General features: G+C 71.3%; 39 protein-coding genes and 2 pseudogenes. 19 read left to right on the top strand and 22 right to left on the bottom strand.

Translation table 11 applies throughout. The annotated features are described in order from the left end of the window. A partial coding sequence (locus ACFE67_RS02710; RefSeq protein WP_375405333.1) for a class II fructose-bisphosphate aldolase occupies positions 1 to 304 on the bottom strand: 304 nt, incomplete at its 3' end. A gap of 119 nt (positions 305 to 423) precedes the next feature. On the opposite strand from ACFE67_RS02710, the gene glpX reads away from it, so the two are divergent. Next, a complete protein-coding gene (gene glpX / locus ACFE67_RS02705) occupies positions 424 to 1,401 on the top strand; it encodes a class II fructose-bisphosphatase (RefSeq protein ID WP_375405332.1) in 978 nt (325 codons plus the stop codon). Positions 1,402 to 1,514: 113 nt separating this feature from the next. On the opposite strand, the gene rmuC is transcribed toward glpX, so the two are convergent. Beyond that, positions 1,515 to 2,795, bottom strand: a complete 1,281-nt coding sequence (gene rmuC / locus ACFE67_RS02700) for a DNA recombination protein RmuC (protein WP_375405331.1) — start codon at positions 2,793 to 2,795, stop codon at positions 1,515 to 1,517. A gap of 128 nt (positions 2,796 to 2,923) precedes the next feature. After that, positions 2,924 to 3,529: an exonuclease domain-containing protein gene (locus ACFE67_RS02695; protein ID WP_375405336.1), complete on the bottom strand. Its 606-nt coding sequence runs from the start codon at positions 3,527 to 3,529 to the stop codon at positions 2,924 to 2,926. Between the two features lie 222 nt (positions 3,530 to 3,751). Here ACFE67_RS02695 and ychF point away from each other — a divergent pair, with 222 nt between their 5' ends. The 3 genes and pseudogenes from ychF (at position 3,752) to ACFE67_RS02680 (ending at position 5,084) form a co-directional block, all read left to right on the top strand. Continuing rightward, complete coding sequence (gene ychF, locus ACFE67_RS02690) at positions 3,752 to 4,822, top strand: redox-regulated ATPase YchF (protein ID WP_375405330.1); 1,071 nt, start codon at positions 3,752 to 3,754, stop codon at positions 4,820 to 4,822. 13 nt (positions 4,823 to 4,835) lie between these two features. Then, positions 4,836 to 4,961, top strand: a pseudogene (locus tag ACFE67_RS02685) (TerD family protein); the annotation flags it as partial. Next, positions 4,956 to 5,084, top strand: a complete 129-nt coding sequence (locus ACFE67_RS02680) for a TerD family protein (protein ID WP_375405335.1) — start codon at positions 4,956 to 4,958, stop codon at positions 5,082 to 5,084. The pseudogene ACFE67_RS02685 and the gene ACFE67_RS02680, both read left to right, overlap by 6 nt. 12 nt (positions 5,085 to 5,096) lie before the next feature. On the opposite strand, the gene ACFE67_RS02675 is transcribed toward ACFE67_RS02680, so the two are convergent. Genes ACFE67_RS02675 through ACFE67_RS02665 form a run of 3 tightly spaced genes read right to left on the bottom strand, consistent with a single transcriptional unit; the run spans position 5,097 to position 7,114 of the window. Continuing rightward, a complete protein-coding gene (locus tag ACFE67_RS02675) occupies positions 5,097 to 5,855 on the bottom strand; it encodes an AIM24 family protein (protein WP_375405329.1) in 759 nt (252 codons plus the stop codon). Then, positions 5,852 to 6,493, bottom strand: a complete 642-nt coding sequence (locus tag ACFE67_RS02670; protein WP_375405328.1) for an AIM24 family protein — start codon at positions 6,491 to 6,493, stop codon at positions 5,852 to 5,854. Before ACFE67_RS02670 ends, ACFE67_RS02675 begins: the two co-directional genes overlap by 4 nt. 3 nt (positions 6,494 to 6,496) lie before the next feature. Further along, positions 6,497 to 7,114 carry an AIM24 family protein gene (locus ACFE67_RS02665; protein WP_375405327.1) on the bottom strand — a complete coding sequence of 206 codons (618 nt, stop codon included), beginning with the start codon at positions 7,112 to 7,114 and terminating at the stop codon, positions 6,497 to 6,499. Between the two features lie 130 nt (positions 7,115 to 7,244). On the opposite strand from ACFE67_RS02665, the gene ACFE67_RS02660 reads away from it, so the two are divergent. Continuing rightward, positions 7,245 to 7,850: an LON peptidase substrate-binding domain-containing protein gene (locus ACFE67_RS02660; protein WP_375405326.1), complete on the top strand. Its 606-nt coding sequence runs from the start codon at positions 7,245 to 7,247 to the stop codon at positions 7,848 to 7,850. 151 nt (positions 7,851 to 8,001) lie between these two features. Here the strand turns inward: ACFE67_RS02660 and ACFE67_RS02655 are convergent. Both ACFE67_RS02655 and ACFE67_RS02650 read right to left on the bottom strand, forming a co-directional pair. Then, a pseudogene (locus ACFE67_RS02655) lies at positions 8,002 to 8,499 on the bottom strand (2'-5' RNA ligase family protein); the annotation flags it as partial. A gap of 53 nt (positions 8,500 to 8,552) precedes the next feature. After that, on the bottom strand, positions 8,553 to 9,332 hold the full coding sequence (locus ACFE67_RS02650; protein ID WP_375405325.1) for a CPBP family intramembrane glutamic endopeptidase: 780 nt from the start codon (positions 9,330 to 9,332) through the stop codon (positions 8,553 to 8,555). Positions 9,333 to 9,584: 252 nt separating this feature from the next. Between ACFE67_RS02650 and ACFE67_RS02645 the strand changes: the two genes are divergently transcribed. The 3 genes from ACFE67_RS02645 to ACFE67_RS02635 all read left to right on the top strand — a co-directional run bounded on the left by ACFE67_RS02645 (position 9,585) and on the right by ACFE67_RS02635 (position 14,179). Next, the gene (locus ACFE67_RS02645) at positions 9,585 to 11,393 is read left to right on the top strand and encodes an ABC transporter substrate-binding protein (RefSeq protein ID WP_375405324.1); all 1,809 of its coding nucleotides are present in this window, start codon (positions 9,585 to 9,587) and stop codon (positions 11,391 to 11,393) included. Between the two features lie 84 nt (positions 11,394 to 11,477). Beyond that, on the top strand, positions 11,478 to 13,031 hold the full coding sequence (locus tag ACFE67_RS02640) for an ABC transporter permease (protein WP_375405323.1): 1,554 nt from the start codon (positions 11,478 to 11,480) through the stop codon (positions 13,029 to 13,031). A gap of 80 nt (positions 13,032 to 13,111) precedes the next feature. Further along, on the top strand, positions 13,112 to 14,179 hold the full coding sequence (locus tag ACFE67_RS02635) for an ABC transporter permease (RefSeq protein ID WP_375405334.1): 1,068 nt from the start codon (positions 13,112 to 13,114) through the stop codon (positions 14,177 to 14,179). A 23-nt stretch (positions 14,180 to 14,202) separates the two neighbouring features. Here ACFE67_RS02635 and ACFE67_RS02630 read toward each other — a convergent pair whose 3' ends face one another. After that, positions 14,203 to 14,811 carry a hypothetical protein gene (locus ACFE67_RS02630; RefSeq protein ID WP_375405322.1) on the bottom strand — a complete coding sequence of 203 codons (609 nt, stop codon included), beginning with the start codon at positions 14,809 to 14,811 and terminating at the stop codon, positions 14,203 to 14,205. A 59-nt stretch (positions 14,812 to 14,870) separates the two neighbouring features. Between ACFE67_RS02630 and ACFE67_RS02625 the strand changes: the two genes are divergently transcribed. Then, on the top strand, positions 14,871 to 16,550 hold the full coding sequence (locus ACFE67_RS02625; protein ID WP_375405321.1) for a dipeptide ABC transporter ATP-binding protein: 1,680 nt from the start codon (positions 14,871 to 14,873) through the stop codon (positions 16,548 to 16,550). A gap of 163 nt (positions 16,551 to 16,713) precedes the next feature. Beyond that, the gene (gene typA / locus ACFE67_RS02620) at positions 16,714 to 18,630 is read left to right on the top strand and encodes a translational GTPase TypA (protein ID WP_375405320.1); all 1,917 of its coding nucleotides are present in this window, start codon (positions 16,714 to 16,716) and stop codon (positions 18,628 to 18,630) included. A 148-nt stretch (positions 18,631 to 18,778) separates the two neighbouring features. On the opposite strand, the gene ACFE67_RS02615 is transcribed toward typA, so the two are convergent. The 4 genes from ACFE67_RS02615 to efeU all read right to left on the bottom strand — a co-directional run bounded on the left by ACFE67_RS02615 (position 18,779) and on the right by efeU (position 24,352). Then, positions 18,779 to 20,176 (bottom strand): M1 family metallopeptidase, encoded by a 1,398-nt coding sequence (locus ACFE67_RS02615; RefSeq protein ID WP_375405319.1) that lies wholly within the window; start codon positions 20,174 to 20,176, stop codon positions 18,779 to 18,781. A 95-nt stretch (positions 20,177 to 20,271) separates the two neighbouring features. Further along, a complete protein-coding gene (gene efeB, locus ACFE67_RS02610) occupies positions 20,272 to 21,552 on the bottom strand; it encodes an iron uptake transporter deferrochelatase/peroxidase subunit (protein ID WP_375405318.1) in 1,281 nt (426 codons plus the stop codon). After that, the gene (gene efeO, locus ACFE67_RS02605; protein WP_375405317.1) at positions 21,553 to 22,803 is read right to left on the bottom strand and encodes an iron uptake system protein EfeO; all 1,251 of its coding nucleotides are present in this window, start codon (positions 22,801 to 22,803) and stop codon (positions 21,553 to 21,555) included. Next, complete coding sequence (gene efeU, locus ACFE67_RS02600; protein WP_375405316.1) at positions 22,790 to 24,352, bottom strand: iron uptake transporter permease EfeU; 1,563 nt, start codon at positions 24,350 to 24,352, stop codon at positions 22,790 to 22,792. Before efeU ends, efeO begins: the two co-directional genes overlap by 14 nt. A 112-nt stretch (positions 24,353 to 24,464) precedes the next feature. Between efeU and ACFE67_RS02595 the strand changes: the two genes are divergently transcribed. The 3 genes from ACFE67_RS02595 to ACFE67_RS02585 are packed head-to-tail and all read left to right on the top strand — an operon-like array spanning position 24,465 to position 26,579. Continuing rightward, on the top strand, positions 24,465 to 24,923 hold the full coding sequence (locus ACFE67_RS02595) for a hypothetical protein (protein WP_375405315.1): 459 nt from the start codon (positions 24,465 to 24,467) through the stop codon (positions 24,921 to 24,923). Beyond that, positions 24,924 to 25,241 (top strand): ferredoxin, encoded by a 318-nt coding sequence (gene fdxA / locus ACFE67_RS02590; protein ID WP_375405314.1) that lies wholly within the window; start codon positions 24,924 to 24,926, stop codon positions 25,239 to 25,241. A 36-nt stretch (positions 25,242 to 25,277) separates the two neighbouring features. After that, positions 25,278 to 26,579, top strand: coding sequence for a citrate synthase (locus ACFE67_RS02585; protein WP_375405313.1), 1,302 nt, complete (start codon positions 25,278 to 25,280; stop codon positions 26,577 to 26,579). A 61-nt stretch (positions 26,580 to 26,640) separates the two neighbouring features. Here the strand turns inward: ACFE67_RS02585 and ACFE67_RS02580 are convergent, their stop codons facing one another. Next, positions 26,641 to 27,594: a hypothetical protein gene (locus ACFE67_RS02580; RefSeq protein WP_375405312.1), complete on the bottom strand. Its 954-nt coding sequence runs from the start codon at positions 27,592 to 27,594 to the stop codon at positions 26,641 to 26,643. 181 nt (positions 27,595 to 27,775) lie between these two features. Next, entirely contained in the window at positions 27,776 to 28,711 is a 936-nt protein-coding gene (locus ACFE67_RS02575) for a DapH/DapD/GlmU-related protein (RefSeq protein WP_375405311.1), read from the bottom strand. A gap of 53 nt (positions 28,712 to 28,764) precedes the next feature. On the opposite strand from ACFE67_RS02575, the gene dapE reads away from it, so the two are divergent. The 3 genes from dapE (at position 28,765) to ACFE67_RS02560 (ending at position 31,338) form a co-directional block, all read left to right on the top strand. Continuing rightward, complete coding sequence (gene dapE / locus ACFE67_RS02570) at positions 28,765 to 29,847, top strand: succinyl-diaminopimelate desuccinylase (protein ID WP_375405310.1); 1,083 nt, start codon at positions 28,765 to 28,767, stop codon at positions 29,845 to 29,847. Then, positions 29,829 to 31,085: a hypothetical protein gene (locus ACFE67_RS02565; RefSeq protein WP_375405309.1), complete on the top strand. Its 1,257-nt coding sequence runs from the start codon at positions 29,829 to 29,831 to the stop codon at positions 31,083 to 31,085. The genes dapE and ACFE67_RS02565 overlap by 19 nt, the downstream gene beginning before the upstream one ends. A gap of 85 nt (positions 31,086 to 31,170) precedes the next feature. Continuing rightward, positions 31,171 to 31,338, top strand: a complete 168-nt coding sequence (locus ACFE67_RS02560) for a DUF3117 domain-containing protein (protein WP_375405308.1) — start codon at positions 31,171 to 31,173, stop codon at positions 31,336 to 31,338. A gap of 124 nt (positions 31,339 to 31,462) precedes the next feature. On the opposite strand, the gene ACFE67_RS02555 is transcribed toward ACFE67_RS02560, so the two are convergent. Beyond that, the gene (locus ACFE67_RS02555) at positions 31,463 to 32,089 is read right to left on the bottom strand and encodes an O-methyltransferase (RefSeq protein ID WP_375405307.1); all 627 of its coding nucleotides are present in this window, start codon (positions 32,087 to 32,089) and stop codon (positions 31,463 to 31,465) included. A gap of 51 nt (positions 32,090 to 32,140) precedes the next feature. Here ACFE67_RS02555 and ACFE67_RS02550 point away from each other — a divergent pair, with 51 nt between their 5' ends. After that, complete coding sequence (locus ACFE67_RS02550; RefSeq protein WP_375405306.1) at positions 32,141 to 32,491, top strand: hypothetical protein; 351 nt, start codon at positions 32,141 to 32,143, stop codon at positions 32,489 to 32,491. 81 nt (positions 32,492 to 32,572) lie between these two features. Here ACFE67_RS02550 and ACFE67_RS02545 read toward each other — a convergent pair whose 3' ends face one another. Genes ACFE67_RS02545 through ACFE67_RS02535 form a run of 3 tightly spaced genes read right to left on the bottom strand, consistent with a single transcriptional unit; the run spans position 32,573 to position 35,575 of the window. After that, a complete protein-coding gene (locus ACFE67_RS02545; protein WP_375405305.1) occupies positions 32,573 to 33,676 on the bottom strand; it encodes an Mrp/NBP35 family ATP-binding protein in 1,104 nt (367 codons plus the stop codon). Then, positions 33,673 to 34,257, bottom strand: a complete 585-nt coding sequence (locus ACFE67_RS02540; protein ID WP_375405304.1) for a DUF1003 domain-containing protein — start codon at positions 34,255 to 34,257, stop codon at positions 33,673 to 33,675. The genes ACFE67_RS02545 and ACFE67_RS02540 overlap by 4 nt, the downstream gene beginning before the upstream one ends. After that, positions 34,241 to 35,575: a magnesium transporter MgtE N-terminal domain-containing protein gene (locus tag ACFE67_RS02535; protein WP_375405303.1), complete on the bottom strand. Its 1,335-nt coding sequence runs from the start codon at positions 35,573 to 35,575 to the stop codon at positions 34,241 to 34,243. The genes ACFE67_RS02540 and ACFE67_RS02535 overlap by 17 nt, the downstream gene beginning before the upstream one ends. A gap of 105 nt (positions 35,576 to 35,680) precedes the next feature. On the opposite strand from ACFE67_RS02535, the gene ACFE67_RS02530 reads away from it, so the two are divergent. Continuing rightward, positions 35,681 to 36,250, top strand: a complete 570-nt coding sequence (locus ACFE67_RS02530; RefSeq protein WP_375405302.1) for a general stress protein — start codon at positions 35,681 to 35,683, stop codon at positions 36,248 to 36,250. 274 nt (positions 36,251 to 36,524) lie between these two features. On the opposite strand, the gene ACFE67_RS02525 is transcribed toward ACFE67_RS02530, so the two are convergent. The 3 genes from ACFE67_RS02525 to ACFE67_RS02515 form a co-directional block, all read right to left on the bottom strand. Next, a complete protein-coding gene (locus tag ACFE67_RS02525; protein ID WP_375405301.1) occupies positions 36,525 to 37,952 on the bottom strand; it encodes an aminopeptidase P family protein in 1,428 nt (475 codons plus the stop codon). 29 nt (positions 37,953 to 37,981) lie between these two features. Next, entirely contained in the window at positions 37,982 to 38,545 is a 564-nt protein-coding gene (locus tag ACFE67_RS02520) for a hypothetical protein (RefSeq protein ID WP_375405300.1), read from the bottom strand. A 126-nt stretch (positions 38,546 to 38,671) separates the two neighbouring features. Next, positions 38,672 to 39,685 (bottom strand): endonuclease/exonuclease/phosphatase family protein, encoded by a 1,014-nt coding sequence (locus ACFE67_RS02515; protein ID WP_375405299.1) that lies wholly within the window; start codon positions 39,683 to 39,685, stop codon positions 38,672 to 38,674. A gap of 69 nt (positions 39,686 to 39,754) precedes the next feature. On the opposite strand from ACFE67_RS02515, the gene ACFE67_RS02510 reads away from it, so the two are divergent. Beyond that, positions 39,755 to 40,612, top strand: a complete 858-nt coding sequence (locus tag ACFE67_RS02510) for a PHP domain-containing protein (protein ID WP_375405298.1) — start codon at positions 39,755 to 39,757, stop codon at positions 40,610 to 40,612. Positions 40,613 to 40,709 lie beyond the last annotated feature (97 nt).

Here is a 40,709-nt window from a genome sequence, read left to right as displayed (position 1 = left end):
GCGCCGGCTTCGGGCAGTGGTCGGTGTGCAGCGCGACCGTGATCGGGTAGTTCTTCGCGACCTCGGTCGCGAAGCGCGCGAATGCGAGTGCACCCGCCGCGCGGTTCTTCACCGTCTGGCCGGCGAAGTAGTCCGCGCCGCCGGTGGTGACCTGGATGATGCCGTCGCTGCCGGCCTCCGTCAGTCCTTGCAGAACCGCGTTGACCGTCTGCGAGGAGGAGACGTTGATCGCGGGGTAGGCGAATCCGCCGGTCTTCGCACGGTCGAGCAGCTCGGCGTACTGGTCGGGGGTGGCGACGGGCATGTGGCGCTCCTCATCGATCGGCCGCGGCAGGACGCGGCGTGGCCACGATCACTGTACTGACGGGCACACGCACGGTCCCTCCGAGTAGCGTCCGCCGCACGGCGGAGGGAGCCCCACTGATGGCCGAGACGAATCTGGTTGCGCATCCGAGTCGGAACCTGGCGATGGAGCTGGTCCGGGCGACGGAGGCGGCGGCCATCCGCGCGGTGCCGTTCATCGGCAAGGGCGACAAGCTCGCGGCCGACGGCGCCGCGGTGGACGCGATGCGGGCGTTCCTGTCCACGGTGGAGTTCGACGGTGTGGTCGTGATCGGCGAGGGCGAGAAGGACCGCGCGCCGATGCTGTTCAACGGTGAACACGTGGGGTCCGGCAACGGGCCGCAGACGGACATCGCGGTGGACCCGATCGACGGCACGGCGATGACGGCGCAGGGCCGCCAGAACGCGCTCGCGATGATCGCGGCCTCCGATCGCGGCACGATGCTCGACGCCTCCTCGGTCTTCTACATGGACAAGCTCGTGGCGGACGACCGGGGCCACGGCGTGATCTCGCTGGAGCAGTCGATCGGGGACAACATCCGGGAGCTCGCGAAGAAGAAGGGCAAGCCGGTCGGCGAGATGGTCGTCGCCGTGCTCGACCGGCCGCGGCACGCGGGGCTGATCGAGGACATCCGCGCCGCGGGCGCCGGCACGCGGATCCTCCTGGACGGCGATGTCGCAGGAGGCATCAACGCGGCCAGGCACGGCACCCGGATCGACCTGTGCGTCGGCATCGGTGGCAGCCCGGAGGGGGTCGTCACCGCGTGCGCGATCAAGGCGATGGGAGCCTTCATCGAGGGCCGCCTGGCGCCGAAGGATGATCAGGAGCGGGCGCGCGGCGAGGCCGCCGGGCTGAAGTTCGACGTCGTGCTGTCCGCGGACGACCTCGTCGCCGGCGACAACACGATGTTCATCGCCACCGGCGTCACGGACGGCGGGCTCGTCGACGGCGTACGCCTGCTGGGTGACACCATCCGCACCGAGTCGGTCGTGCTCCGCAGCAAGTCCGGCACCTTCCGCCGCATCGTCAGCGAGCACGTCGCCAGCCGCTGGCTGTAGGAAGGCCGGCTGGAGGAGGTACGAGCGGTTCAGCAGGACTCAGCACCGTCAGCAGGACCGGAGGCGCGTCTCGATCCTGCTGATGCTCCTGAGTCCTGCTGTCGAACTCGCCGTCACGCGGCGTCTTCGCGGGCCGCCAGCTCGGGGGCGGTGAAGGGGCGCGGGACCGTGTCGATCGGAGCGGCCTCGCCGAGGATCTTCGATTCGTCCATCCGGTTGATCTGCCGTCCGGTGACGAGCACGCGCGACTCGAGGGTCGCCGCGAACTCGTTGTAGCTCGTGACCGTCCGCTCGAGCGCGCCGCGCAGCTTCTCCGCACGCTGCGCCAGGAGGGACAGCCGCTCGTAGAGCGTCTTCGACAGCGTGAAGAGCCGGTGCGCGTCTTCGGTGAGCTCCTGCTGCGTCCACGTGTAGGCGACCGTCTTCAGCACGGCCCAGAGGTTCACCGGCGAGGCGAGCGCCACCCGCTTCGAGAACGAGTAGTCGAGCAGCGACGGATCCGCTGCCAGGGCGGCGGACAGGAGGGACTCGCTCGGCAGGAACGCGACGACGAACTCGGGGGAGTGGAAGTCGGTCCAGTACCCCTTCGCGGCGAGCGCGTCGATGTGCGACCTGACCGCCTTCACGTGCTCCTTCATGAGAGCATCGCGACGGACCGCCTCCGCGCCGATCGCGGTCGCCGGGATCTCGTTCGCCTCGATGAACGCGGCGAGCGGCACCTTCGCGTCGACCGCGATGCTCTTCCCCTCCGGCAGGCGCACCACCAGGTCGGGCCGGCGCACCCCGTCCTCGGTGCGGCTGCTGACCTGCAGGTCGAAGTCGACGCGGTTCGTGAGTCCCGCGCTCTCGACGAGCCGCCGCAGCTGGGTCTCGCCCCACGCCCCGCGCATCGAGTTGTGCCGCAGCGCCGCGGCGAGCGACTCCGCGGTGTTCCTGACCTGGTCCGACGACGCGCGGGTCTCGAGCAGCTGCTGCTCGAGCGACCCGTACTGCGCGGCGCGCTGCTGCTCGAGCTCGGCGACCTTCCCCTGCATGGTCCGGAGGGTCTCCTGCACCGGGGAGAGCGCAGCCAGCACGCGGGACTCCTCCTGGTCGCGGACACGCTGCTGCTCCGCCTCGGACCGCCGCGCCGCACGGTCCTCCTGCGCCCGCCGGTCCGCGGCCACCAGCTCCCGCTGCAGCCCGTCGATCGTCGCGTCGGCGGCGGCGAGCTCGGTGCGCAGCCCGGCCGCGACGGCGTCCCCCTCCGCCCGTGCCCGCAGCAGGTCCGACTCGTGCCGGCCGGCGGTGATCGCCCGGTCCTCGCCCCGGCGGCGCCCGGCGATGCCCGCCATGAGCAGCGCGCCGAGGAAGACGCCGACGATCAGTGCGCCCAGCGTCAGGAGAGGTTCCATGCGGGGATGCTCGCAGCGGCCACCGACATCGCTCGGGTCGCGTTCTCCTCGCGAGCCCGTGAGCGGCTGATGTGACTGCGCGCGCGGGCGCATCAGCCGCTGAACGGCGCCCCAGCGGCTGGTCGGGGCTAGACGAACGCCATCGGCACGCGGGTCTGCGGCGCCTGCGGCTCGAGCCGCGTGAGGCGGTCGTCGACCGCGTCGAGCAGGCTCGCGACGTCCTCCGCGCCGTGCCGGTCGGCGGCATGCACGACGATCGCCGCGCACGCCTCCGCGTCGGCGAGCGCGTCGTGGTGCGCGAAGTCCTCGAAGCCCGCGGCCATCGCGGCGACTGGAAGGCGGTAGGAGGTGAGCGCGTAGGTGCGGCGCGCGACCCGGAGGCTGCAGAAGTAGTCGAGCGCCGGCGTGCTCGTCCCCGAGGCGAAGCACGCGGCGCGCAGGACGCCCATGTCGAACCGGGCGTTGTGGGCGACCACCGGTCGACCGCCTATGGCCTCGATCAGGTCGCCCAGCTGATCGCCCCAGCCGGCGGCGCCGACGACCCGGTCGGGCGTGATGCCGTGGATGCGGATGTTCCACTCGCTGAACACGTCGTGCCCGGCGGGTGGCCGGATCAGCCAGCCGACACGGTCGACGACCCGGCCGTCCACCACCGTCACGACCCCCACGGAGCAGGCGGACGCGGCGGAGGGTCCCGCCGTCTCGAAGTCGATCGCGGCGAAGTCCAGTGGCACGGACGGGATGCTCGCAGCCCCCTCCGACACCGAGTCCGACATCCGTGTAATTCGTCGCGGGACCAGCACTTCGGCAGGCTGTGCGCACTCCAGCAGGCCGTCAGGCCGCCCCTGAGCCTGCTGAAGCGCGGACGGCCTGCCGAAGTGCTGTTCCGCAGGACCCAGCCCCGCGGAAGCTCCCGGGTCCTGCCGTCGTGCTCCCGCGAACTACGGTTGACCGCCGTGGCTCTCACCATCGGCATCGTCGGCCTGCCCAACGTCGGCAAGTCGACGCTCTTCAACGCGCTGACCAAGAACGACGTGCTCGCGGCGAACTACCCGTTCGCGACGATCGAGCCGAACGTCGGTGTGGTCGACCTTCCGGATCCGCGGCTGGCCGTGCTGGCCGAGCTCTTCGCCTCCAAGAAGATCGTGCCCGCCGCGGTCTCGTTCGTCGACATCGCCGGCATCGTCAAGGGCGCGAGCGAGGGGGAGGGCCTCGGCAACCAGTTCCTCGCGAACATCCGGGAGGCGGACGCGATCGCGGAGGTGGTGCGCGGCTTCGCCGACCCCGACGTCGTGCACGTCGCCGGCGGCGTCGACCCGGCCGGCGACCTCGAGACCATCGGCACCGAGCTGATCCTCGCCGACCTGCAGACGCTCGAGCGGGCGGAGGCGCGGGTCGAGAAGGAGGTCCGCGGGCGCAAGACGCCGCAGGAGGTCCTGGACACGATCCGCGCCGCGCAGACCGCGCTGAACGCGGGCACCCGGCTGACCGCTTCCGGCGTCGACCCCGAGCCGATCAGGGATCTCGGGCTGCTCACCGCGAAGCCCGTCCTCTACGTGTTCAACGTCGACGAGGCGGTGCTCACCGACGACGCGCGCAAGGCGGCGCTCGCCGCGCTCGTCGCGCCGGCGCCCGCGGTGTTCCTCGACGCGAAGATCGAGAGCGAGCTGATCGACCTCGATCCCGAGGACGCGGCCGAGCTGCTCGCCTCCACCGGCCAGGACGAGAGCGGGCTGGACCAGCTGGCGCGCATCGGCTTCGACACGCTCGGGCTGCAGACGTACCTGACGTCCGGCCCGGACGAGACCCGGGCCTGGACGATCCGCCGCGGCGCCCATGCCCCGGAGGCGGCCGGGGTGATCCACACCGACTTCGAGAAGAAGTTCATCAAGGCGGAGGTGATCGGGTTCCAGGACCTCGTGGACGCCGGCTCGATCGCGGAGGCGCGCAGCCGCGGCCGCGCCCGCATCGAGGGCAGGGACTACGTGATGCAGGACGGCGACGTCGTCGAGTGGCGGCACGGTTGACCCTCACCCCGACCTCGACGCGAGCGCCCTGCTGTGCGACGCCGACGGGAGGGTGCTGAGCGACGCGCACTTCGACTTCTCCAGCCAGCCGACGTCGCCGGTCGGCTCGGTCGCGAGCCGCGGTGACGATCTGGTGGGCGGCGAGGGAGACGTCGGCGAGCTGTACCTGAACCGGGGCGAGTGGAAGTTCCGCGCGATCGGCCAGGGCTACGCGTCCGGGCTGGCCGGCATCGCTCGGGACTCCGGCGTCGACATCGGCTGACCGATCGGCGGGTCAGCGCTGCTGACCGCGCGCGACGAGCCGCTGGCCGAGCTGCACGGCGTCCGCGGTGTCGAGCACGTGCGTCTGCGCCTCGATCTGGTGCAGCAGCGCCGCGTCGGCGCGGGTCGCCTCCGAGGACTGCAGCAGCACGGTGCCCGCTCCCGTGAAGTCGAACTGGCGCTCCTCCCCGGACTCCCGTCCGAGCAGGCCCTGGATGCCGGCTGCGAAGGAGCGGGCCATCCAGCGGGCGTCGAAGTGCAGTGACGGCGACGGGCAGTCGGCCCACCCGAGCAGCGCCTCCGGGTCGGCGCGGAACGGCGGTTCGACGAAGATCACCGGGCCGGAGGACGAGGCGAGGAACTTCCCCGTGCCGAGCAGGGTGAGGAAGCCCGGCACGACGGACTGCTTCAGCTCGAGGCCCGTCTCGAACGCGAGCAGGTTCGAAGCCCGGATCGTCAGGTTGCCGTCCTCCAGGTCGTAGGAGGCGATGTCGTAGCCGCGGTCGCCGATCACGAGCCTGCCGGTGCCGGACGCGACGACCCAGTCGTGGGTGTGGAGCGGGGAGGAGAACCGCGAGGCGACCCATGCGGCCCGGGATGCGAAGGCGGCGACTCCCGCGAACGAGACGTCCCCGTAGTAGGCGATCATCGCGCCCTTGGCGGTGAACCACTCGCCGTGCAGCGCGATCGAGTACGCGTAGGGGTTGACGTTGTCGTCCTCCGGCAGGGTGCGCGCGTCCAGGACGGTCGGGCCGCCGCTCATCTCGATCATGCGAACTTCTCCTCGGATGCCTGCACGTACACCCGGCCGTGGCCGGTCACCCGCAGCTGCAGCGCCTCGCCCGAGCCGCGCCCTACGAGGTCACGCAGGCCGACGCTCGCCTTCAGATCGAGCTGCAGGGCGCCCACGTGCCCGACGTACGCCTGCGGGTCCACGCCGACCTCGGCGCCGTCCACGGGGATCTCGATCGTGCCGCCGTGGGAGAGCAGCGCGACGGAGCCGCTCCCGCTCACCGTCGTCGTGAACAGTCCGAGGCCGGACACCGCTCCGCGCACGGCCTGCCGGATGCCGCCCTGCGCGATGAGCTGCACCGAGGTCGTCAGCTGCGCGTCGTGCGCGAGCAGGCGGTCGGCCTCGACCGTCAGGGTCTCGCCGGTCAGGCTGACGAGCGAGACGTGCAGGCCGCGATGCCCGTAGTAGACCGTGCCGCGGCCCTCGGCGACCATCATCGGCACCTGCTCGCCGGCGACGGTCCGCCCGATCAACCCGCCGGCGCCGCCACCGCCCGTCACCGGCCGGAACGCCACCTCGCCCGCGTAGCCGAGCATCGCGCCCCGCCGCGCGAGCACCTCCGCCGCCGGCCCCACCGCCGCGCTGACGACCTTGCCGTTGACCTGCTCGAACGCCATCGCTCATCGCTCCGCGGGCTGGATGTACACGGTCCCGGTGCCCTCGAAGCGGAGGCTGAAGGGCTCGCCGCCGCCTTCGCCGGCAAGGCTGCGCCAGCTGATGCCGGACACGAGGCTGAGCTGCAGCGACCCGGTGCCCGCGACGTACACGTCCGGATCGACGACAAGCGGCATGCCCGGCCCCACGGCGAGCGCGATGAGCGGCCCGTCGGAGAGGATCGCGCACTGACCGGTGCCGGTGATCGCCGTCGTCGCGAGCCCCTGCCCGCTCGTCATGCCCCTGAGGCCGGAGAACCGCACGTCGAGCCGCAGCCCGGCCGTCACGGCGAGGACGTGCTCCGACTCGACCGTGAGCGTGTCGTCGTCGAGCCGGACCACGGTGACGTCCTGCGCCCCGACCGCGAGGTACACGCGCCCGCGCCCGGTGCACTCCATCAGGCTGATGGACTCGCCCGCGATGCGCTGCTTCACGGCGGCGCGGAGCCCTCCGCCTCCGCCCATCCCGGCGTGTTTGAACTCCATCGCGCCGACGTAGGCGACCATCGCGCCCTGCGCCGCCCGAATGCCGTCGCCCTCGAGGTCGGCGTGCAGCATCCGCTTCGCCCCCGTCAGCTGTGCCACGACGTCTCCTCGTCCGATGCGGCGCCCTCGCCGGCTCGGCAGCCTACCGAGCACCGCTCCCGCAGGTCGAGGTGAGCCCGTGTGCTGCACGCGTGCGCAACGCGCAGGCAGTCGTGCTTGCCTTGACCCGATGACCGAGATCGCGATGTTCCCGCTCGGCTCGGTGCTGCTGCCGCACATGCCGCTGCCGCTCCGGGTATTCGAGCCGCGCTACATGGCGATGCTGCGCGACATCCTCGGCGACGAGCCCGCCGAGTTCGGCGTCACCCTGATCGAGCGGGGGCAGGAGGTGGGCGGCGGCGACGTGCGCACCGACATCGGCACCGTGGCGCAGATCGGCAGCCTCGACACCTCCGGCGAGTCGATCCTGCTCATCGCGCAGGGGGTCAGGAGGTTCCGGGTCGAGAAATGGCTCGACGATGCGCCGTACCCGCGGGCCGAGGTGTCCGACCTGCCCGACGCCGAGTGGTCCGACGATCTCACGCCGACGCTCCAGCGTGCGGACGTCGTCGTGCGCCGGGTGCTGAAGCTCGCGGAGGAGGCGGGCGAGGAGGTGCGCTGGCCAGCCGACATCGTGCTCGACGACGACCCGGCAGCGGCCGCGTGGCAGCTCGCCGCGATCGCGCCGTTCGGCCCGCTGGACCAGCTCGACCTGCTGCGGTCGCCGAGCATCGAGCGCCTAATGGAGCGCACGATCGACCTCGCGGAGGACGCGGAGACCCTCTACAGCGCGTAGGCGTCCTGCCATCGCTCCAGGCTCTGCGGCGCACGGCGCCGTGCGCACCCGCTCGCCCTCGGACGCGTTCGGACAGGTGCAGCCACCCCTCGTGATCGAGGCTCAGACCCGGGGGCGTGACCGTCTTCGTCGTGCTGTCCCACAGGCGGGCGGCCCGGAAGCGGCACGGGAGGGGCTCGCGGTCGACGGTCGCGAGCGCCTCGGCCAGCCGCTCCGCGGGGATCCGCCGCGCGAGCGTCGCGTGCGGCGTCCACAGGTCCGGCCGCGTCTGCGCAACCACCTCCGCGCCGGGCGCCTGCAGTCCGACCGCACGGGACACCGCCGAATGCAGGGTCAGGAGGGGGCGGGAGGCCACGATCTGCCGCGCCAGCACCCAACGTCGCCTCTGGCCGCCGAACAGCAGGGGCGCGCCGATGACGGCCGCGAGGCCGGTCCTGCCGATGCCCCAGCCGTCGAACACCGCGTGGAGCGCGGCGACGGCCGCCTCGAACCCGCTGCCGACCGTGACGGCGACGGTCACGTGCGGGCGGTTCGTCTCGCCCCGATGGTCCGCGAGGCTCGGCAGTCCGGCGTCGGCGAGCACCGCCCACGTCGACCGGAGGGCCGCCTCCGCGTCGTCGTCGAACAGCAGCTCGATGCTCTGCACCATCGCCGAGGACGCTACGCGGCACCGCCGACAGGGCCCGTGGCGGCCCCCGCGAATCACGGCAGCAGCTGGGGCGCGATCTGCCGCAGCAGGTCGTAGCCGACGAAGCTCACGAGATCGAGGATGAAGTGGCACGCCACCAGCGGGCCGAGCCGTCCCCAGCGCCGGTAGACCAGCACGAAGACCGCACCCATGATCGCGTTCCCGACGAACCCGCCGAAGCCCTGGTAGAGGTGGTAGGAGCCACGGAGGAGCGCGCTGGTCAGCAGCACGCTCCAGAACCGCCAGCCCTTCGACTCGAGCCGGTCGAGCAGGAACGCGACGACGATCACCTCCTCCTGCACCGCCGCCCGGGCAGCGGAGAGCACGAGCACCGGGATCGCGTACCACTGGGGTCCGATGCCCGAGGTGTCGACCTGCAGGTTGAGGTTCAGCGCGACCGCCCCGAAGTACAGGGCGAGGCCGGGGATGCCGATGCATGCGGCGAGGAGCACGCCGAACGGGATGTCGAATCCCGGCCGCCGCAGGTCCATGCCGATCCGCCGGAGCACGCCGGGGCCCATCAGGTACAGAGCGAGCAGTACCGGCACGAGCGGCGATGCGATCCCGAGCAGCTGGTAGATCAGGTCGAAGACCGCCCGGTCGTCCTGCGTCGGGTTCAGCGTCTGCGTCTGCTGGTTCAGCCGGGCGCGCGTCAGCGAGTCGGCGAGCGACACGACCGAGTAGACCGCGGATTGCCCGAGGCTCACCCCGAGCACGAGCAGCAGCTCGACGCCGGGCCGTCGGCCGCTCGGCTCGCGGACTCCGCTCGCAGCCGGAACGCTCGCCGGATCCATCACCACACCACCATGCACCCGCGCTCGGACCCGGTGCTCCCGACTGCCGCTGCAGCGTCCCACGCGCACGATCGTTGCGTGTCCCGCGACGACGTTGGTGATCGCGGCGCTCAGCGCACCGAATTCGCGCGCGTATTTCCATGTTGTAACCGTTTGGACTCTTGCGGGCCACCTCCACCCCCTGCTCGTAACCTGAGGGCGGGTACGAGACGCCAGAGCACCGTCCGTGCCCGTGATGACCTAGGAGGCACAGTGATCAGGAAGCGCATGCTTGCGGCCGTCGCGGCTGCGAGCGCCGCCGTACTCGTTCTCGCCGGTTGCACCAGCGGCAGCACCACGACGAGCAACGGCGGTATCGAGGCGAACACGAAGCTGACCGTCGCCCAGAACTCGGCGTTCACCTCGCCGAACTCGTTCTCGTCGACCGGTAACTCCACGTACAACCAGAACGTCATCTACATGACGACTTCGACGTTCAACTACTACGACAACACGCCCAAGCTGGTGAAGAACACCAAGTTCGGGACGTACACGAAGGTCAGCGACAACCCCCTGACCATCAAGTACACCGTCAAGGAGGGCGTGAAGTGGTCCGACGGCGTGCAGGTCGGTGCCGCCGACGCGCTGCTCAACTGGGCTTCCAACGCGACCGAATACAACTCCACCGAGAAGGGTGGCGTGAACTTCACCAGCATCTATGCAGGTGAAGGCACGGGCGCCGCCTTGATCTCCAAGGTGCCCACCATCTCCGACGACGGACGCTCCTTCACCGTCGTCTACGACAAGCCCTACATCGATTGGGAGCTCCAGCCGGTCATCAACATGTCGGCCGCAGCCACCTGGGAGCTCGCCGGTATCAACTCCGACACCGGCGCCAAGGCGGCGCAGGACGTCGTCGACGCGGTGCAGTCCGGCGACAAGGATCAGCTCGCGAAGCTGGCGACCGCGTGGTCGACGAAGTTCGACGCGACGAGCCAGCCGTCGAACCCGGCGGTGCTCGTGAGCAACGGCCCGTACGAGATCACGAAGATCGTGAAGAACCAGTACGTGACCCTGAAGGCGCGGAAGGACTACATCGCTGGTCCCGAGACGCCGCATCTCTCGCAGATCACCGTGCGGGAGATCCCCGACCAGACCGCCCAGGTGCAGGGGCTTCAGAACGGCGAGGTCAACGTCCTGTACGGCCAGGCCACGAGCGACACGGTCAAGGCGCTCGCGGGCGCGAAGGGCATCACGTCCACGACGAGCCCCAACGCCTCCTACGAGCACATCGACCTGACCTTCAACAACAAGGGTCCGTTCGATCCCGCGTCCTACGGCGGCAGCGCCGCGAAGGCCCTCGCCGTGCGGCAGGCGTTCCTGCACGTCATCCCGCGTCAGGAGATCATCGACCGCCTGATCAAGCCGCTGTCCTCGAAGATCACCGCCGACAACTCGGCGACGTTCCTCCCGGGCTCGGCCGGATACGACGAGTCGGTCGCCGCGAACGGATCCTCCGCGTACGCGACGGCGGATGTGGACGCGGCGAAGGCGCTGCTGGCGAAGGCCGGGGTGAAGACGCCGATCACGGTGAAGTTCGCCTACGCCAACGACAACCCTCGCCGTGAGGGCGAGTTCCAGCTGGTGCAGGCGGCCGCGAAGGCGAGCGGACTGTTCACGGTCACCGACGTCGGCAAGCCCACCGCGGACTTCTTCGGTCCGAGCGGCGTGGGATCCGGCAAGTACAACTACGACGCGGTCGTGTTCGCGTGGTCGTACACGTCGCTGGCCTACACCAGCGCCCAGAGCCAGTTCATCTCGACCGGCTCGTCCAACTTCCAGGGCTACAAGAACGCGACCGTCGACTCCGACTTCACGAAGATCGCGACGTCGACGAGTGCCGACGAGGCGAACGCGCTGCTGCAGAACGTGGACAAGGAGTACTGGAACGACGCGGCGTCGATGACGCTGTTCCAGCTGCCGGACGTCCTCGCCTGGACCAGCTCGGTGAAGAACGTCTCCGAGAGCCCGCTCGTCCCGAACGTGTTCTGGAACTTCTGGCAGTGGGAGAACGGCAAGTAGCCCTCTGAACCGCACAACCGGCCCGGGTTGGGTCCAGGATGATCCTGGACCCGACCTGGATCGATGCAAGGAGTTCGTCGCCCCGTGCTGCACTTCCTGACCCGACGGGTCCTCGCCTCCGTCGCGGTCCTGCTGGTCGCCTCCTACCTCGTCTACGTCCTGGCGTGCGTCTCGGGCAACCCGCTGCAGGATCTGCAGGAGAGCAGGTCGGTCAACAAGGCGCAGCTGATCGAGCAGCGCGTGCGCCTGCTGAACCTCGACGTCCCGCCCTACTTCCGGTACTTCATCTGGCTGGGCGGCGTGCTCGGCGCCTTCGTGGGGAGGTTCTCGCTCGGGTTCTCGCCGACCAACCAGGCCGTGACCGACGAGCTGTCGACCGCCATCGGTGTCACGCTGCAGCTCGTCTTCGGCGCGACGCTCATCGCGATCGTGGTCGGCATCACCGTCGGCGTGACGACGGCGCTGCGGCAGTACACGACCTACGACTACAGCGCGACGTTCATCTCGTTCCTGTTCTTCTCGCTGCCGATCTTCTGGGTCGCGGTGATGCTGAAGCAGTTCGGGGCGATCGGTTTCAACAACTTCCTCAGCGATCCGGTGCTCCCACCGGTCACCATCGTCGTCCTCACCCTGATCGCGGGGATCGTCTGGCAGGTGATCGTCGGGGGACCACCCAGACGGCGCCTGATCACCTTCGGCGTCGCGGCCGCAGCCACCGCAGCGGCGCTGATCTACGTCTCCGCGACCCGCTGGCTGGCGGACCCCTCGTTCGGCATCGTCATGTCCGTGGTGCTCTGCCTCGGCGTCGCGGTCGTGATGACCGTGCTGTCCACCGGGTGGGCGAACACGAAGTCCCGGTACACCGCGCTGTGCGTCGTCGGCCTCGTCGCCGTCCTGTACTACCCGCTCACGGCGAGCGGGTGGGGCCTCTTCGAGCAGTACGAGTTCTGGAACGTCGGCACCGCGATCCTCGCGGTCCTGGTGTTCACCGCGGTCGGCGCCGTGATCGGCTTCCTCTGGGGCGGATACGACCGGATGCAGTCGGTCCGGACCGGCGCGCTCACGGCCTTCGTCTCGATGCTCATCCTCATGGTCGACCAGAGCCTCCACGGGTGGAAGCCCTACTTCGACTACCAGAACGGCCGGCCGATCGCGACGATCGGCTCATCGACACCGGATCTCACCGCGTCGTTCTGGATCGACAACCTCGATACGTTCACGCACCTGGTGCTGCCGACCATCGCGCTCGTGCTGATCTCGATCGCGTCGTACTCGCGCTACTCGAGGGCGAGCCTGCTGGACGTGATGAACCAGGACTACATCCGGACGGCGCGGGCGAAGGGCCTCACGGAGCGCACGGTCGTCATGCGGCACGCGTTCCGGAACGCGCTCATCCCGATCACCACGATCGTCACCCTCGACTTCGGCGCACTCATCGGCGGCGCGGTCGTCACCGAGACCGTGTTCAGCTGGTCGGGCATGGGGGCGCTGTTCAACGTCGCGCTGACCGGCACCGTGCTCGACGTGAACACGCTCATGGGCGTGTTCCTCGTCACCGGGGTGACCGCGGTCGTCTTCAACATCCTGGCCGACGTCGTCTACTCCGCCCTCGACCCAAGGATCCGGGTGTCCGCATGAGCATGGGACCGTTGCCACCGCTCGGCAGTGACGCCGGCTCCGGCCCCGACGGCGAGGATCCGCGCAACGCCGCGACGATGATGTCCGACCCGGGCATAGCGTCCGGGGGACCTGGTGCGCCGAGCGACACGGAGCGCCAGCTCGAACTCAAAGAGGTCGAGGGGCTGTCCCTCGGCCGCATCGTGCTGCGGCGCTTCCTCCGGAACCGCGGCGCGATCATCTCGATGGTCGTGCTCGCCGTGTTCGTGGTCGTCGCGTTCAGTTCAGAGGGCGTCGTGCTCGGCCCGATCAGCATCCCCGGGTGGTGGCAGTACGGGTATGCGGACGTCCCGGCGCCGGTGAACGGCGGCGGTCCCACACTGTCGGTCATCCCGGGTCCGGGATTCGGTCTCGGCGCTCATCCGTTCGGCCAGGACGACATCGGACACGACATGTTCGCGCGCGTGATGCGCGGCGCTCAGCAGTCGCTGATGATCCTCTTCGTCGTGGGCGTCGTCTCCACCATCCTCGGCACCGTCGTGGGCGCCGTGGCCGGGTTCTTCGGCGGGCGGATCGACGCGCTGCTCATGCGCCTCACCGACCTCGTGCTGATCGTGCCGCTGATCCTGCTCGCCGCGATCGTCGGCCACGCGCTGGCGGGCTCCGGCTCCTTCGTGCTGGCGCTGATGCTCGGCCTGCTCGTCTGGACCACGCTCGCGCGCCTCGTCCGCGGCGAGGTCCTCTCGCTCCGAGAGCGGGAGTTCGTCGATGCGGCCCGGGTCGCCGGCGCCTCGAACACCAGGATCATCTTCCGGCACATCCTGCCGAACACCGTCGGCGTCGTGATCGTCTCGGCGACGCTGACGATGTCGGCGGCGATCCTCACCGAGACGGCCCTCAGCTACCTCGGCCTCGGGGTGCAGTCGCCGGATGTGTCCCTCGGGAAGCTGATCTCCGACTACCAGACGGCGTTCAACACGAGACCGTGGCTGTTCTGGTACCCCGGCGTGTTCATCGTCATCATCGCGCTGACGATCAACTTCATCGGCGACGGGCTGCGCGACGCGTTCGACCCACGGCAGAAGCGTGGGTTGAACCGCACGGCGCGGCAGGCGCAGACGGCTTCGCGGGAGCAGTCGGTCGAGCCGCAGTCGTCCGGGGTGCAGTGACCGGCGGAGGCGGCCGGCCGCTGTCAGGGCAGGACGAGCACCAGCACCCACGCGCTCGCGAGGGCGGCGAGCACGAGCACGGTCGTGACGTGCCAGTGGATCTCCACTCCCGATCCCTCGACGGCGCCGAGCAGGCCCCGGTCGCGGTACTGGCTCCACTGCGCGGTCACCAGGTGGGCGGCGATGTCGCCGGTCGCGCGGCCCGGCTCCTGCTGCCGGCGTCGCTCGGCGGCGTAGTCCGCCAGGCCGCGGACGTCACGACGCACGCTGAGCGCACTCGTCATCCGACTCGGTCTGGGCGCCGCCCATGCGGTGTGCACGCCGCGTGCGGTGACGACGGCCAGCGACCAGCGGGTCTGCACGTCCTCGACGGCCGGCCACGTCGTCGTGACGGTCTGCATCGGGTTGATCATCGTGACCCCGGCCGGGCCGATCCGGACGGCGGGGTGCCAGAACGTGGTCCAGGCGCCGAAGCCGAGCAGCCCGAGCGGTGGGATCGCTCGCACGATCAGCTCCGTGCGGCCGGTCGCGAGGACGCCGAGCAGACCGAGCGCAGCGACACCGACGAGCGCTGCGGCGAGCACCCGGCTCGAGCGGGGTCGCAGCGTCACGTCCTCCGTCAGCCCCTGCACAGCACAATCGTCGCGCACGAGACGTGCGCCACCCACCCGACCACCGGACGGAACGCAGCATGACCGCAACGACGCCCACCGGGACGGCCGAGCCCCAGCCGATTCTCGCGGTGCGGGATCTCGGCGTCGACTTCTGGGTCGACGGCGAGTGGTACCCGGCTGCGGAGCACATGCACTACGAGGTCATGCCCGGTGACATCCTCGCGATCGTGGGGGAGTCCGGGTCCGGCAAGAGCTCCAGTTCGATGGCGTTGCTCGGCCTCACCCCCGCCAACGGGCGCGTCACCGGCAGCGCGAAGCTGAAGGGCACCGAGATGGTCGGGCTCAGCGGCGGCCGGCTGCGGAGCGTGCGCGGCAAGGACGTCGCCGTGATCTTCCAGGAGCCGATGACCGCCCTGAACCCCGTGTACACCGTCGGCTTCCAGATCGTCGAGACGCTGCGCACCCACTTCGAGCTGTCGCCGTCGGACGCCCAGGAGCGCGCCGTCGAGCTGCTGCGACTGGTCGAGATGCCGTCGCCCGAGACGTCCGTCAAGAAGTACCCGCACCAGCTGTCCGGCGGGCAGCGGCAGCGTGCGATGATCGCGATGGCGATCAGCTGCGACCCGGCGCTGCTCATCGCGGACGAGCCGACCACCGCACTCGACGTGACGATCCAGGCCGAGATCCTCGATCTGCTGCGCAACCTGCGGCACCGGCTGAACAGCGCGATCGTGCTGATCACCCATGACATGGGTGTCGTGGCGGACATGGCCGACCGGATGCTCGTGATGAAGGACGGCAAGGTCGTCGAGTCCGGCACCGTCGACGACATCTTCTTCCGTGCGCAGCACCCCTACACACAGCAGCTGCTCGCCTCCGTCCCGCACCTCGGCCAGGCGCAGGTCGAGGTCACCGAAGCGCTGGTCGAGGCGGAGCGTGCGCATCTCGAACCCGCCGTCCGGTTCGACGGCGTCGCGATCGAGTACCCGAAGCGCGGGCGGATGCCGGCGTTCCGCGCAGCCTCCGACATCGACCTCACGATCGCGCCGGGGGAGGTGCTCGGCCTCGTCGGCGAGTCCGGATCTGGCAAGACCACGATCGGCCGTGCGCTCGTCGGGCTGCTGCCGATCGCGGCCGGCTCGCTGCACGTCGTCGGGCACGACCTCTCGAAGCGTGACGCGAAGGAGCTCAAGCGTGCCCGGCAGGACATCGGCATCGTGTTCCAGGACCCGGGTTCGAGCCTGAATCCGCGCTTCCCGATCGGGCAGTCGATCGGGGAGCCGCTCCTGCTCGCCGGGCGGGAGAAGCCGGTGATCGACCGGCGAGTGGAGGAGTTGCTCGACATGGTCGAGCTGCCGCGCACGTTCCGCAACCGGTACCCGCACGAGCTGTCCGGTGGTCAGCGGCAGCGCGTCGGCATCGCCCGCGCGCTCGCGCTCAACCCGAAGCTGCTCGTCGCCGACGAGCCGACCAGCGCGCTCGACGTCTCGGTCCAGGCGCGGTTCCTCACCCTGCTGCAGGAGCTGCAGCGGGAGCTGCAGTTCGCCTGCCTCTTCATCAGCCACGACCTCGCGGTGGTCGACCTGCTGTCCCATCGCATCGCGGTGATGAGCAAGGGGGCGCTCGTCGAGCAGGGCACGAAAGACCAGATCCTCCGCGCGCCGACGCAGGAGTACACGAAGCGGCTGATCGCCGCCGTGCCGGTGCCCGATCCGCACGAGCAGGCCGCACGCCGGACCGCTCGCGACGGGGTCTGAGCCAGCCCGGCTCGGCGCCCGAGCGCCACCCGCACTCCGGTTGCGTCCGCCGGGTACCATGGGTATGCGCCGATGTCGGCGCAGCCAGCGTGTCGCGCGCCCCGTCGGGAGCTGTGCCGGCGCTGAGCCCGCTTGAGCGGGCATCTCACCGAAAGGCTTCACCATGGCGCTCGCCACCCGTTCCGATCTGCGCAACGTCGCGATCGTCGCGCACGTCGACCACGGCAAGACCACGCTCGTCGACGCGATGCTGAAGCAGACGCACTCGTTCGCGGACCACGCCCACGTCGATGACCGCGCGATGGACAGCAACGAGCTGGAGCGGGAGAAGGGCATCACCATCCTCGCCAAGAACACCGCGATCACGTATCGCGGTGAGCACGCCTCGGACGGTCCCGTCACGATCAACGTGATCGACACCCCCGGCCACGCCGACTTCGGCGGTGAGGTCGAGCGCGGCCTCTCCATGGTCGACGGCGTCGTGCTGCTGGTCGACGCCTCCGAGGGCCCGCTGCCGCAGACGCGCTTCGTGCTGCGCAAGGCGCTCGAGGCGAAGCTGCCCGTCATCCTGCTCGTCAACAAGACGGACCGGCCGGACGCGCGGATCGACGAGGTCGTGCACGAGTCGCAGGACCTGCTGCTCGGGCTCGCCAGCGACCTGTCGGACGATGTGCCCGACCTCGACCTGGACGCGATCCTCGACGTGCCCGTCGTGTACGCCTCCGGCCGCAACGGCGCCGCGAGCTGGAACAAGCCGGAGAACGGCACGCTGCCGGACAACGCCGATCTCGAACCGCTGTTCGACGCGATCCTCAAGCACATCCCGGCGCCGACGTTCGATGACGAGCACCCGCTGCAGGCGCACGTCACGAACCTCGACGCCTCCCCGTTCCTCGGCCGCCTCGCGCTGCTGCGCGTCTTCAACGGCAAGCTGAAGAAGGGCCAGACCGTCGCCTGGGTGCGCGGGGACGGCACCGTCGCCAACGTGAAGATCACGGAGCTGCTCGCGACCCGCGCGCTCGAGCGCTTCCCGACCGAGTCGGCGTCGGCCGGCGAGATCGTCGCCGTCGCGGGCTTCCCGGACATCACGATCGGCGACACGCTGGCGGACCCCGAGGACGTGCGCCCGCTACCCGCGATCCACGTGGACGACCCCGCGATCTCGATGCTGATCGGCACCAACACGTCGCCGCTCGCCGGCAAGGGCGGCAAGGGTCACAAGGTCACCGGGCGCCTCGTGAAGGACCGCCTCGACCGCGAGCTCGTCGGCAACGTCTCCGTCAAGGTCGTCGACGTGGGCCGCCCCGACGCGTGGGAGGTGCAGGGCCGCGGCGAGCTCGCCCTGGCGATCCTCGTCGAGCAGATGCGGCGGGAGGGCTACGAGCTCACCGTCGGCAAGCCCCAGGTCGTCACGAAGGAGATCGACGGCAAGACGCACGAGCCCTTCGAGCACCTGACGATCGACGCGCCGGAGGAGCACCTCGGTGCGATCACGCAGCTGCTCGCGGCGCGCAAGGGCGTCATGACCACCATGTCGAACCACGGCACCGGCTGGGTGCGCCTGGAGTTCCGCGTGCCGTCACGCGGGCTGATCGGCTTCCGCACCGAGTTCCTCACCATCACCCGCGGAACGGGCATCGCGAACGCGATCCTCGACGGCTACGACCGCTGGGCCGGTGCCATCACCACCCGCGTGAACGGCTCGATGGTGGCGGACCGCCAGGGCGTCGTCACGCCGTTCGCCCTGCAGAACCTGCAGCAGCGCGGCATCTTCTTCGTGAAGCCGTCGGAGGAGGTCTACGAGGGCATGGTCGTCGGCGAGAACAGCCGCCAGGACGACATGGACGTCAACGTCACGAAGGAGAAGCAGCTGAACAACATCCGCTCCTCCACGGCGGACGAGCTGGAGCGCCTCACCCCCTCCCGCGAGCTGTCGCTCGAGGAGAGCCTCGAGTTCGCGCGTGAGGACGAGTGCGTCGAGGTCACGCCGACCGCGGTCCGCATCCGCAAGGTGCACCTGGACCAGCACTCCCGTGCCCGCGCGGCGACGAAGCTGAAGCGCCAGACCATCGACGCGTAATCACGAGCCCTGCAGTCCGAGTGCGACAGCAGGACCCGATGCGTTCGGCAGGACAGAACACGCCGTTCTGTCCTGCTGATCGCGCTGCGTCCTGCTGAAGGACTCGGGAGGGCGGGACCGGAGGGGGTACTCCGGAGGGGGCCCGGGCTCAGAAGGCCGGCTTGCCCGTCGTGTCGAGCCAGGTGTGGAAGAACGAGCCCAAGTCCTGGTGCGACAGCCGCTCCGCCAGCGCGATGAACTCTTCCGTCGTGCCGCTGCCGTACCGGTGGGTGGTCGCCCAGGTCCGCAGGATGCGCTGGAACACGGGAGTGCCCAACTTCCGCTCCAGCAGCACGAGGGTCAGACCGCCGCGGTCGTAGACCGCGTCGTCGAAGAGGTGGGCGGGGCCCGGGTCCGCGACCTCGCGGCCCCACACGTCGGCCGAGGCCGGAGTGTCCCGGAGGCGCTGCACCTCCTTCTCGAGCGTCGTGATCCCGGCGTGCTCGTCCCAGAGCCACTCGGCATAGGTGGCGAAGCCCTCGTTCAGCCAGATGTCCTTCCAGCGTCGCGGGGTCACGCTGTCGCCGAACCACTGGTGCGCGGTCTCGTGCGCGACGGTGCTCTCGTCGGCGGAGGGCGAGTAGATCGGCCGCGTCTGCGTCTCGAGCGCGTAGCCGATGTCGAACGAGTCCACGATCGAACCGGCGGAGGAGAACGGGTACGGCCCGAACCGCTTCGCGAACCAGGCGATGATCGCGGGCTGCTTCGCGATCGCGGCGAGCGACTCGGTCCGGGCGGTACCGGTCAGATGCTCGTCCACCGCCGTGAGGTACGGCAACCCGCTCTTCCGGAACCGGTGGATCGTGTAGTCCCCGATGTCGACGGTCGCGAGGTAGCTCGCCATCGGCGCCGTCTCGGTGTAGCGGTAGGTGGTCCAGCCGCGGCGGGTGACCGGCTGCCCGGTCGGCAGGCCGTTCGCCACGGCCTGCTTCCCCTCCGGCACCGTGACGGTGAAGGAGTACCGCGCCTTGTCGACCGGGCTGTCGTTCACCGGGAACCAGGTCGGGGCACCGTACGCCTCGCTCGCGACGAGCGCACCGTTCGGCGTCGAGATCCAGCCGAACAGCGAGTCGGTGTTGTCGACGGGCCGCCCCGTCGTGCCGGAGTACGCGACGCGCACCGTGACGGCCCGGCCGCGCGCGAGCGGCGTCGCGGGGCGCACCCGCAGCTTCTCCGCGGTCTGGCTGAACCGTGCCGGCCGCCCGTCGACCGTGGCGCTCGAAAAGTTGAGCCCGCGCAGGTCGAGGGCGAGCGAGGTCAGCGCGATCGACGGCCGGAGGCGGATGGACGTCACGGCGGACAGCGACCGGCTCGAGGGCCGGTAGCGCAGCGCGATGTCGTAGTGGAGGGCGTCGTAGCCCGAGTCGCCGAGCGTCGGGTAGTACGGGTCCCCGGAGGACGCGCCGCCGTCGACGGGGTCGTGGGTGGACGCCTCCGCGGGCAGCGCGCCGAGGGCGAGCGCGCCGATCAGTGCGGCGGCGAGGAGGGGCAGGCTGCGGCGTCGCACACCGGACGGTAGCGCGTGCGGCAGCCGAGTGCCACAGCCCCCTGCGACGCCCTGCCGCCCGAAGTGGCACGCGGGAGGAGGGGCGCCCGGCGGCGCTACTCGAAGAGCTCCTGGCCGATGTAGCGGCCCGGCTTCGGGGAGCGGGGGGTGAAGAAGACGCCCGACCCGATGTGCTGGATGTACTCGTTCAGCCGGTCGATCCCGCCGAGGCGGGTCTGCAGGGTGATGAAGTGCTGCGGATCGTTCACGTACGCGATGAACAGCAGCCCGGCGTCGAGCAGCCCGTACTGGTTCAGCCCGTCGGTGTAGTTGTAGCCGCGGCGCAGGATCTTCACGCCGCCGTTGTTCTCGTGCGCGGCGAGCGACACGTGCGAGCGCTGCGGGATCACCGTCGCCCCGTCGGCCTGCTTCGCGAAGTCCGGGGTGTCGAACTCGCGCTTCCCGCTGAGCGGCGCCCCGACGGCCTTCGTGCGGCCGATCACGTCCTGCTGGTCGCCGACCGGGTCGGCGTCCCACGTCTCGATGTTCATCTGGATCTTGCGGGCGATCTGGTAGCTGCCACCGCGGGTCCACGCCTGGTCGTCGCCGACCCAGACGAACTTCGTGAAGTCCGCCTCCTCCTTGATGTTGCGCGTGCCGTCCTTGAAGCCCATCAGGTTCCGCGGCGTCGCCTGCCCCTTGCCGGCGGAGGCGCGCCCGAACCCGAACACCGTCCAGCGGGTCGCGGCGACGCCGCGGGCCATCCTGGTGAGGTCGCGGATCGCGTGGTACGCGACCTGCGGGTCGTCGGCGCACGCCTGCAGGCTGAGGTCGCCGCCGGAGGACGCCTCCTGCAGCTGATCGCTCGGCATCTCCGGCAGCGTCGCGAGGTGCTTCGGCCGCTTGGCCGACAGACCCAGCCGATCGTCGAACACGCCCGGCCCGAACCCGACCGTGACGGTCAGGGAGGCGGGGGAGAGCCCGTACGCCTCCCCGGTGTCCTGCGCGACGGCGTTCGCGTCCGCCGGCTCGACCGTCCCGATCGGCAGCCCCTTCATGAGCTGCGCGATCGCGCCCGACCAGCGCGCGAGCAGCACCTGCAGATCGGAGGGGAGCGGACTCGTCAGATCGAACGTCATGAAGACGGAGTAGCGCTGCTGCTCGGTCTCGATACCCGCCTGATGCGCCTGCGCGTAGAACGGGTGGCTGCGGGTGAGGTCGACGACCTCGGACGCCGCGTCGGATGCGGGGGTCGGGGATTGCGTGCCCGCGAACGCCGCAGCGGTGCCCGCTCCCGCCGCCGCGCCCGCGGCGATGCCGCCTGCGATGCCCGCGATCAATCCGCGGCGCGAGACCGGCGACCGCGCGTCCCCGGTCTCGTTCTGCTCATCCGTCATTCAGGCGGCCGCCACTTTCTCGGCGATCCGCGACAGCGGCTCCTGCAGGCTCTGCACGGTGCTGCTCAGCGACGCGGCATCCTTCGCTCGGAGCGCCGGCGTGTAGCGCTCGTAGCCGCCCGCCAGGCTCGCGTCCTCGTACTTCGTCAAGGCCTCCGTGACCGCCGCGAAGCGATCGGTGACCTGCTGCGTGAGGGTCGGATCGATCGCCTTCAGCCCGGGCTCCAGGTTCGCGAAGGCCTGCTGCGCCCCCTCCACGTTGGCCGCGAAGTCGACGAGGTCGAGGTGGCTGTACCGCTCCTCCTCGCCCGTGATCTTGCCGGACTGGACCTCCTCCAGCAGGCCGGCCGCACCGTTCGCGAGGTCCTCCGGCTTGTAGGTGAGGGTCGTGGCGAGCGAGACGAGCTTCCCCACGTTCGTGGTGAGGTCCGCGGCGTACTGCTTGGTCTCGGCCGTGATCCTCCCGCCCTGCCACAGGTCGCGCTCGATGGCGTGGAACCCGCTCCAGCCGACGGCCGTGTCGAGGTTGGAGGCGCGCATGTCGATCAGGTAGTCGAGGTTGCCGGTGTTGTCGGTCGGGTCGGTTCCGGGGAGCACGAAGCCCTCCACGTCGGATTCGACCTTCTCGTAGAAGGGCCGCGCCACCGCGTACCGCTGCTTGGCGGCGGCGACGTCACCGGAGTCGACGGCGGTCTGCAGGTTCTCGACGGCCGTGACCATGTCGCCGAGGGTGCTCGCGACGTAGTCCCCGTAGGTCTTCGTGCCGGCGGCGAGGAGCGTGCTGGCGTCGCTGCCGCTGGCCGCGGCGGCCTTGCCGGTCACGGTGAACGGGATCGACTCGGTGGTCGCACCGGGGCAGACGACCGCGTAGTCCCCGCCCGTGAGGGTCGTCGTGAACGTGACGGCCGCGAGTCCGGGTGCGAGGTTCTCCTTCTCGCCGAGGATGCGCTGGCCCTGCATCAGCTCGGCCTCCGTGATCCCGGTGGCGCTCGTGTTGGTGATCGTGAAGGTCACCGGGCCGGCCTTCGCGGTCGTGTGGGAGATCTGGCACTCGTCGCCGGAGCCGGAGGAGACGAGCTCGATCGCGACCCGGGAGACCCCCTTCGACACGGGCGCGACGGTCGAGCCGCCGGTCGACGATGCCGTGCTCGCACCGGGGGCCCCGGCCGAGCAGGCGGCGAGCAGCGCGATGACGGACGGCACGAGGACGGCTGCGCTGGCGAGGCGCACGCGGCGGTCACTTGACGGCATAGGGGGTGCTCCTGGTTCGGGGGGCGGGAGTGCTCGGCGCCGACACGGGCTCGCGACCGAGCCGGCGGATCCGGAGTGCGGTGAGCGTGACGGCGAGTGCGGCGATCAGCAGCGCGATGGGCACCTCCACGGCCCAGAGCGTGTGCTCGGGGCCGGCGGTGGTCGCGGCGACGAGTGCGGCCGCCGTGGCCGTGGCCGCCGCCGGGGTGACGTGCCAGCCGGCGAGCATCGGTGCGTCGGCGCCGCTGACCGTCAACGATCTGGCGGTGCTGAGTCCGCCGCCGGTGATCGTCAGCACGGTGACGGCGGTGCGCCGCGCGTCGACGAGCACGCCGCCCGACGTCCATGCCGTCGTCGTGGTCGTGGCGGTCCAGGTCGCGGTGAAGGGGCCGGGGTCCTGCGCCGGGTTGAGCCCGACCGGCAGACGCCCGCCCGCCGCGGCGGCGACGTCGGCGAGGGTCACGGTCGCGGGCCCGTCGACCGCGGCGGATCCGTCGGCCGACCGCTCGGTCACGTCGGCGCCCGCCCGGGTGGCCGCCGTTCCGGTCGGCAGGGGCACCCGCTCCGTCGCACCGCCCTGCCGCACGACGAGCGACGAGCCGGACAGCTCCGCGGTCCCCCCTCCGATCAGCGGGCGGGTGCCGGAGGCGGGCTGCGGGGCCGCGGGGACCGCGGCGGCCAGCACGACCGCGGCTGCGCCGAGGGCGGCCGCCACAATCCAGCGCAGCCGGAGCGCGCCCGCGGCGGTGGGACGTCGCTTCGCGGGCCAGTAGACCAAGAGGGCGACGGGGACGACGTAGGCGAGCCAGGCCACGACCTCGATCAGTCGGGGATCGGAGGGGATGCCGAGCATGCCGGTGATCAGGGCGCCCCGGAGCGAGCCGTTCGGAGCCAGCCAGCTGAGATCGATCGTGCGCTGCTGACCGGCGAGGATCCAGCCCGCCTCGTGCGCGGTGTGCACCGCGGTGAGGACCAGGCCCGCGGCGACGAGGACCAGGAAGGCGCCGGTGATGCGGAAGAAGCGGGCGAGGTCGATGCGGACGCCGCCGGCGTAGACGCCGTACCCGATCGCTGCTGAGGCGAGGATGCCGAGGACCGCTCCGGTCGCCGCGAGGCCCGCGTTCTGCGCCGCCCGGAAGGTCGCGAGCAGGAAGACGCTCGTCTCGAACCCCTCCTTCAACACCGCGAGGAAGGCCATCACCGCGAGCGCGAGCGCGCCGCCGTCGTGCAGGGCCGCGCCGGCGGAGGTCTCCAGCTCGCGCTTCATGCCCCGCGCGTGGCGGTTCATCCAGAACAGCATCCCGGTCACGAAGACGACCGCGACAGCGCCGATGACGGTCTCGAGTCCCTCCTGCTGCGCCTGCGGCAGCGTGGACTCGAGCGCCCAGAGCACGGCGCCGACCCCCAGGCTGGCGGCGACCGCGGTGGCGACGCCGATCCACATCGCGCCGAGCCCGCGGCCGTTCCGCTTCAGGAACGCGGCGACGATGCCGACGATCAGCGCGGCCTCGAGGCCCTCACGCAAGCCGATGACCAGGGTGGTGAGCACGATGGACGTCCTCTCCTGATGGGTTCCGCGGGCCGGGGCCGTGCGCCCGTCGAAGAGGAAGGTTAGCCTGCCCTTAGTGACAAAGCGAGGCTGGGGCGGGGACGATCGGAACGTGCAGGAAGCCGCGCCCCCTCGACGCGATCTCGCGATCGGTCTGCCCGCGAGCCTCCTGGCCGGGCTCGTGGTCGGCACCATCGGCACGTTCAAGCACCAGGTCGGGATCTCCGCGGCGACGGGCGCCGGCCTGCCCGTCGGCCTGGTGCTGGCGCTCACGATGGTGCTGCTGTTCCTCGTCGCCCTCCGGGTCGCGTTCCCGACCCGCTGGTACGCCGTGGCCGCCGCGGTCGGGATCGTCGCGTCCGTGGCGCTGCTGTCCCTCCCGGGCCTCAGCGGAGGATCGACCGTGATCCTCCGGAACGTCCCCGGCATCGCGTGGACGATCGCGCCGGCCGTGCTGGGAGCGGCGGTCGTCGGCTGGCCCCGCCGGGCCCGCAAGCGGACCGCCCCGGAACCCGGTGGGATACTGGAGACCGACCAGAGGGACCGGGTCGATGACACGAAGGACCACTGAGTGACGTACGTGATCGCGCTGCCGTGTGTGGACGTGAAGGACCGCGCCTGCATCGACGAATGCCCGGTCGACTGCATCTACGAGGGCGACCGGATGCTCTACATCCAGCCCGACGAGTGCGTCGACTGCGGGGCGTGCGAGCCGGCGTGCCCGGTGGAGGCCATCTACTACGAGGACGACCTGCCGTCGCAGTGGGCCGACTACTACAAGGCGAACGTCGAGTTCTTCGACGAGGTCGGGTCGCCGGGCGGCGCCGCGAAGGTCGGCGTGATCCACAAGGACCACCCGGTCGTCTCCGTCCTGCCGCCGCAGGCGTGAAGTCGGCGTCGCTTCGCGGCTGGGTAGGCTGACTCGGTGACCGACGCCGATCGCACGACCGCGACCCTGCAGACCGCGTCCTTGCACTACCCCGGCGGCACCGCCGAGTTCCCGATCCTGCCGTCCACGGACGGGGCCTCGAGTCTGGACATCTCGGGCCTGACCCGGACGACCGGTCTGACGACGCTGGACAACGGCTTCGTCAACACCGCGTCCACCAGGTCGGCGATCACCTACATCGACGGCGACCGGGGCATCCTCCGCTACCGCGGCTACCCGATCGAGGAGCTGGCGCAGCACTCCACGTACCTCGAGGTCGCGTGGCTGCTCATCCACGGCGACCTGCCCACCGAGACCGAGCTCACCGAGTTCGACGAGCGGATCCGACGGCACACGCTGCTGCACGAGGACATGCGGCGCTTCTTCACGGCGCTGCCGCACACCGCCCATCCGATGACCGTGCTCTCGAGCGGTATCAGCGCCCTCTCGACGTACTACGAGGACTCGCTGTCGGTGCACGATCCGGAGCAGATCGAGGCCGCCACGATCCGCCTCCTCGCGAAGCTGCCCGTGATCGCCGCGTACGCCCACAAGAAGACGCTCGGCCAGGCGTTCCTCTACCCGGACAACTCGCTGTCGTTCGTCGACAACTTCCTCCGCCTGAACTTCGGCACGAACGCCGAGCCGTACGAGATCGACCCGGTGATGTCGAAGGCGCTCGAGCGGCTGCTGATCCTGCACGAGGACCACGAGCAGAACGCGTCCGCCTCCACCGTCCGCCTCGTCGGCTCGACGGAGGCGAACATGTTCGTGTCCGTCTCGGCCGGCATCGCGGCGCTGTCGGGCCCGCTGCACGGCGGGGCGAACGAGGCCGTGCTGACGATGCTCGCGCAGATCCGCGACTCCGGCGAGGGCGTCGAGAAGTTCGTGCAGCGCGTGAAGAAGAAGGAGGAGGGCGTGCGCCTGATGGGCTTCGGCCATCGGGTGTACAAGTCCTACGACCCGCGCGCGAAGCTCGTGAAGGAGAGCGCCGACGAGGTGCTGGAGGCGCTCGGCGTGCAGGACCCGCTGCTCGACCTGGCCCGCGAGCTGGAGCAGATCGCCCTCGAGGACGAGTACTTCATCGAGCGCAAGCTGTATCCGAACGTCGACTTCTACACCGGCGTGCTTTACAAGGCGATGGGCTTCCCGCCGCGGATGTTCACGGCGCTCTTCGCGATCGGCCGCCTTCCCGGCTGGGTCGCGCACTGGCGCGAGGCGAACCAGGACGCGACGACGAAGATCGGCCGCCCCCAGCAGCTCTACGTGGGCCCGGTCGAGCGCCACCTGCACCGCTGACGCGGGCACGCTCGCCAGGGCGGGCGCTTTCGGACAATACGGGCGTCCGATCCCGCCCCGATCAGCCGAAAGCGCCCGGCTTTCGTCGGAGGCGTGGCAGGCCGGCGGCGAGCAGCTGCCGCTCGAGCTCGCCGTGCCCGACCAACGTCGCCCAGATCCAGCGCGACACGTCCGGCGTGGTCGGTGTGGCCCGGAGCCGATCCTCGCGCACCTTCTCGTCGGTGACGACCTCGGCAGGGACCCGCTGCCCGACGAACTCCTTCTTGGAGTACTTCTCCATGCCGTCGAACTCGCCGATCAGCCGGAAGTCGGGCCAGTAGAAGTCGACGAAGCCGATCAGTCCGCGGAAGTCCGAGAACTCGGCCTGGAGCAGCGGGGACGGGAAGCCCGACCGTTCGATCTGCACCCGGCTGTACGACTCGCCCACGGAGCCGGAGTCCGCGCGCGCGAAGGCGATGACCGCCTCCACGCGGACGCGTCCCCGCTTCGGCGCGAGCTCGTCGAGCGCGACCCGGAGCGACTCCTTCGTCGCGCCGTGGCTCAGCGCCCAGTCGGCTGCGACCACCGCGCACTCGAAGCTCTCGGTCAGCGCGAGGTCGATCACGGTCCGGTCCAGGTTCGTCGTGACGATCCCGTCCACCTCCGTGAGGTGCAGGGACGTGTCCGCGACGGCGTGCTTCCGGAAGCCGTGCTCGGTCCGCGTGCCGGCGGCGGCGCTGACCCTCGCGTGCACGAGTCCGTCCCTCGTGCCGAGCAGCGGGACCTCGAGCAGCACCGCCGCGGTCCGGTGCGACGCGATGAACGTGGCGCTCATCTCGCTCGCTGCGGCTGCGGCGAGCCGGTGGCGCTCGTCGCGCGTCAGCGACGTCCACACCGCCGTCGATACGAACGCGCCGTTGGCGAGCCGGGTCATCTCGCCGCGCTCCGCGGCTCGACGCAACGCCCGGTCGTCGGAGACGACGACGTTGCGATGCCGGGTCAGCGTCAGCTCCTGGCGGCCTCTGATCGGTGGCATACCCGAGACCATGGGGTATCCCGTGGTGTCGCGGAGCTCCATTGCCTGTGGAGGAGTGGATCTTCGGGGGGGTGCCGTATCGGACGCGGGTGGAAGCCCCGCTCCGAACACCGGGCGAGTTCGGCTCATCGGGGCGTGATCGGACGCCCGCTTTGTCCGAAAGCGCCCGGATTCGGCGGGGTCAGGCGTGGAGGAGGGGGTTCAGGGCGATGCCGGGGCCGGTGCGTGGGACCGCCTCCACCTCGCCCGTCCGGCTGTTGCGGCGGAACAGCCAGGCGTCCTGGCCGCTCAGGTCGACCGCCTTCACGACGCAGGGCTCATCGCCGGGGACCTGGAGGGTCAGCTTCGTGCCGGCGGTCACGTACAGCCCCGCCTCCACGACGCAGTCGTCGCCGATCGCGATGCCGAGGCCCGAGTTCGCGCCGAGCAGGCTCCTCCGCCCGATCGACACGCGCTGCGTGCCGCCACCCGACAGCGTGCCCATGATCGAGGCGCCGCCGCCGACGTCGGACCCATCGCCGACGACCACGCCCTGGCTGATGCGGCCCTCCACCATCGAGGCGCCGAGCGTGCCGGCGTTGAAGTTCACGAATCCCGCGTGCATCACCACGGTGCCCGGCGCGAGGTGGGCGCCGAGGCGGACCCGGGAGGCGTCGGCGATACGCACCCGGTCCGGCAGCACGTAGTCGGTCAGCCGCGGGAAACGGTCCAGCCCGATGATCTCGAGTCCCGCGCGCTTCAGCTGCGGCAGGCGCCGCTCCGCATCGACGGGCAGCATCGGACCACGTGCCGTCCAGGCATTGATCGGCAGCTGCGCCATCAGGCCATCGAGCGAGATCGAGTTCGGCGCGACGATCAGGTGCGACAGCAGCTGCAGCCGGAGGTACGCGTCCGCGGTCGACCCGACCGGGTCGTCGAGCGACGACTGGACCGTGACCGCCTCGATCCTGACCCGGCGCAGGTCGTCGACGTGCTCCGCGTCCTCCAGCGCGCGCGGCGGGTCGGACTCGGGAGCCGGGCCGAGCGCGGGGGAGGGGAACCAGACGTCGAGGACGGTGCCGTCCTTCGCCCGGGTGGCCAGCCCATGACCCCAGCCGGTCCGCTTCGGATCGCTCATCCGACCAGGGTATCCAGGCGTCCACCCGTCCGGACCGCGTCGCTCGGTACGATGTGCCGGTGCTCGGCCTCGACCTGACCGCCGATGCCGTGCTGCTCACCCAGCGGATCTGCGACATCGAGAGCGTCTCCGGGAACGAGGCGCCGCTCGCCGACCTGATCGAGACCGCGGTGCGCGCCGTGCCGCACCTCACCGTCCGCCGCTGGGGCGACACGATCGTCGCGCGCACCGAGCTCGGCCGCCCGACCCGCGTCGCGATCGCGGGGCACATCGACACCGTGCCGCTGAACGCCAACCTCCCGACCTTCTTCGAGGAGGTCGACGGCGAACGTCGGCTGGTCGGCCGCGGCACCACCGACATGAAGTCCGGGGTCGCCGTGCAGCTGAAGCTCGCCGCCGAGCTCGCCGCACCCGTGCCCGACGTGACGTGGATCTGGTACGACCACGAGGAGGTCGGCGAGGACCTGAACGGTCTGAACCGCCTGCTGCACGAGCATCCGGAGGAGCTCGAGGCGGACTTCGCGATCCTCGGCGAGCCGACGATCGCCGGTATCGAGGGCGGCTGCAACGGCAACCTGCGCGCCGAGATCCGCACCGTCGGCAAGCGCGCCCACTCCGCTCGCGGCTGGATCGGCGTCAACGCGATCCATCTCGCCGCCCCGATCCTCGCGACGCTCGCCGCCTACGAGCCGCGGTCCGTGGAGGTGGACGGGCTCGTCTACCGCGAAGGCCTCAACGCGGTCACGATCACGGGCGGCGTCGCAGGCAACGTGATCCCCGACGAGTGCGTCGTGCAGGTGAACCACCGGTTCGCCCCCTCCAGGACCCCGGAGGAGGCCGTCGCCCACATCCGCGAGGTCTTCGCCGGCTTCGACGTGACGATCGTCGACATCGCCGCCGGTGCGCGCCCGGGTCTCGACGTCCCGATCGCCCGCGCGTTCGTCGAGGCGGTCGGCGGCGAGCCGCGCCCGAAGTACGGCTGGACCGACGTCGCCCGGTTCGCCGGCCTCGGCATCCCGGCCGTCAACTACGGGCCCGGCGACCCGCTGCAGGCGCACACCGACGACGAGTTCGTGCCCGTCGACCAGATCCACGCCGTCGAGGCGGGCCTGCGGGCGTGGCTGACCGGCGCATGACCTTCACCGCGCCGGCGGTGCCGAGGTCCGTGGTACTGCAGCACGACCGCGCGCCTCGAATGCCCTGGTGGGGCGCCGCGCTGCTGATCTTCGCCGCGTCGCGCGTGGTCACGACGGGGTTGTTCCTGTGGGTCTGGTCGCTCGCCACCCCGCTGTCCCGGGCCGGCGCGCACCCGAGCTTCCTCGACCTCGTGAGTGCCTGGGACGGCCAGTGGTACTGGTTCATCGCCCAGAACGGCTACCCGAGCGTGCTGCCGCTCACCACCTCCGGCACCGTCGATACGAACCAGTGGGCGTTCCTGCCGGTGTACCCGTACCTGTCGAAGGCCCTCGGGTTCGGGCTGGGGGACTGGAGGGTCCCGGCCCTCGCGGTGAGCATCGCGGCGGGCTTCGGCGCAGCGGTCCTGCTCGGCGCCCTCCTGCTGCCGAGGATCGGGACGGGTCGCGCGCTCTTCGCCGTCGCCCTGATGTCGTGCTCGCCGCTGGCGTTCATGTTCCAGACGACCTACGCGGAGTCGCTCGGCCTGCTCCTCCTGCTCGCCGCGCTGGTACTCGCCGACCGCGGTCGGTACCTCGCCGCGGTCCCGGTCGCGCTCGTGCTCGCGTTCACGCGGCCGGGCATCCTGGCGCTCGCGCTCGCTGTCGGCCTGCAGCTCGTGATCCGGTTCGTCCGTGCCAGGAGGGGTGGGCCGGCGCTGCCGGGCGTGCAGCTCGCCGCCGGGTCGGTGCTCGCCCTCGTCTGCGCGGCGGCCGGCTTCGCGTGGATCGGCGTCGCGGCGCTCGCGACCGGTCGGCCCGACGCCTACTTCGCGACCGAGAGCGCCTGGCGGGCTCTCTGGATGCCCGCGTCGTCGATCAGCCTCTTCGAGCCCTGGCTGTTCGCGGCGGACTTCTGGGCCGACCGCGTCGTCGGCGCGGCGGCCGCGTCCTGGGTCGCGCCCGTGTTCCTCGTGGTGACCGTCGCCGGTTTCGGCGCCTTCCTCCTCTCGCCGTGGGCCCGGCGGCTCGGCGGCACGGTCCGGCTCTGGGGTGCCTCCTACGCCCTGTACCTGCTGGCGGTGTTCTTCCCCCAGTCGAGCGTGTTCCGGCTGCTGATGCCGATGGCGCCGCTCGCGGGCGCGATCACGCCGAGGTCCGTACCGGCCCGCGCGGTGGTCCTGCTCGGTTCGATCGGGCTGCAGGCGCTGTGGCTCTGGGTCTGCTACGGACCTGTTCAGGATTACTGGACCGTGCCCTGATCAGGGAGTCGGGTGATCAGGGTTTGGGAGTGGCGGACACTCGTGGAATACTGGAGTCGGACTTCACCAAAGGAAGGTGTCTCGCATGGCGGCGATGAAACCGCGTACGGGCGACGGGCCCATGGAAGCCGTCAAGGAGGGCCGCCTCATCATCGTGCGTGTGCCCCTCGAAGGCGGAGGTCGACTCGTCGTCTCCGTGAACGATGCGGAGGCGACCGAGCTGCGCGACGCGCTCTCGAAGGCCGTCGGCTAGAACGGAGTGCACTGGAACGGGCGCCGCTGATGCGGCGCCCGTTCCGCATGCTCCCGAGGCACGCCGCGCTGACCCGCCCGTCGAGCCGGGCGCTCAGCGCCGGTGTCGGAACGACCCGGAGCAGTCAGCGGGGGATCAGGTGGAGGAGGCCGTCGCCGACGGTCGACAGGCCGAAGAGCAGGTCCTCCCGGTCCCGCACCGAGGCCAGCAGTTCGCGGTAGGCGACGGTGGTGGGATCCCGCTTCGTCGGGCTCGCGACGCGGCCCTGCTGCAGCACGTGCGAGACGAGCACCGACCCGCCGGGACGCACCAGCCGCAGCGCCGTCTCGACGTACCCATGCACGCCCCGCCAGTCCGCGTCGACGAAGACGAGGTCGTAGGCCCACTCGTTCATCCTCGGCAGCACGTCGGCGGCGGTGCCCGTGATCAGGCGGGTCCGTCGCGCCGGATGGCCGGCCGTCTGGAAGACGGATCGCGCGACCTGGTGGTGGTCCAGATCCACGTCGATCGTCGTGAGCTGCGCCTCCGGAGCGCCTTTCAGCAGCCACAGGCCCGACACGCCGGTACCCGTACCGATCTCGATCATCGAGCCGGAAGGGTTCGCGGCGGCCGCGAGTGCCAACGCCGCGCCCGTGGCGGGCGACACGGGCTCGATCCCGAACTGCTGGGCGGCCTCCCGGGCCGCGTCGATCGCGTCGTCCTCGGGCACGAACGCGTCGGCGAACGGCCAGCGGGCGGCGATCTCTGCCATCGACCCCAGCCTATGGTCCCGAGAACGCGGTTCTCGATCTACTCTGGCCCGATGGACCCCACGAAGCTGCTCTTCATCGCGGTCCTGGCGCTCTTCCTCGTCGGCCCCGAGAAGCTGCCCGACTACGCGGCGAAGCTGGCGCGGTTCGTTCGGGCGGCACGGGGCATGCTCGACGACGCGAAGGATCGCGTCCGCGAGGAGCTGGGCCCGGACTTCGACGAGGAGGAGTGGCGCAAGCTCGATCCGCGCCAGTACGACCCGCGTCGCATCATCCGGGACGCGCTGCTCGAGCCTCCTGCGCCGCGGCAGCGGGACGCGGAGCCCGAACCCGAACCGGAGCCCGTCGTGATGCCGGCGCCGGCGCGCCGGCAGCTCGCGACGTTCGACGACGAAGCGACCTGATCCACCAGGCGTCGAGCGGTCTCGCCTGCTCAGGCGAGACCGGCGAAGCTCGCCCGGGTCCATCGGCTCGCCCGGGTCCATTCATGGGCGGAGCGGCAACCGTCTCCCGCTGAGGCCCCTGCCGATCCCCACGACCGCCGTCGCGAGCGCCTCGAGTGCCGCGGCGGCTTCGTCGTCCCCGCCCTCCGCGACGATCGGCGTGCCGAGATCGCCCGCCTTCCGCAGCGCACTCGACAGCGGGATGCTCGCGAGCAGCGGCACGCCCAGCCGCTCGGCGACGGCCCGCCCGCCTCCGCTGCCGAACAGGTCCAGCAGACCGCCGTCCGGCAGCCGCGCCGGCGACATCGTCTCCACGACTCCGATCAGCCGCTGGCCGAGCTTCACCGCGACGAGCCCGGACCGCACGGCGACACCGGAGGCCGCGGCCTGCGGCGTCGTGACCACCAGCACCTCCGCGCTCGGCAGCAGCTGGCCGAGCGAGATGGCGACGTCGCCGGTGCCGGGAGGCGTGTCCACCAGCAGCACGTCGAGCGCGCCGAAGTGCACGTCGGTGAGGAACTGGTTCAGCGTCCGGTGCAGCATCGGCCCGCGCCAGGCCACCGCGCCGTCCCGCTCGCCGGGCGGCAGGAACATCCCGATCGAGATCGCCTTCACGCCGTGCGCGACGGGCGGCACGATCAGCCCGTCGAGGTCCACCGGGGCGGTCTCGGGCGGGATGCCGAGCAGGCCGGGGATCGAGAATCCGTGCACGTCCGCGTCCAGCACGCCGACCGCGAGCCCCCGCCGGGCGAGCGCGACCGCGAGGTTCGCGGTGACGGTCGACTTGCCGACGCCGCCCTTGCCGCTCGTGACGGCGACGACCCGCGTCAGCGACCCGGGCCCGAAGGGGTTCCTCCGCTCGCCGCGCAGGCGCTCGGAGAGCGCGGCGCGGCGCTCGGGCGCCATCACCCCGAGGTGCACCGTGACCTCGTGCACGCCGGCGACCGAGGCGGCCGCGGTGCGGACGTCGCGCTCGATCCTGTCCGCGGCGGGGCAGCCGACGACGGTGAGGCTGAGCCGCACATCGGCGACGCCGTCGACGACCTCGACCGAATCGAGCATGTCGAGCTCGGCGAAGGGCCGGCGGATCTCCGGGTCCCGCACCGCGCCGACGGCCGCGCGCACGCGCTCCGCGGCGTCCGTCACGGTCGCGCGCCCCGCCGGCCCGGCTCGCGCACCGGTGGCTCCTCGTCGTCCGCGCCGACCGCCACCGCCTCGCGGGCGACCTCACGGCGGTCCAGCTCCTCCAGCAGCGACTTCAGCTCGGAGCGCACGAAGTCCTGCGAGGCCATGTCCCTGACGAGGAGGCGCAGCGCGACGATCTCGCGGGCCAGGTACTCGGTGTCGTCGAGGTTCCGCTCGGAGCGCTGCCGGTCCTGCTCGACCTGCACGCGGTCCCGGTCGTCCTGCCGGTTCTGCGCGAGCAAGATCAGGGGCGCTGCGTAGGAGGCCTGCAGCGAGAGGATCAGCGTCATGATCGCGAAGCCCTGACCGATCGGGTCGAACTGCGACTGCACCGGCGCGAAGGCGTTGTAGGCGAGCCAGAGCGCGACGAACACCGTCAGCCCGATCAGGAACGACGAGGTCCCCATCGCGCGGGCGAAGGACTCGGAGAACCGGCCGAACACGTCGCGGCTCGTCGGTCGGCGGCGCCCCCGCGGCAGCCCCTTCGGCGCCTCCAGCGGATCGACGTCCCGCCTCGCCCTGCGGCTACCCGGCGCGGCCACGGGGGCTCCTCCTCGACGGCACGCGCTGGGGGATCGTCGTGATCGCGGCCGTGTCCGTGCTCACGCGGGGCGGCTCGTCCTTGTCCGCGTCGCTGGACCGCCAGTCGTCGGGCAGCAGCCGGTCGAGCACGTCGTCGACCGTCACCACGCCGACGAGCCGGTGGTTCTCGTCGACGACCGGCACCTGCACGAGGTTGTAGGAGGCGAGGATGCGGGACACCTCCGCCGCGGACGTGCTCGCGCGCACGGGTTCGGTCTGGGTGTCGAGGATGCTGCCGAGCCGCTCGTGCGGCGGGTAGCGCAGCATCCGCTGGAAGTGCACGATGCCGAGGAACCGGCCGGTCGGCGGCTCGTACGGCGGCTGGGTCACGCAGACCGCCGCGCCGAGCGCCGGCGCGAGCTCGTGCCGGCGGATCAGTGCGAGCCCCTCCGCGACGGTCGCGTCGGCGGACACGATGATCGGGTCGGGCGTCATCATGCCGCCGGCCGTGTCGGGGTCGTAGGCGAGGAGCATCCGCACGTCGTCCGCCTCCTCCGACTCCATCAGGTCGAGCAGCGCCTCGCTGCGTTCGTCGGAGAGCTTCGCGATCAGGTCCGCCGCGTCGTCCGGCTGCATCGTCTCGAGCACGTCGGCGGCCCGGTCGTCCTTCAGGTGGGCGAGGATCTTGACCCCGGACTCCTCCGGCATCTCCTCGAGCACGTCGGCGAGACGGTCGTCGGCCAGCTCGTCGGCGACTTCGAGCATCCGCTGCTCGGGCAGGTCCAGCAGGGTGGAGGCGAGGTCGGCCGCGGGCAGATCGGCTGTCGACTGGATCAGCTGGGCCGCGGACTGGCTGCGGCCGCCCTGGTCCTGCTCCCGGATGTCGGACCACTTCACGAACGCGGTCGCGCCCCGGCCGAACGGCGCAGGGCCGGTGCGCGGGCGCCGCACGAAGACCTGGCCGACCTCCCATTCCGCGGGCCCGGCCTGCTCGATCGCGACGTCCTCGACCGTCGCCTCGCCCGAGCCGTCGGTGAGGCTGATCCGGCGGCCGAGGATCTCGGCCACGACCCGCACCTCGCTGGCGCGCTGCTCGAAGCGCCGGACGCTGATCAGCCCGGTGGTGATGACCTGGCCCGCGCCGATCGAGACGATCCTGCCGATGGAGAGGAAGATCCTGCGGCGGCCGGGGATCTCGATCACCATGCCGACGACGCGGGGCGACGCCGCCCTGCGGTAGACGACCACGACGTCGCGGACGCGGCCCAGCCGGTCGCCCTGACGATCGAAGACGGCGCACCCGGCCAGGCGGGCCACGAAGATGCGCGTCGTACTCACGGGCCAAGGGTAGGCCGAGTCGGTGCGGGCCGCGCCGGTCCGCCTCATAGTCGCTGCTCAGGGAGTGGAATGGAAGCGTGCAGCGGATGGTGAGATGCTGCACGCGTGAGTAACACGCAGAGCCTGTTCGGCGGCGGGCGCCAGGTCGCCTTCCCCGCACTGCCGACCGGCGACGTCATCGCCACCTACGGCACCTACGAGGAGGCGCAGAGCGCCGTCGACAAGCTGGCCGAGAACGACGGCTTCCCGATCCAGGGCGCCGCGATTGTCGGCAACGACATGAAGAGCGTCGAGCGCGTGACGGGCCGCCTGTCGTGGGGCCGTGCCGCCGGCGCGGGAGCCGCCTCGGGGCTGTGGCTCGGCCTGCTGTTCGGGCTCGTCACCACGATCTTCACACCGGCCGGCTCGAACCCCGGAACCGGGTACCTGCTGGGCGCCGTGCTGCTGGGCGCCGCGTTCGGCATGGTCTTCGGGCTCATCTCCTACGCGGTGTCCCGCCGGCGCCGCGATTTCAGCAGCGTGATGCAGGTCGTCGCATCGACCTACTCGCTCGTCGTCTCGGCCGAGTCCGCGAACCGCGCCCGCAACATCCTCGGGGGGACGCAGGGCACCACCGAGGTCACGACGATCCAGGACGCGAACTTCGACGACGGCCCGTTCCCTCCCGTCGCCTGAGCGGGTCCCGCCTTCTTCGCTCTCTGGTCCACTCGGACCCGGTCGGACGTCCGCCCCACTTCCTGGTGATCTCGAGACGGCCGTGGACGGCCTCCTCGATCAGCGGATGGTGCGGCGGGGCGAGCGGGCCGGGCCTGCTTCTCTCTCGCTGGTCGAGGTGCGAGCGCCAGCGAGCCTCGAGACCACTCGGAGGCGTATCCAGATGTGACCCGATCAGCGGGGGTTGACGCGGGCGACCGCCTCGATCAGCGGGTGGTGCGGCGGGGCGACTCGGTCAGGGCTGCTTCGCGGACGCGATCCAGGCCTCGACCTCGTCGGCGGTGCGGGGGATCGCGGCCGACAGGTTCTCGTAGCCGTCGGCCGTGACGGTGACATCGTCCTCGATGCGCACGCCGATGCCGCGGAACTCCTCCGGCACCGTCAGGTCGTCGGGCTGGAAGTAGAGCCCGGGCTCGATCGTGAACACCATCCCCGGCTCGAGCACGCCGTCCATGTAGAGCTCACGGCGGGCCTCCGCGCAGTCGTGCACGTCGAGACCGAGGTGATGGCTCGTGCCGTGGACCATGTACCGGCGGTCGGCGTGCTCGACGCCCTCCAGATCCTCCGGCGGCAGGATCGGCAGACCCCACTCGCCGACCCTGCGGGCGATGACGTCCATCGCCGCGGCGTGCAGGTCGCGGAACCTCGCACCCGGCTTCACCAGGGCGAACGCGGCGTCGGCGGCCTCGAGCACGGCCTCGTAGATCTGCCGCTGCACGGGCGTGAAGGTGCCCGATACGGGCAGGGTGCGGGTGATGTCCGCGGTGTAGAGGCTCGGCAGCTCGACGCCGGCGTCGATCAGGACGAGGTCGCCGGGGACCACCGGGCCGTCGTTGCGTGTCCAGTGCAGGATGCAGGCGTGCGGCCCGGAGGCGGCGATCGTGCCGTACCCGAGGTCGCTGCCCTCCGAGCGTGCTCGCGTGAAGAACACGCCCTCGATGATGCGCTCGCCGCGATCGTGCGCGGTGATGCGGGGCAGCGCGCCCAGCACGTCGTCGAAGCCCTGCTTCGTCGCGGCGACGGCGGTGCGCAGCTCCGCCAGCTCCGCTTCGTCCTTCACGAGCCGCAGCTCCGACAGGTCGCGCGCGAGCCCCTCTTCGTCGAGCGTCAGGTCGCCGTCGTGCCGCACGAGGTCGGCGACGTCCCTCGCCTCGACGCCGAGGGAGGCGCCCACCTCCGCCAGGGACGGCCTGCGGCCGACCCAGAACTCGCCGACGGAGGAGTTCGCGTAGAACTCGTCGGTGTCACGGCCGGCGGCCGGCTGGAAGTGCAGGACCGCGTCGTGCCCGTCGCCGTTCGGCTCAAGGACCAGCACGGAGCCCGCGACGGCCTCGTCGCCCCAACCGGTCAGCCAGGCGAACGCGGAGTGCGCGCGGTACGGGAAGTCGGTGTCGTTCGAGCGGACCTTCGGTTCGCCCGCCTCGATCACGAGGCGAGTGCCGACGTAGCGCTCGGAGAGCCGCGCACGACGTACGACGGCGGCCGCGGCCAGCGGTGCGACCGGGGGCAGCTGCTCGGGCCGGTCCGACCAGCCGCTCGCGATGTAGCGCTTGAACGCATCGCTCTTCGGGATCCCGGCGCGGCCGGAGGAGCCCGGCACCGCCACGTCCCGCTGCTCGGCCGGCCGGGTGTCGACCGTCTCGGTCTGCTGCTCGCTCGCCATGCCGCCATCCTCCTCCTGCACGGCTGCGGCTACTCCCCGAGGTGGGCGGCGAGATCCTCGAACAGCTGCGCCTGCGCTGCGAGCGACGCCCGCCAGTCCGGCAGCTCGAGCGCGTGGTCCGCGCCGGGCACCTCGATGACCGCGATTCCGCTGTCCTCGAACGCGCCCTCCCGCCAGTTGCCGTCCGCGGTGCCGCCGACGGCGATCGAGCGGTCGTCCATGCCGGTCAGCGCGGCCAGCACGGCCTCGTCGCGGAGCAGCGGCGTCAGCCACACACCGGGGACGTCGTTCCTCGCGGCCCACGGCGCCGCGAGCGTGCCGAGCGACTTCGTCAGGAGCAGGTCCGGCAGGTCGTCGCCGGCCGCGCGCTGCAGGACGCCCTCCACGAAGGCGACCGGGTCGCTGCCTCCCTCCGTCTCCGGGGTCCAGGAGACGATCGCGAGGCGCCAGCCCGCCGCCGCGAGCAGCCGCGCCGGCCAGTGCAGCGCCGGCGCGAGCGCGGGATAGCCGCTGCCCGGCAGCACGACCGCGAACAGCGAATCCGGCTCGGTGGACCCGCGCTGCACGATCTTCACCCCGAGATCCCACCACATCGCCTCGCATGGTCGAGGGCTTCGCGGATCCGGAGATCCCGGGCGGCACCCCGCGATCTGAGCACTCCACGCGGGGTGTCGCCGAATTCCTCCGGATCCGCGAAGGATCCGAAGGATCGGCGGACGTCAGCCGGCGGGGCGGAGGCGGGCCAGGACTGGTCGGTGGTCGCTGCCGGCGGAGTCCTCGTCGGTCAGCACCCGGAAGCCGGTGAAGGCCCAGTTCGGCGTCGCGAGCACATGGTCGATCGGTGTCCCGGTCAGCGCGGGCAGGCTCGTCGGCCAGGTGCCGACCGCGGCGTTGCGGGTGGCGAGCGCGCCGTCGCGGCAGGTCCGCAGCGTTCCCGTGCCGGTGCCGAGGCCCGAGAAGTGGTCGACGGTCGCGTTGAAGTCGCCCGCCATCAGCACGTTCCGGCCCGAGCAGCGGGCGGTCGCCCATGCGAGGTCCGCCCGCCAGTCGACCGGGTCGGGCTGGTAGGGCGCCATCGTGTGCACGGCGACGATGCGCGGCGCGTTCTGGCCCTCGGCCGGCTCGACGACGATGCTCGGTACGCCGTGGGTGTCCCCGATCCCCGCGACGCGGCGGTACCCGCCCAGCGAGGTGCGGACGAGGAGGGAGGTCGATCGCGACGGGATCCCCGCCTGCTGGGACGACGAGAACACCCGGAAGTGCTGCCCCTCCGCGGCGAGCAGCCGGGCGACCTGCCGTGCGCGCCCCGCCGTCGTCTCGGGGAGGGTCACGACCGTCGCGCGATTCTCGTGCGCCACCCGCGCGATCACCTGGGCCGGCACCGAGTCGCCGAGCGTGTTCCAGCTGAGCACCGTCACGTCGTTCTGCTGTGCGACCGGGATGTCCGGCGCCCCGACGCCGCGGACGACCAGGACACCCGAGACGCCGACGGCGAAGGCGACGAGGACCAGGGCGAGCACGCCCAGCAGCCGCCGGAGGGGGAGCAGCACGTGACCGACGGCGGTGAGCACGACCGCGAGCCCGAGCGCGACGAGCACGGCGGCTCCCCGGAACGACACGGCCAGGGCGGCGACCGGCGCGCGCTGCAGCCCGAGCGCCTCCGGCCACGCCACCAGGGCGAGCAGGGCGATCAGCGCGACGGCGACGAGGGTCGCGACGAACCGGCGGAGCACGGAGCGCAACGGTACGTGGGGGATGGCGTCGGGGCCGGAGGGACCCGCTGCCGCTCCTACGATTGCGGGATGGCTGTGCACGGGAGGTTCGACCTGCACACCCACTCGACCGCGTCGGACGGCACGGAGCCGCCCGGCACCGTGGTCGCCCAGGCCGCTCGCGCGGGACTCGCCGGCATCGCGCTGACCGACCACGACTCGACCGCCGGCTGGGCGGATGCGATCGCCGCGGCGCGCCGGGGCGGCATCGGCCTGCTGCCCGGTGTCGAGCTGTCGACGCGGTCGGGGTGGCGCAGCGTGCACATGCTCGGCTACCTCGTCGACCCCGCCGACGCGGACCTCGTCGCCGAGACGGACCGGATCCGCACCTCCCGCCTCCGGCGCGCCCACCGCATCGTCGAATCGATCTCGGTCGACTACGCGATCACCTGGGAGGACGTGGTCGCGCAGACCGCGCCCGGGGCGACGGTGGGGCGCCCCCACATCGCGGACGCCCTCGTCGCACTCGGCATCGAGCCGGACCGGAGCGCCGCGTTCGCGGGCGTCCTCCACCCCCGCCGCGGCTACGTCGAGCCGCACCACGCCCCGACCCCCGCCGACGGCGTCGCCCTGATCCGCGCCGCAGGCGGCGTCCCCGTGCTCGCCCACCCCGGTGCCTCGCGTGCCGACTGGGTGATCCCGGAGGAGGAGGTGGAGCAGCTCGTCGACGCCGGCCTGTTCGGCATCGAGGTGGACCACCCCGAGAACACCTCCGGCGGCGGCCGCGTCGCTGCGCGCCTGGCCGCACGGTTCGCGCTGCCCATCACCGGGTCGAGCGACTACCACGGGTCGGGGAAGCCGAACCGGCTCGGCGACCGCACCACCGCGCCCGAGGTCGTCGACGCGATCATCGCGCAGGCAACCGGCTCGCAGCCCGTCCTGCCCTGAGCCTCCTCCGGAGGAGTACGACAGCAGGACTCAGGAGCTTCGGCAGGACTGTCATGTCTCAGGACATTGCTGACGTTTGTGTCTCCTGCGGTGCGGA

It is taken from the genome of uncultured Amnibacterium sp. (assembly GCF_964244015.1).
In the GTDB taxonomy this organism is placed as follows: domain Bacteria; phylum Actinomycetota; class Actinomycetes; order Actinomycetales; family Microbacteriaceae; genus Amnibacterium.
Note: the sequence above shows the minus strand (reverse complement) of the source record. Positions and strands in the feature narration are given on the sequence as shown.

Excerpts from the sequence above, each read along its gene's own strand:
- rmuC (WP_375405331.1), bottom strand. The coding sequence starts at position 2,795 with ATGGAACCTCTCCTGACGCTGGGCGCACTGATCGTCGGCGTCTTCCTC.
- ACFE67_RS02555 (WP_375405307.1), bottom strand. The coding sequence starts at position 32,089 with ATGGCAGAGATCGCCGCCCGCTGGCCGTTCGCCGACGCGTTCGTGCCC.
- efeB (WP_375405318.1), bottom strand. The coding sequence starts at position 21,552 with ATGACGGATGAGCAGAACGAGACCGGGGACGCGCGGTCGCCGGTCTCG.
- ACFE67_RS02560 (WP_375405308.1), top strand. The coding sequence starts at position 31,171 with ATGGCGGCGATGAAACCGCGTACGGGCGACGGGCCCATGGAAGCCGTC.
- ACFE67_RS02520 (WP_375405300.1), bottom strand. The coding sequence starts at position 38,545 with ATGTGGTGGGATCTCGGGGTGAAGATCGTGCAGCGCGGGTCCACCGAG.
- glpX (WP_375405332.1), top strand. The coding sequence starts at position 424 with ATGGCCGAGACGAATCTGGTTGCGCATCCGAGTCGGAACCTGGCGATG.
- ACFE67_RS02670 (WP_375405328.1), bottom strand. The coding sequence starts at position 6,493 with ATGGCGTTCGAGCAGGTCAACGGCAAGGTCGTCAGCGCGGCGGTGGGG.
- ACFE67_RS02660 (WP_375405326.1), top strand. The coding sequence starts at position 7,245 with ATGACCGAGATCGCGATGTTCCCGCTCGGCTCGGTGCTGCTGCCGCAC.
- ACFE67_RS02675 (WP_375405329.1), bottom strand. The coding sequence starts at position 5,855 with ATGATCGAGATGAGCGGCGGCCCGACCGTCCTGGACGCGCGCACCCTG.
- ACFE67_RS02510 (WP_375405298.1), top strand. The coding sequence starts at position 39,755 with ATGGCTGTGCACGGGAGGTTCGACCTGCACACCCACTCGACCGCGTCG.
- ACFE67_RS02580 (WP_375405312.1), bottom strand. The coding sequence starts at position 27,594 with ATGCCACCGATCAGAGGCCGCCAGGAGCTGACGCTGACCCGGCATCGC.
- ACFE67_RS02650 (WP_375405325.1), bottom strand. The coding sequence starts at position 9,332 with ATGGATCCGGCGAGCGTTCCGGCTGCGAGCGGAGTCCGCGAGCCGAGC.
- ACFE67_RS02525 (WP_375405301.1), bottom strand. The coding sequence starts at position 37,952 with ATGGCGAGCGAGCAGCAGACCGAGACGGTCGACACCCGGCCGGCCGAG.
- ACFE67_RS02635 (WP_375405334.1), top strand. The coding sequence starts at position 13,112 with ATGTCCGACCCGGGCATAGCGTCCGGGGGACCTGGTGCGCCGAGCGAC.
- ACFE67_RS02575 (WP_375405311.1), bottom strand. The coding sequence starts at position 28,711 with ATGAGCGATCCGAAGCGGACCGGCTGGGGTCATGGGCTGGCCACCCGG.
- efeO (WP_375405317.1), bottom strand. The coding sequence starts at position 22,803 with ATGCCGTCAAGTGACCGCCGCGTGCGCCTCGCCAGCGCAGCCGTCCTC.
- ACFE67_RS02625 (WP_375405321.1), top strand. The coding sequence starts at position 14,871 with ATGACCGCAACGACGCCCACCGGGACGGCCGAGCCCCAGCCGATTCTC.
- ACFE67_RS02550 (WP_375405306.1), top strand. The coding sequence starts at position 32,141 with ATGGACCCCACGAAGCTGCTCTTCATCGCGGTCCTGGCGCTCTTCCTC.
- typA (WP_375405320.1), top strand. The coding sequence starts at position 16,714 with ATGGCGCTCGCCACCCGTTCCGATCTGCGCAACGTCGCGATCGTCGCG.